The sequence below is a fragment of the Streptomyces sp. NPDC048650 genome (genome assembly GCF_043199095.1).
Lineage (GTDB): Bacteria > Actinomycetota > Actinomycetes > Streptomycetales > Streptomycetaceae > Streptomyces.
The window spans coordinates 1-57,671 of the sequence record NZ_JBICVM010000019.1 but is presented as its reverse complement, the minus strand read 5'-3'; the positions used below and the strand labels follow the sequence as shown (position 1 = coordinate 57,671).

General features: G+C 68.8%; 45 protein-coding genes and 2 pseudogenes. 35 read left to right on the top strand and 12 right to left on the bottom strand.

What is annotated here, in order from left to right; translation table 11 throughout:
• Positions 1–164 precede the first annotated feature (164 nt).
• Together ACGFML_RS34310 and ACGFML_RS34305 are read left to right on the top strand one after the other, a co-directional pair.
• Positions 165–16,598: a hypothetical protein gene (locus ACGFML_RS34310; protein WP_393549572.1), complete on the top strand. Its 16,434-nt coding sequence runs from the start codon at positions 165–167 to the stop codon at positions 16,596–16,598.
• Positions 16,599–16,609: 11 nt separating this feature from the next.
• On the top strand, positions 16,610–16,861 hold the full coding sequence (locus ACGFML_RS34305) for a hypothetical protein (RefSeq protein ID WP_393549571.1): 252 nt from the start codon (positions 16,610–16,612) through the stop codon (positions 16,859–16,861).
• 21 nt (positions 16,862–16,882) lie between these two features.
• Here ACGFML_RS34305 and ACGFML_RS34300 read toward each other — a convergent pair whose 3' ends face one another.
• Complete coding sequence (locus ACGFML_RS34300) at positions 16,883–17,485, bottom strand: PolC-type DNA polymerase III (protein WP_393549570.1); 603 nt, start codon at positions 17,483–17,485, stop codon at positions 16,883–16,885.
• Between the two features lie 112 nt (positions 17,486–17,597).
• Between ACGFML_RS34300 and ACGFML_RS34295 the strand changes: the two genes are divergently transcribed.
• From ACGFML_RS34295 to ACGFML_RS34245, 11 genes are all read left to right on the top strand, one after another.
• Positions 17,598–18,230, top strand: coding sequence for a hypothetical protein (locus ACGFML_RS34295; protein WP_393549569.1), 633 nt, complete (start codon positions 17,598–17,600; stop codon positions 18,228–18,230).
• Positions 18,231–18,241: 11 nt separating this feature from the next.
• A complete protein-coding gene (locus tag ACGFML_RS34290) occupies positions 18,242–18,454 on the top strand; it encodes a hypothetical protein (protein ID WP_393549568.1) in 213 nt (70 codons plus the stop codon).
• Positions 18,455–18,609: 155 nt separating this feature from the next.
• Positions 18,610–20,628, top strand: coding sequence for a 2'-5' RNA ligase family protein (locus tag ACGFML_RS34285; RefSeq protein ID WP_393549567.1), 2,019 nt, complete (start codon positions 18,610–18,612; stop codon positions 20,626–20,628).
• A 251-nt stretch (positions 20,629–20,879) separates the two neighbouring features.
• Entirely contained in the window at positions 20,880–22,181 is a 1,302-nt protein-coding gene (locus ACGFML_RS34280) for a phage major capsid protein (protein WP_393549566.1), read from the top strand.
• An 82-nt stretch (positions 22,182–22,263) separates the two neighbouring features.
• A complete protein-coding gene (locus ACGFML_RS34275) occupies positions 22,264–22,539 on the top strand; it encodes a hypothetical protein (RefSeq protein ID WP_393549565.1) in 276 nt (91 codons plus the stop codon).
• Between the two features lie 134 nt (positions 22,540–22,673).
• On the top strand, positions 22,674–23,783 hold the full coding sequence (locus ACGFML_RS34270; protein ID WP_393549564.1) for a hypothetical protein: 1,110 nt from the start codon (positions 22,674–22,676) through the stop codon (positions 23,781–23,783).
• A 96-nt stretch (positions 23,784–23,879) separates the two neighbouring features.
• Positions 23,880–24,353 carry an IPT/TIG domain-containing protein gene (locus tag ACGFML_RS34265; protein WP_393549563.1) on the top strand — a complete coding sequence of 158 codons (474 nt, stop codon included), beginning with the start codon at positions 23,880–23,882 and terminating at the stop codon, positions 24,351–24,353.
• 127 nt (positions 24,354–24,480) lie between these two features.
• Complete coding sequence (locus ACGFML_RS34260; RefSeq protein WP_393549562.1) at positions 24,481–24,957, top strand: hypothetical protein; 477 nt, start codon at positions 24,481–24,483, stop codon at positions 24,955–24,957.
• An 11-nt stretch (positions 24,958–24,968) separates the two neighbouring features.
• Entirely contained in the window at positions 24,969–25,829 is an 861-nt protein-coding gene (locus ACGFML_RS34255) for a hypothetical protein (protein ID WP_393549561.1), read from the top strand.
• A 15-nt stretch (positions 25,830–25,844) separates the two neighbouring features.
• Entirely contained in the window at positions 25,845–26,177 is a 333-nt protein-coding gene (locus tag ACGFML_RS34250) for a hypothetical protein (RefSeq protein WP_393549560.1), read from the top strand.
• A 1-nt stretch (position 26,178) separates the two neighbouring features.
• Positions 26,179–26,709: a hypothetical protein gene (locus tag ACGFML_RS34245; protein WP_393549559.1), complete on the top strand. Its 531-nt coding sequence runs from the start codon at positions 26,179–26,181 to the stop codon at positions 26,707–26,709.
• On the opposite strand, the gene ACGFML_RS34240 is transcribed toward ACGFML_RS34245, so the two are convergent.
• The gene (locus tag ACGFML_RS34240) at positions 26,669–26,908 is read right to left on the bottom strand and encodes a hypothetical protein (RefSeq protein WP_393549558.1); all 240 of its coding nucleotides are present in this window, start codon (positions 26,906–26,908) and stop codon (positions 26,669–26,671) included. The two genes, ACGFML_RS34245 and ACGFML_RS34240, sit on opposite strands and share 41 nt — an antisense overlap.
• A gap of 128 nt (positions 26,909–27,036) precedes the next feature.
• On the opposite strand from ACGFML_RS34240, the gene ACGFML_RS34235 reads away from it, so the two are divergent.
• The 14 genes from ACGFML_RS34235 to ACGFML_RS34170 all read left to right on the top strand — a co-directional run bounded on the left by ACGFML_RS34235 (position 27,037) and on the right by ACGFML_RS34170 (position 42,344).
• Positions 27,037–27,261, top strand: coding sequence for a hypothetical protein (locus ACGFML_RS34235; protein ID WP_393549557.1), 225 nt, complete (start codon positions 27,037–27,039; stop codon positions 27,259–27,261).
• Positions 27,261–27,689, top strand: a complete 429-nt coding sequence (locus ACGFML_RS34230) for a hypothetical protein (RefSeq protein ID WP_393549556.1) — start codon at positions 27,261–27,263, stop codon at positions 27,687–27,689. Before ACGFML_RS34235 ends, ACGFML_RS34230 begins: the two co-directional genes overlap by 1 nt.
• A gap of 207 nt (positions 27,690–27,896) precedes the next feature.
• A complete protein-coding gene (locus ACGFML_RS34225; protein ID WP_393549555.1) occupies positions 27,897–28,283 on the top strand; it encodes a hypothetical protein in 387 nt (128 codons plus the stop codon).
• 215 nt (positions 28,284–28,498) lie between these two features.
• Positions 28,499–29,104, top strand: a complete 606-nt coding sequence (locus tag ACGFML_RS34220) for a hypothetical protein (RefSeq protein WP_393549554.1) — start codon at positions 28,499–28,501, stop codon at positions 29,102–29,104.
• Positions 29,105–29,204: 100 nt separating this feature from the next.
• Positions 29,205–29,726 carry a hypothetical protein gene (locus ACGFML_RS34215; RefSeq protein WP_393549553.1) on the top strand — a complete coding sequence of 174 codons (522 nt, stop codon included), beginning with the start codon at positions 29,205–29,207 and terminating at the stop codon, positions 29,724–29,726.
• Positions 29,727–30,017: 291 nt separating this feature from the next.
• Positions 30,018–34,070, top strand: coding sequence for a hypothetical protein (locus ACGFML_RS34210; protein WP_393549552.1), 4,053 nt, complete (start codon positions 30,018–30,020; stop codon positions 34,068–34,070).
• Complete coding sequence (locus ACGFML_RS34205) at positions 34,057–34,998, top strand: hypothetical protein (protein ID WP_393549551.1); 942 nt, start codon at positions 34,057–34,059, stop codon at positions 34,996–34,998. The genes ACGFML_RS34210 and ACGFML_RS34205 overlap by 14 nt, the downstream gene beginning before the upstream one ends.
• Positions 34,999–35,116: 118 nt before the next feature.
• Positions 35,117–36,094 (top strand): hypothetical protein, encoded by a 978-nt coding sequence (locus ACGFML_RS34200; protein ID WP_393549550.1) that lies wholly within the window; start codon positions 35,117–35,119, stop codon positions 36,092–36,094.
• The gene (locus ACGFML_RS34195) at positions 36,094–37,293 is read left to right on the top strand and encodes a hypothetical protein (protein ID WP_393549549.1); all 1,200 of its coding nucleotides are present in this window, start codon (positions 36,094–36,096) and stop codon (positions 37,291–37,293) included. Before ACGFML_RS34200 ends, ACGFML_RS34195 begins: the two co-directional genes overlap by 1 nt.
• Positions 37,294–37,347: 54 nt before the next feature.
• Positions 37,348–39,867, top strand: coding sequence for a hypothetical protein (locus tag ACGFML_RS34190; protein WP_393549548.1), 2,520 nt, complete (start codon positions 37,348–37,350; stop codon positions 39,865–39,867).
• Positions 39,868–39,909: 42 nt separating this feature from the next.
• Complete coding sequence (locus ACGFML_RS34185) at positions 39,910–40,260, top strand: hypothetical protein (protein ID WP_393549547.1); 351 nt, start codon at positions 39,910–39,912, stop codon at positions 40,258–40,260.
• A 110-nt stretch (positions 40,261–40,370) separates the two neighbouring features.
• Positions 40,371–40,781 carry a hypothetical protein gene (locus ACGFML_RS34180; protein ID WP_393549546.1) on the top strand — a complete coding sequence of 137 codons (411 nt, stop codon included), beginning with the start codon at positions 40,371–40,373 and terminating at the stop codon, positions 40,779–40,781.
• A 76-nt stretch (positions 40,782–40,857) separates the two neighbouring features.
• Complete coding sequence (locus ACGFML_RS34175) at positions 40,858–41,178, top strand: hypothetical protein (protein ID WP_393549545.1); 321 nt, start codon at positions 40,858–40,860, stop codon at positions 41,176–41,178.
• Positions 41,179–41,510: 332 nt separating this feature from the next.
• Positions 41,511–42,344 carry a hypothetical protein gene (locus tag ACGFML_RS34170; protein WP_393549544.1) on the top strand — a complete coding sequence of 278 codons (834 nt, stop codon included), beginning with the start codon at positions 41,511–41,513 and terminating at the stop codon, positions 42,342–42,344.
• Between the two features lie 566 nt (positions 42,345–42,910).
• Here the strand turns inward: ACGFML_RS34170 and ACGFML_RS34165 are convergent.
• From ACGFML_RS34165 to ACGFML_RS34135, 7 genes are all read right to left on the bottom strand, one after another.
• Positions 42,911–44,512: a hypothetical protein gene (locus tag ACGFML_RS34165; RefSeq protein WP_393549543.1), complete on the bottom strand. Its 1,602-nt coding sequence runs from the start codon at positions 44,510–44,512 to the stop codon at positions 42,911–42,913.
• Between the two features lie 126 nt (positions 44,513–44,638).
• Entirely contained in the window at positions 44,639–45,043 is a 405-nt protein-coding gene (locus ACGFML_RS34160; protein WP_393549542.1) for a hypothetical protein, read from the bottom strand.
• Between the two features lie 73 nt (positions 45,044–45,116).
• Positions 45,117–46,115 carry a hypothetical protein gene (locus tag ACGFML_RS34155; RefSeq protein WP_393549541.1) on the bottom strand — a complete coding sequence of 333 codons (999 nt, stop codon included), beginning with the start codon at positions 46,113–46,115 and terminating at the stop codon, positions 45,117–45,119.
• A 142-nt stretch (positions 46,116–46,257) separates the two neighbouring features.
• A complete protein-coding gene (locus ACGFML_RS34150) occupies positions 46,258–47,055 on the bottom strand; it encodes a hypothetical protein (protein ID WP_393549540.1) in 798 nt (265 codons plus the stop codon).
• Positions 47,056–47,072: 17 nt separating this feature from the next.
• Positions 47,073–48,047, bottom strand: coding sequence for a hypothetical protein (locus tag ACGFML_RS34145; RefSeq protein ID WP_393549539.1), 975 nt, complete (start codon positions 48,045–48,047; stop codon positions 47,073–47,075).
• Positions 48,044–48,337 (bottom strand): hypothetical protein, encoded by a 294-nt coding sequence (locus tag ACGFML_RS34140; protein WP_393549538.1) that lies wholly within the window; start codon positions 48,335–48,337, stop codon positions 48,044–48,046. Before ACGFML_RS34140 ends, ACGFML_RS34145 begins: the two co-directional genes overlap by 4 nt.
• 66 nt (positions 48,338–48,403) lie before the next feature.
• A complete protein-coding gene (locus ACGFML_RS34135; RefSeq protein WP_393549537.1) occupies positions 48,404–48,982 on the bottom strand; it encodes a hypothetical protein in 579 nt (192 codons plus the stop codon).
• A 454-nt stretch (positions 48,983–49,436) separates the two neighbouring features.
• Between ACGFML_RS34135 and ACGFML_RS34130 the strand changes: the two genes are divergently transcribed.
• The 5 genes and pseudogenes from ACGFML_RS34130 to ACGFML_RS34110 all read left to right on the top strand — a co-directional run.
• Positions 49,437–50,078: a ParB N-terminal domain-containing protein gene (locus ACGFML_RS34130; RefSeq protein ID WP_393549536.1), complete on the top strand. Its 642-nt coding sequence runs from the start codon at positions 49,437–49,439 to the stop codon at positions 50,076–50,078.
• Positions 50,079–50,089: 11 nt separating this feature from the next.
• Positions 50,090–50,731 (top strand): hypothetical protein, encoded by a 642-nt coding sequence (locus ACGFML_RS34125; protein ID WP_393549535.1) that lies wholly within the window; start codon positions 50,090–50,092, stop codon positions 50,729–50,731.
• A 146-nt stretch (positions 50,732–50,877) separates the two neighbouring features.
• A pseudogene (locus ACGFML_RS34120) lies at positions 50,878–51,426 on the top strand (GH25 family lysozyme); the annotation flags it as partial.
• Complete coding sequence (locus ACGFML_RS34115; protein ID WP_393549654.1) at positions 51,412–51,720, top strand: peptidoglycan-binding protein; 309 nt, start codon at positions 51,412–51,414, stop codon at positions 51,718–51,720. The pseudogene ACGFML_RS34120 and the gene ACGFML_RS34115, both read left to right, overlap by 15 nt.
• Before the next feature lie 60 nt (positions 51,721–51,780).
• Positions 51,781–52,140, top strand: a pseudogene (locus ACGFML_RS34110) (single-stranded DNA-binding protein); the annotation flags it as partial.
• 132 nt (positions 52,141–52,272) lie between these two features.
• Here ACGFML_RS34110 and ACGFML_RS34105 read toward each other — a convergent pair.
• The 3 genes from ACGFML_RS34105 to ACGFML_RS34095 all read right to left on the bottom strand — a co-directional run bounded on the left by ACGFML_RS34105 (position 52,273) and on the right by ACGFML_RS34095 (position 55,034).
• Positions 52,273–53,952 carry a hypothetical protein gene (locus tag ACGFML_RS34105; protein WP_393549534.1) on the bottom strand — a complete coding sequence of 560 codons (1,680 nt, stop codon included), beginning with the start codon at positions 53,950–53,952 and terminating at the stop codon, positions 52,273–52,275.
• Between the two features lie 40 nt (positions 53,953–53,992).
• A complete protein-coding gene (locus tag ACGFML_RS34100; protein WP_393549533.1) occupies positions 53,993–54,298 on the bottom strand; it encodes a hypothetical protein in 306 nt (101 codons plus the stop codon).
• Positions 54,299–54,365: 67 nt separating this feature from the next.
• Entirely contained in the window at positions 54,366–55,034 is a 669-nt protein-coding gene (locus tag ACGFML_RS34095; RefSeq protein ID WP_393549532.1) for an RNA polymerase sigma factor, read from the bottom strand.
• Between the two features lie 247 nt (positions 55,035–55,281).
• Here ACGFML_RS34095 and ACGFML_RS34090 point away from each other — a divergent pair, with 247 nt between their 5' ends.
• From ACGFML_RS34090 to ACGFML_RS34080, 3 genes are all read left to right on the top strand, one after another.
• The gene (locus ACGFML_RS34090; protein WP_393549531.1) at positions 55,282–55,524 is read left to right on the top strand and encodes a hypothetical protein; all 243 of its coding nucleotides are present in this window, start codon (positions 55,282–55,284) and stop codon (positions 55,522–55,524) included.
• Between the two features lie 274 nt (positions 55,525–55,798).
• The gene (locus ACGFML_RS34085; RefSeq protein ID WP_393549530.1) at positions 55,799–55,987 is read left to right on the top strand and encodes a DNA-binding protein; all 189 of its coding nucleotides are present in this window, start codon (positions 55,799–55,801) and stop codon (positions 55,985–55,987) included.
• Positions 55,988–56,321: 334 nt separating this feature from the next.
• Entirely contained in the window at positions 56,322–57,365 is a 1,044-nt protein-coding gene (locus ACGFML_RS34080) for a tyrosine-type recombinase/integrase (protein WP_393549529.1), read from the top strand.
• The last annotated feature ends 306 nt before the right edge of the window (positions 57,366–57,671 follow it).

The window sequence follows — 57,671 nt, the reverse complement described above, 5'->3', positions numbered from 1 at the left end:
CGCCTCTTCCGCACCCGCACGTCCAAGGCTGGGCGGGCCGTGTTCGCGGTTGGATGGTGCGGGTTCTCAGCTTGGTTCGCCATCCACATCCTCACCGAGAGCATGTGACATAGGCCCGAATTCAGCGCACGACGCTAACTGTCCGCGGTGTGCATGGTCCGCGCATGCTGATTCGCACCTCCTCGGCCGACCTGAGTCGCACCCTTGAGGCCAAGTCCGTACGACGGCCGTGGAACCCTTCCCTGCACCCCAGGGATAGCAAGGGCCGGTTCATCGAGACCGGTGGCATCGCCAGATTGTGGTCGGGGAAGCTCGCCCGCGTCGTTCGCGCCCTGCCGCGTGACCGTGTCCTCGTCCAGGACCGTGCGGCTGGTGGCACGTACACCGGGCGCCGACACAGCACGAGCGCCCGGTGGATCACCATGGTGGCGCGCCCTGACGGCAGCGCCCCGACCAAGAATCAGCAGAAGGTCGAGGCAGAGGACGCCCGCCGCGATCAGGACGACCGCCGCGGCCTGGGCCTGTCCCGCGACGACCACGGCGACCCGGGCAGGCCCGACGAGCCGCACAGCGCCGACGACGACGGCAATGACATCGGCGACGATGACGGCGACAGTCCCGAGGGCGACGACCAGGACGAGGCCGAGGGCGGCCACCACGACGTCGACACCGAGGCGCTGCCGAACCGCAAGGCCAAAAACGGCGCCCGCTTCGAGGACACGGCAGCTGTGCGACGTCACTTCCTCGACCTGGCCCAGCGCCCCGAAGCGAACGCGCCAGCACTGCGCCGCCTGGCCGGGGACGAGGACCTGCAGATCACTCCGTCCGGCGGTCTTGTCACCACTCGCGACGACTCCAACGGCCGCTGGTACCTCACCTCGACCGGAACCGGTGGCTTCCTCGACGTGGGCGATTTCGCGAACCGTGAGGAAGCCGAAGGCGCGGCCGAGTACATCAACACCCATGTCCGCAACGGCCACATCATGCCCGGCCGCTTCAACGAACCGATCGATCTGTCCGACCCCAACGTTGCCGACGGATTTCCGACCTGGCGGTCCACCAAGGGCGAGGACGCTGAGCAGGCCATCCGCCGGGCCGTCCACGACTTCCGCGCCTCCCGCGCAAGCACCAGCGCCCCGCAGGCGTCCCCAGAGCCGAAGCAATCGCGGGCCAAGGCCAGCGGCCGGTTCACCACCCTTCAGCAGGTCCGCGCCCGCTGGACCCAGCAGGCCGAGACCCTTCGCGCCTCGGGTACTGAACAGGATCGGAGCGCTGTCCGCGGCCTCGACGCCCTCGCCAAGGAGCAGCGTCTCAAGCTCGTCGGCGACGGTCAGTTCGTCGCCCGTCGTGTCGAGGGCGACTGGTACCTGTACGCCACCAGCACCGGCCAGCAGATGTCGTGGTGGTTCGACCGACAAGCTGACGCAAAGGGATTCGCCGAGCACATCGTCGGCAGGCTTAAGGACAAGGACGGTAACGCTCTCGACTTCTCTGATCCCAAGTTTTCAGACATCCAACGGACTTGGCGCTCCGCTGACGGACGCGACTATCACCAGGAGTGGACGGCTGCCCGCGCCCTGTGGGACCAGAAGCACCCACCCAAGCACAGCATCGCCACCGATCGTCTCGCCGAGACGCTGCGCCGCCGCCCCTTCGGTGACGACGAGACCCTGGCGCCGAAGGCGGAGACGCCCCAGCAGCCGACCCCCGAGCCCGCGGCCGCCGACGAGCCTGACATCCCCGACTACGCGCGGGCGGGCTTTAAGGAGGGTGAGCAGGAGCAGCGGACGCCGGACGAGCAGCCGGAACCGCCCCCCGAGCCCGTTCCAGCGCCGCAGCCGGAGGAGGCGCCGGCAGCCGAGAACGGCGGACGGCCGGCAGGTGTGCCGCTGGACTCCGAGCCCGTCGACGGCGTGTCCGGATACTGGGCGACCTCCTGGAGCCCCGGACCGATCACCGTGTACGGCCCTGACGGCGCCCGCATCGCCTCCGTCGTCGGCGGCTACAGCGACCGGCACGCCACGGTCGACGGCGTCTACGTGCCCATCGGCAACAACGCGAACATCGCTGACCAGATCATCGCCCGCCATCACCTGGCCACCACGAACCCGGACCAGGCCGACCATGTGCACCTGGCGTGGACCACACACAAGGGCAAGCGGGTCCTCGCAGTACGCGGCACCATCAAGAACGACGCCCAAGACGACCGTGCAGTCGGCGCCGCCGGAAAGCTCGCCTGGTCGCCCGTCCAGAACGCCCGGATCACCGGCACCCAGTGGAAGCCGGAGACCCGCGACCGCAAGGCCGCCGACGTCCTCGCAGCGTTCATCCGGCAGGGCCGCAACGTCCGCGTCACCGACGAGGATCGCAACACCAACGCAGACGCCCCCGACGCGCAGCCGCTCGACGAGGACACCAAGAAGCTCCGCGCCATGCACGACGCGGACCTGCGTGGACACCGCGACAACCTGAAGATCCACGCTCAGGTCGCCACTACCCCGGCCCGGAAGCAGCGGGCGCGCGCCGCTCTGCAGAAGGTCGAAGCTGAACTCGACCGGCGCCGCATCGCCCAGAACGACGAGGACAGCCGCGACGAGCCGAAGCCGGACCCGAAGGGCCGCGCGGCCGCGATGAGCGAGGACGAACTCACCGAGGCCATCAACGGCTCGGAACGCGACCGTGGCACGTACGGCTCCCGCCGCGGTGATCTCCTCAACGAGGACGAGCAGGCCCTGTATGCCGACCGGCGCCGCCGCACCACCGACCGGCTCTCGCAGTACGCCGCCCCGGAGGACCTGGGCGACGACGAACTGTCGTCCTACGCCAAGGAGCTGGAGGCCCGGCAGCGCACGCACAAGCCGACGAGCACGAACAACCGGGACGAAGACCTCGCCCCGGAGCGCGACCTGCACAACGAGCTGGGCGGCCGTCTGGAGTCCGCCGAGACCGAACAGCAGGCCCGGCAGTTCCGCGACATCCAGCAGCGGCCTGCGGTCCAGGACCTCGACGACAGTGCCCTGGAGAAGGAGTTCCTGCGCCTGCCTGTCCGCCTGCGCCGCCTGGGCGCGGAGCAGAACGAGATTCTTTCCGCCCGCAGGCACGCCGTGTACGAGGAGCGGCAGAACCGCAAGGCGGACGTCTACCGCAATGGGCCGGACCCGGCCGGACTCAGCGACGAGGACCTGAGCAAGGCGTTCAAGGACCTCCACAAGAACCGGAACCTCACCCATGGCCGGGAGCGGGAGGCCCTGGAAGAGAGGCTGAAGGCCCTCTTCGACGAGCAGAACCGCCGCGGCGTCGAGGGCCGCGAGCAGAAGGTCAACCGGGCGGACACCCGCGAGGACCCGCTCGGCAGCACGTACGGCGCCTCCATCAGGGTCGACGGCAACGACTACGGCAAGGTCAGCTACCACGCGCACGACTCGCCGTACGCGGGCGGCCACAAAGCCGGATGGAACGCGCAGCGCCAGAGTCACGGCGGCGTCCTGGGCTCCTTCCCGAGCATGACCGAGGCCCTGGCCGCGATCGTCGACAGCTACGACACCGACCCCGCGACCGAGCCGGTGCGCCTGTACGGCTCCGTGCGCCAGGTGTGGGTGCCGAAGATGTTCTTCGAGCTCTACCAGTCCTCCCGCCGAGCCGACTCCTTCCCCTCGGCGAGCAAGGAACGCCAGACCCTCTACGGCCTGTTCAAGGGGCACGGCTACGGCTGGTCCGACAGCTCCAACCCGATCACCGGGAAGATCGGCAAGGGCGCGAACATCGACGTGCCCGAGGGCCTGCTCGCCGAGTTCCACCGTGTCACCGAGGAACTGTCCCGCGAGATGATGCTGCGGTCCAGCGACCGGGAACTGGACTCGTCGGATCGGTCGAAGGCGCGCACCCGGCTGGGCTCCATCAACGCTGCGCTGCACGGGATCGACGCACAGCGCGCCGCAGTACGCAAGGATGGCGGGGACGAGGACCGCAAGGTCATCTCCCGTCAGGAGATCGAGGCGCAGCAGGCAGCCCTGCGCGCGGCTCTCGGAACGGACGAAGGGGCTGATGGTGAGCATCTACAGCCAGACAGCCAGGGACCACTGGACGAAGTACCGTCCGCGGGAGCTGGCGGCGATGGACGACGCGGAGAAGTTCTTCCTGAACAAGGGCAGGGAGATCGAGACGGCGATTCTGGCGGCCGAGGAGACGCTGGAGGAGACCGTGCCGACCGCGACGGAGTACGAGGCACGGGCGGGTCAGATCAAGCAGATCAGGGCGGACGCGACCGCGATGGTTCTGCGGGACCTGCTGCCGGAGCCGGAGCCGCAGACGCTCAGCCCGGAGATGCGGGATCTGCAGGCGCTGAAGGACGCGGTGTACGACATGTAGCACCGCGCTTCCGCCCGAACCCGGCCGACGCCGCCACCAAGGGCCCCATCCAGCGGGCCGCGGCGAACGTCGAGGCGATCCGGGTCATGAAGCGGCTGGAGCGTGAAAAGCGCCCGGCCACCGAGAAAGAGAAGGTCACCCTCGCCCGCTGGACCGGGTGGGGCTCGGTTCCGATCATGTTCGCGGCGGAGCCGAACGAGAAGGAGCCGCGTTACCAGCAGGGCGGCGCCCGGCACGGCAAGTTCATGCAGGACCAAGCCCGTTGGGCTGAATACACGGACCTGCGCCGGATGCTGTCCGACGAGCTGTCACCGCTGGAGTGGCAGCAGGCCCGCCGCGGCACGCTGTCGATGCACTACACGCCTCAGCCCATCGCCGAGGCGATGTGGGACGGCCTGAAGGCATTCGGCTTCGAGCGCGGTGACGTACTTGAGGCAGGGGCAGGCAGCGGCACGTTCTTCGGGGTTTCGCCGGAGGGCGCCCGCCTCACGGGCATCGAGCTGGACCCGACCACGGCGCGGATCGCGAAGGCGATCTACCCGGACGCCAATGTCCTCAACGAGAACTTCGCAGAGACCGACGCCGAGCCCGGCACCTTCGACGCGGCGGTCGGCAACGTCCCCTTCGCCTCGGTGCCGTTCGGCGACAAGCGCTACCCCGCGGAGTCCCTGCACAACGGGTTCATCACCAAGGACCTCGCGCTGACCCGGCCGGGCGGCATCACCCTGCTCATCACCTCCCGACACACCCTCGATTCCAAGGGCGACAAGGCCCGCAAGCAGATCGCCAAGTACGGCGACCTCATCGGTGCCGTACGCCTGCCGTCCGGTGTCTTCAACGACGCCGGCACCAGCGTCGTCACCGACGTCCTGGTGCTGCGGCGCCGCGCCGACGGCGACGAGCCGGGCGACACCTCGTGGCTCAACGCGCCCGAGCGGAAGGTCGGGAGCAGCCACGAGCACGTCAACGCGTACTTCACCCAGCACCCGGAACACGTCCTCGGCGAGTTGACGACCGAGTCGTCTCCGTACGGGCCGCGCGTGACCGTCAAGGGCAACCCGGCCAAGGCCGCCGACCAACTCCGCGACGCGCTGAAGGACATCGCCACCGAGGCGAAAGCCGACGGCCGTGGCTATGAGCCGCACCCCGACGGCGACAACCGGCCGCCGCTGTTCCTGCAGACCGCGCGCGAGCAGCAGGCCAACGACTGGACCGGCCGCCTCTACGAGGGCGACGACGGCAACCTCTACCAGCACGTGAACGGCGGCAACCCCGTCACGGTCGAGCCGTCCGACGGCCGCGGCGACCAGCTCCGCGCACTCATGCAGCTCCGGGACGTCGCCGCCGAACTGCGAGCGCTGGACCGCAAGAACGCGGAGGACGAGCGCGCCGAGAAGCTGCGTGCCCAGCTCCGCGACCTGCACACCGCGTACGTCGAGCAGTACGGGCCCCTGTCCAAGCCCGGCCAGTTCCGCAGCATGAAGACCGGCACCCGCGAAGACGGGGCCGAGGAGCGCACGCCGACTGCGTGGGGCTACTTCCGCTCCGACCCGGATGCCGGCTCGGTCCTCGCCCTGGAGCGGTGGGACGCGGACAAGCACGAACCCATCCTGAGCCGCGTCTTCGAGGAGCGCGCTGCCGCGCGGCGCCAGCCGCTCGACCGGACCGATGACCCGAAGACGGCCCTGTCTGCGGTCGTCGCCGCGACCGGCGAAGTCGACCTCGGCGAGATCGCCCGTCTACTGAACATGCACCCGCAGGACGCCGTGCGCGCCCTCGGCAGCGAGGTCTTCACCGACCCGTCTACCGGCCGCCTGGAGCTGGCCGGCGCCTACCTGTCCGGTCCCGTCCGCGACAAGCTCGACGCCGCCCGACGGGCAGCGGAGAAGGACCCGGCGTTCGCGGTCAACGTCTCGGCGCTCGAAGCAGTGCAGCCCGCCGACCGCACCATCGGCGAGTTCACCCCGGAGATGGGCTCGCACTGGACGCCGCCCGAGCTGCTGCAAGGGTTCCTGCGCGGGTACCTGGGCGACCGCACTCTGCGCGTCGCGCATGACGACCGCTACGGCTGGATGCTCTACACGGGCAAGGTTCCGCAGGCCAACAACGTCATGTACGGCGTCGCGGCCGACGAGAAGAAGGGCACCAAGGGCAAGGGCGCCGTCGAGATCGCCCGCGCCATCCTCGGTCACGGCTCACTGACGATCTACCGCGACGACAAGCGTCGTGACGTCGATGAGGAAACGTCCCGCCTGGTGCGGCAGAAGGCCGACCAGATGCGGTCGGAGTTCGCGAAGTACGCGACGGCCAACGCCGACCGGCTAACGCTGCTGACCGACTCCTACAACACGGTCATGAACGGGCACGTCGTCCGTTCGTACGACGGCATGAGCCCGTCCCTGGACGGCTTCACCCCCGAACGCACGCCACATGCCTGGCAGTTGAGCGGTGCCGCCCGGATGCAGTTCGAGCGTTCGGTGATCCTCGCCCACGAAGTCGGGCTGGGCAAGACGGGCACGCTCGTCATGGGCACCCAGGCGCTCAAGTCGTCCGGGCAGATCGAGAAGCCTTTCGCCGTCGTCCCCGACCACCTTGCACAGCAGTGGTACGACGAGGCGCGGTTCCTGTACCCCAACGCTGAGGTCCACCTGATCACCAGCGGGGACCTTGCCGATGGGCGGCGCGACAGCACGCTGGAGTGGTTGCGCGCCAACAAGCCGGACCTGGTGATCTTCACCGAGCCCGCGTTCGGCTCGATCAAGATGAGCCCCGAGGCGCAGGAGAGGTACGAGTTCCTGGAGCTGGAGGCTCTGCGGGAACAGCTCGACCGGCAGTACGAGGAGTCGGATAACCCGGATCACCCGTTCATCGTCGCCAAGATCGAGCAGCGCATCGCGACGGTCCAGAACAAGATCAGCAAGAACGCCGCGCCGATGCGGACGCCCGGCCAGACGTACTGGGACGACCTCGGGTTCGATTACTCCGTCGTTGATGAAGCCCACAGGTACAAGGGCGTTGGCTTCCGCTCCCGCGAGGGCGGCGGCGATCCCGCCTCCATCCGCGGCATCGACCTGCACCAGAAGCTCACCGACCTGCACCGCCGCCGCGACGGCCGCGCCACGGTCACCCTGGCCACTGGGACCCCCCTGTCGAACAGCATCACTGAACAGTTCACGATGCTGGCCCTTGCCGCCCCGTGGGTCCTGGACTCCTACAAGGCCGGCGCCCCGGACCTGTGGGCCGCGACGTTCGGCCGCAAAACTCTCCGCGTCGAGAACGCCCCTGACGGCTCCGGCCTGCGGATCGTTGAGCGGTTCGCTGAGTTCCACAACCGCCGCGCCATGAAGACCATGTGGGGCCTGGTCGCCGACACGAAGCGCGCCGACGACGTCGGCATTCCCCGTCCGAAGATCAAGGGCGGCGGTCCCAACCTGGTCATGGTCGACCCGACCAAGGACCAGACGGCCCGACTCAAGCAGCTCGTCTCCCGCGGCCGCGCGATCCACAGCGGAGACGTCGACCGGTCGCAGGACAACATGCTCGCCGTCAGCAACGAGGGCACGTCCGTCGCGCTGGACCCCCGCCTGGTCGAAGCCAAGGCCCCGGCGGGCAACAAGCTTGCCGCCGTCGCCACCCGGCACGTCGAGCGGTACCACCAGCACAAGGACCGCATCTACAAAACGTACTACGGCAGCACCGAGGACCACCCCACCCCCGGCGCCCTCCAGATGGTCTTCCTGAACGAGGGCGTGCCAGGCGGCAACAACCGCGGCAGCTTCGACGCCTACGCCGAACTCAAGCGGCTAATGGTCGCGGGCGGCGTCCCCGAAGAGAAGATCGCGTTCGTCCAGGACCACAAGAAGAGCGGCAAGCCCGAGGAGCTAGCCGAACTCTTCCGCCGCTCCCGCGACGGCGACATAGCCGTCCTCATCGGCTCCAGCAGCGTCGCCGGCACCGGCATGAACACCCAGAACCGCATGGTGTCGCTCACCCACGTCGACCTCGACTGGGGCGCCGCGCAGATGGAGCAGCGCAACGGACGCGGCCTGCGCTACGGCAACCAGAACGCCGAGATCGAGATCGACGTCTTCGCGACCAAGGGCAGCCTCGACGGCTGGAAGGCCGGGTTCGTCGCCTCCAAGGCGGAGGGCCTGATCGATATCCAGCGCCCCGAGCAGGCCGACAGCGACACCCGCGACACCGTCACCGAACTCGACGTCGACTACCCCGACTACGAGACGATGGAAGCCGAAATCGGCGGCAACCCCTACATGAGCCAGCTCATGAAGGCCCGCCGCGCGCTGCGCGACTTGGAGATCGACCAGCACAACGAGGCCGCCGAACGAGTCCGCCGCCAAGAGACCCTGACCGACCTCAAGCAGGAACTCACCGACACCCGCGACGGCATCACCCGCCGCGAAGAGGCACTGCCCCGCATCCGCGACGTCCGAGACACCTTGGCCGTGAACCTCGGCGGCCTGTCGTACACGGAGCGCGCGGACGCCGCGGCCGCCCTGCACCGGCAGGTCACCACCCAGCTCCTGGAGCACGACCGCGACGGCATGGGCCCCTGGAAGACGCTGGGTCAGTTCGGCGGCCTCGACGTCGCCGTGCGCACCGAACGGCGCGCGGACGGCAAGCTCGTCGCGCACCTCGGCTACCCCGACCTTGCGCGCTCCGGCTTCGAGCGCGGCCCCGAGGACCTCAAGAAGAAGGGCGCCGGGTCGGGCATGATCACCCGGCTCACCAACGCGCTGGAGAAGGCACCCGCCCTCCAGCAGGCCGACCGGGCGCGGCTGCCCGAACTAGACGAGCAGATAGCCCTTTTGCAGTCCGCTCAGGCCGCCGCCGACCTCACCCCGCAGATCGAGCATGCGCGGGCCCGCGCGAACCTGCTGGACAACATCGTCGGCCGGATCGCTGACCTCGACAAGCTGCCCGAGATCGACGAGAGCGACCTCGACAAGAAGTTGACCAAGGCCCAGCGCACCCAGATAGTCGAGGAGCGCCACCAGGCCCGCATCCCGCTCCAGGCCGCAGTCGGCGACTCGGTCCTGACCCTGGAGAACTTCGACGAGAAGTTCCCCGAGCCTGAGCGCGCCGAGAAGACGGAGGAGCAGAACGCGCCGGAGCCGGACCGGATCCACCTGTCCGCCGAGGAGGTTTCACAGGCTCTTGGGCAGATCCGCCCCAGCAACGACAACGGGGCCGCCGAGGATGAGACCACTGACGAGCCGGGCACCGCGGACGCGGGCGACGGCGACGACGGCCGCGACGTCCCGGCCTCCCCGACGGCGCCCGGTGACGGCGACTCGCAGGACGACGAGCCCGCCCGGCCAGCGCCCGAGCGCACTGGCGAGACGCCACAGCCGCCCCTTGCCGGGCAGGGGGCGGCCAGCGAAGAGCCCGTGGCCCAGGACGAGGTGACGGACGCCTCCGACAGCACGGTCAACCTCGACCGCGACGAGGTCACCCAGCAGCTCGATGCCATCCGCCCGGAGGGCACCAGGGCACCGTCCGCCATGAGCGACCAGGAGATCGCCGACGAAATCGTGGCGCTGGTAGAGCGGGAGATGGCCGATGGTGAACTGACCGGCGCTAACCGCACCCGCATGGCCGTCCTGGAGAGGGAGATGGACCGGCGCGCCGGCCGTACGCCGAAGCCCGAGCCGAAGAAGCGCGCACCCGAACCGGAGGGCGGCCTGTTCGACGTCGACGAGCCCGAGCCGCAGGCCCCCGTCGTCGCCGACTCGAACAACCCGCTCGACCAGCCCGACGACAGCTTCGGCACGCCGGACATGTTCGCCGACCACGAGGGCCGCGACACCAGCGACCTCCGCCCCGCCCAGATGAGCAACCCCGCCGACCTGACGGAAGGCGACCGGTACACCGACGCGGATGGGCGCACGCACACGGTCACCGAGCCGCCGAGGCTCACGGGCCGAGGACGGATCCGGATCGTCACCAGCGACGGCGAGGAGCGGTTCTACAACCGTGACGCCGAACTCCGACTGCGGTACCCGGACGAGGAGATCACCGACGGCGTGCGCGAGGAGCCCACGCCGGACCTCCACGGCAGCGATGCCCCCGAAGGCGGCGCGGCAGACGACCGCGACGACGACGAAGCCGCGGCGCCCCAGCCCGAGGACACCGCGAGCGACGAGACCCCAGAGCCTGAACAGCAGGACGACAAGCAGCAGCCAGAGGACGACTCACAGCAGCAGGGCCAGGAGGACGAGCAGCACGACGACGAGCGGAATCGCCGCAACGGGGACACGGACGCGGACGCCGCATCGCCCGACGGGGGGCCGGAGGGCGCCGGGGGCGACCCGCAGATGCCAGACGCCCCAGGTGGCGACCGGGGCGAGGACAGCCCGAATACCGACAAGCCCGATACCCAGGACGGCGAAGGCGACCGTGATCAACCTCGGCGCCATCGTCGCGGCAACCTCGGTCCCGGCGGAGGGGGCTCCGGCGCACCGGGTGGCCCTGGCATGCCCCGGCTCGACATGCCGCAACTGCCCCACATCCCGGCTGGCACTGGCGACGGAGGAGCCTCCGGCCACGGTGGCGGGGCGCCCGACCGTGAGCCGCCCCGCAGCGTGGCCGACCTGCGCAGCGTGTGGCGGCGCGGCGACCGGCTGACCGCCGAGGAGAACACCCCGGAGCGGCGCGCCTTCCTCGCACAGCTCGCCGACAACCCGACGCTGACCCTGTCCTCCGGCGGCGGACTGGTCACCTGGACTGACGACATCACCCCCGGCCCCGACGGGGCACGGCAGTGGCGTTTCGCGCAGGCCCGCAACGGCGGCCGCTTGGGGAAGATCAGCGTCACCGCGCGCAACGCGGACGATGCCCACGAACTGGCCGACCGGTTCGAGGACATCACCGACGGAAACCGGCTGCCCATCGACTGGCACCAGCCGCTCATACCGGCAGCGATAGCCCAGTGGCACGACAGTCAAGGCCGCCCACTGCCCGAGGCGCTGCGCGCGGTGCGCGACGCCTTCCTCCAGGACCGCGAGCTCGGCGGCAACAACACCCCGCAGCCGGAGCCAACCACCCACCCGGAGGAGCCGCGGCCCGCCACCCTGCCGGACGACCTCGATGCCCTGGCCGACGACGACCTTGCCACCGCTTGGGGCGGCCTCTCCGAGTCCGAGCAGATGCGCGTCATGGAGGAGATGGACCGCCGAGACGACGCCGACAAGCGCGTCCGCGACGCGGTCCCCGCCACGCCGGCAGCCGACGCAGACGAGGTGCTTCGCCGCGGCGAAGCGATGGACGCCGCACTGGGCTTTGGTACCACGGACATCACCCGCCGCCCGCAGACCCGAGAACAACGCCTGCAGCGCGAGTTCCAGGACCTCGACGAAGCCCGGTACTCCGCCGCCATCGACGCCACCAACGGTTACTTCTTCAGCAACACGAGCAGGCAACTCCCGCCCGTCGGCGAGCGCGACCTGTTCTCCGGCGGAGCCCTTTCCCGGTTCGGCCGGTGGCGCGACTACGCCAGCGAAGAACTCGCTGAGTGGTTCGACAACAACGGGGGCCGCCTGACCTACAACCAGTTCAAGCAGCAGCGCCGCTCAGACGAGAAGATCGAGCGCGAGCAGCACGAGGAGGAGCAGCGCCAGGCCGCGGGAACGCCCAGCGTGCCCGACGCGCCGGAGGGGACTGCGGCAGACGTCGCCAAGGCACCCGAACCAGAGCCGGAGAAGTCCCCGTACGACCCGGCGATACCTCGGTTCGCGGGTCTCGACGGTGTACGCGAGCACCTTCACAACGGTCAGCTCGATGCCCCCGCGCCTGGCGCCGGGATGCACACCACTCCGCCGAGCCTGGAGGAGCGGCGCGAGATCGCGGCAGACAAGAACACCCGTCTGTCCCGCGGCGGTCGGCTCCTGGTGTATGGCAACAGCGCGGTCCGAGACGGCGACGAGTACAACCGCCGCTTCACTGTGGCTGCCCCCGGCAGCATGGTGCCTGTTCTCTACGACCATAGCGATGGGTTCGGGACGCTCAAGGACGCGCTCCACGCGGCGAACGCTCTCGACGGCGGCGTCCGGGGCATTGACGGTCAACCGTTCCCGTGGGATGCGCCGGACGCTGTGGAGCGTGCTCGCGCCTTCCGCGGCCCGGACGGCGAAAGCCTTCACGACGCCATGGCCCGAGTTCTGGCTGAGAACCGGAGCCGGGAAGGACAGTGGCGGTATGACGCTGCCCGAGCCGAGGAACGACGAGCCTGGCGACTGGCCGCTGACGATTGGCACCGGCAGCAGGAAGCTGACGGATACACGATCCTCGCCGACCCTTCGGATCTGCAGGCCGGTGACGAGGTCAGCTACCCGCTGGCCGCCAACGTCGATCGCTCGCTGAATGGAGGTGCCGACCCTCTCGGCACCGTCCGGGGAATCCTCACCAGCGACCAGCCCCAGGTCTGGAACCCCACGGGCATCCAGGCACTTGGGACGCGGGACTACTACCGCTACCCGGCCGATGTGACCTGGACGGGTCCGGATGGCCAGACCGCCCGCCAGCACGACGCGAGACTGGAGCTGGGCATAGTGCGGCGTAAGCCGCGATCCGGCGAGGAGGGAACGCTCGGGGACGACCAAAACGCCCGCCCCGGCGCTGTCCCGGACGCCAGTGTGCCCGAGCTTCCCGCCCGAGCGCAGGCGCCTTCCTCCCCCCGCTCGGACGCCGAACCCGAGGTCGGCGACGACAAGACACCGCAGCCGCAGCCGTCCGCGGAGCCGGAGCCCATCGGCGGGCAGCCCGCCCACTGGGCCAGCGTCGACCAGCTCCAGCCCGGCGACATGGCGCGGATCGACGGCACGACCCGCCGCGGCCGCGCTGTGACCCGTGCCGGGTTCGTCCTCGACGTCCCGGAGCGCGTCACCGCGACCCGCCGAGGGCGCACCGAGGACATGTGGCGCACGGCGATCGGCGAGAGCCCCGACGGCCGTACCGGCAACCGCGGGACCGTCTACACCCCGCTCAACGCCAGTGCCGCCCGCGCCGAAGCCCCGGAGAACACCGCCCCCGGCACCCCGGCGAGCGGCGCCCAGGGCAACGTCATCAGCGGCGACTTGCCGGACACCATCGCCACTGACACCAGCGGCCGCGGGCTCTTCCCCGGTAGCCAGGTCACCGGCAACGCTGGCCGTGAGGGCACGGTCACCGGCGCCACCGACACCACCATCTCCGTGCGGTGGTCCGACGGGGACACCGACACCAACGTCGCGCCCACCTCTCTCACGGTGGACGGCTCCGCCGACTACCGGCCCGAGGGATGGACCGCGACAGGCCAGAAGATCCGGCCCGGCCACCTCGTCGTCGAAACGACCCCGAACGGGGCGCTCCTGGGCCCGGTCGAGGAAACCGACGGCGACCGCATCACCGTCACCACCGCCAACGGCACCGTCACCCGCGGCGCTGCGGACCTCCGCGTCGTCGGCGAAGTCCGCGATGACACCCCGGAGACCGCCGCCGTCACCGGCATCGCCACCCCGACCGCCGACGAGATCAACAATGGCGACATCGTCGTGCTCGACCTCGACGGCGCTCCGACCACTGCGGAGGTCCTGGACACCACCCGCGACGGAGACCGCGTCACCATCGACTACGCCGACACCACGACGGGCGAGCTGGGCACCATGGACATGGATGCCACGGCGGTCGTCCACAAGGCCGAAGGACCGAACGGCACCGCTCCGGACCTCGGCCCGGATGACGCGCCCGCCGCCGCCGACGAACTGACCGTCCATGAGCCGCTGCCCGCCATCGGCCTCGTCACCGGCCCCACGGTCGACCCGGACCTCACCCTGGCCGACCGTGACGCCATCGCCGACCAGGGCAACAGCCCCGAGGACGACCCCGACGCCCAGCAGGCCGCCGCCCGACTGGGCACCGACCTCCCCGTCACACCGGAGCAGGCCACCGCTCTTGCGGCCCAGCTCCGGGCGAACGCCGACCCGGCCAGCGCCGAGGGGCGCGCCGCGCGGCGTGCCGCCGACCACCTCGACAACGCTGCCGGCCGACCCGCGCCGGAAGGGCTCGACCGCCCCCGCCCGTCCAACGCCGCGCAGACCAGCGAAGGCGACGTCATCGCCATGCCCGACGAGCGCCGCGGCGATGAACTCCACGTCTACCGGGTTCTCGACGTGGAAGAGGGCCCCGGCGGCGTGCGCAGCCTTCTCCTGGAGGACGAAAACCGGCAGTGGAAGCGCCGCACCGTCCACGCCGCCATGCCTGTGTGGCAGCTCCCCGAACCGGGCTCCGACACCGACAACACGGGCTCCCCAGACCCGGCTCCCGCCCAGGAGCCGCGCGACCCCAACCCGTCCGCTTCCACGGTGCGCGACCGGATCGTCGGCAACCACAGCCGCACGGTGTCCACGCGCATCGTCGACGAGGCCGTTGCTGGAACCGAGCCGCACGGCGACATCCACGCGCTGCGCGAGCAGATCGCCCAGTGCCTGACCCCCGAGGCCCTGCGCGACGCGCGGCAGGCCGCCCGCCAGGAGGCGAGCGCCGACCTGGACGCCGCGGGCATCACCGGCCGCAACCGAGCCGCCGTACAGCAGGCCCTCCGCCGGGCCCGCGAGAAGGCGCACGAGCGGACCGTCCGGGCCGCGCTCCGCACCATCAACGACCTCGACCCCCTCCCCGGCGAGAGCAACGAGGACCTGGCGCAGCGCGCTGCCGCCCTGCTGCGGCTCATCCCGGAGCAGATCGGCACTCCGACGCCGCGCCGCGCCTCCAGCACTCCAGACGGCGACGTGACGGCCGCCGTCACCACGCACGCAGACGACGCGGTGACCACGCTCCTGCGCCAGCTCGAAGAGAACGGTGTCGACCCGGCAGAAACAGATGCCCTTGCCCGGCTCCTGACCGCGCAGCTCGACGGCACTCGGCAAGCCACCGCCCAGCGGATCGTCCGCCGGGTCGCTGCCACGGCCCCGGACGCAGCTCAGCAGCCCGGACTCCTCGCCCGCGTGATCGCCGCGCTCGGGCGCATCGGCCGCCGGGTCGTCGAGTTGGTGAAGGCCGCCGCCCGGAAGATCGCCGAACTGTGGCGTAACGGCCGCGACCGGCTGTCCTGCCTGAAGACGTTCCTGCGCCGGCTGGTGGGTCGTGTACGGAACTGGCCGGAATCCCGCCGCCTGGCGCGGCTCCACGCCGCGCTCAATCTGCCGGATGTCGAGGGCGGGTCGCTGGCCGCGCGCGTGTCCCAGTGGGCGGGCCTGCTGCCCGAGTCGGGCCACTTCGGGCAGATCTCCCGCCGCAGCTCCTGGTGGAAGCCGACGACGTGGGCGCAGCTCGCCGCGGGCAGGCTTCCCGGCCGCTCCGATGAGAACCGGTGGGTGCCGGACCTAGCTGCCGACGGCGGCCCCGGCTTCACCTCGCTGCGGCACATGGCCACGCTCCGGGCGGCCGGCTCCGAAGTGGACCGAGAGGTGACCCGCCGTCTGGCTGACTCACTCGGCAACGACTTCGGCGGCGACCCGCATGGCACGCTCCGGCACGCCGACGACTACATGGCCGCGACCGAGCGGCGCCTGCTCAATCTCCAGGCCGCGCGCACCAGCAGCACCATCCAAGACCCGGACGTCGAGGTGGAGATCGCAGCCGCCCGCATGGAGGCCGCGGCCGCTCGCCGCGAGTGGGAGGGCCTGCGCACCCAGTACGCTGCCGCGGTGCCCGATGCCGTCGCTGCGGCCCTGGCCGGCATCCGCGACCTCGGCTCCCAGGGCAACGCGGGCATCGTGTTCGGGCCGGACACCACCCCGGAGGCCGAACGGGCCGTGCGCGATGCCCAGCGCCTCATCCCCAGGGACTGGCTCGCCGCCCCCGGCGGGCGCAGGCTCACCGCCGTCGGCGGCGACGAAGGACGCTACGAGCCGGACACGGCCCGCGCCACTATCGCCGATCTCGGAGACGAGGGCCTGGGCACGGCCGCGTACGTCCTGGCTCAGCACTTCGCCGGGCAACGGCCCGACTTGGACGCCGCGCAGCGTTCGTTCTGGTTCACGCGGACACACGCTGGGCGCCCCGGTGCCCGCACCCCCGACCGCACCGCCCTGGGGCGCCTCCTGGACGAGCAGCAGACGCAGCCGGACACGGGTGACAGCCTCGCCCGATCGTTGCAGGCCATGTTCACCGGTGACTGGTACGAGGACGACGACTTGCGAGCGTTCCTCCTCGGTCTGCTCGCCACACGATGAAGGAGAGCAGGATGCCACTCACCGTCACCGGCACATTCGACGACGGGTCTGCATACCAAGTGCAGGTCACCGGGGATGCGGACCGGCCGGTGGTCGGCTCCACCCGCGCGGCGGCCCTCGTTCAGCTGCACTTGGGCGAGTCGATCCCGCTGACGCCGACGGGGCCACTGCTCACCGCGGCAGGAGACGATCAGCACGCTGTCCTCGCCGTCCTACGCAGGTACAGCCGCGTCCTCGGAACCCGTGGCGCGGCGCACCACTGACCCCGAGATCCACGCGGCGGGTCACCACAAGGTGAGGCCCGGCTCCGGCTCGGGGGCTCCCGGGAGGCTGGGGGGCACGGCTGCCGTTACGACCTGATCCCATGTCTCGTAGCCCTTGGCCATGATGATGAGGAGCTGCGCCGTGGCGAAGGCGTCGAAGGTCGCCCTGTGCCGCTGTGCGGGAGCCTGGCTCAGGTCGGGCTTCAGGTTGTCGATGAGGTCGTCCAAGCTGTAGCCGGGCAAATCCGGAAACGTGGCCCTGGCCAGTCGCAAGGTGTCCAGTACCCCAGACGGCTGCCACATGGGTAGGTGTGCCTTCAGGGCTCGGTAGTCGGTGTGCGCGTTGTGCGCGCAGACCCAGGACGCGCCAAGGAATGTGTGCACCTGGGGGGCAACCTCCGCCCAGGAAGGTGCGCCGACCAGCGCGGCATTCGTCAGGCCGTGGACACTGGTTGCGAAGGGCGTGACGGGTCGCTCTGGCCGTACGAGCCACGCTTTCGCACTCGCTTCGTCGGCCGCGCCGACGCGGATAGGTAGGGCGGCGACCTCGACGAGGTCTGGCGGGCTGGTCCCGTTGCCTTCCGTGTCGATCACGAGCAGCGCAGGCCAGGAAGTGAAGTCCACAGGGGAAGTCGTAGCACTCCTCACCGGCGCCGTGGGCGTGGCTCGCACAATTGGCAGCTCCCTGGCGGGAAGCGCGGGACGCTAACTGGTCCTGTTCTCCATCCTGCGCCGCGTGACCAGATACGGATTCGCCATCAAGGCACTCCCCAAGGGCGGCAAGCCGTTCGGGGACGACGACGAAGACCAGGACCAGGACACTCCCGCCGGGGAGGGGGCCGATGTCGGCGCGGCCCCGGATGTGGCCGATCCGAGTGCGGGCCCGGCGGTCGAACCTGCCGAGGAAGTACCGGCCGACGCCGCAACCGGTGCCGGGCCCGACTCGGATGCCGGGATGGTCGAGGATGAGGCACCGGACGCTGCGGCGGAGGAGCCGACCGACGGCGCGGAGATACCCGAAGGCGAGTCTTCCGGGGATGCGCCGCCTGTCCCCGCGGACGATGCACGGCCGTGGTCCGGTGACATGTACGACGAGGGTGACGAGACCGACTCGGCCGCCGCGTTTGCTGCCTACAAGGGCGCCAACGGCGAAGAGGCATGGCTCGATCAGGCGCCAGACGGCACACTGACCGGGTGGGTCCGCGATTCCACCGGCCAGGTCTGGCGTTACACCGACCCGGACGTATGGGCCATCGACGTCGATGACGCACAGATGCCCCGAACCCACAGCCAGGCCAACGGAGATGGCGACGGTGCCGAGACCACCGACCACGGTGGACAAGACCCGTTGTTCCCACCGCAGAGTTAGGAGCCGTACCAGTGGAGCTGAACCGCCAGTCGTATCTGGCGCTGCTCAAGGAGGGCAAGGCCGCGTTCGCGGCGGGAGACCCCTCCAACGCCTGTCCATACGACCAGTACAGCGCCAGCCAAGAGCAGCAGTTCGGTGCTCGGTACTGGACTCAGGGGTGGGTCGCCGCGCGCACGGCAGTGGAGGCGAAGAACCCCGAGGCAGAGATCAGCGCAGGACAGTAGACGGACGAGCACGGCACGGTCCCGGCGGCCAACTGTTTACCCGCCGGAGGTTCCTCGCCGTGCCGACCGCCCCCACTTCCCGAGCTCCTGCGCCCCGCAAGGGCATCTGCAGGGCGATCTTCGCCGTCACAGGCGTCGCTGACGAAGTCGCGGACTTGATCGTTCCCGGCGCCTTCGCCCACACCCTGGCGACCAGGCCCGTGAAAACGGTCTGGCACCACGAGTGGAAGGAGCCCATCGGCGTCGTCCTAGAGATCGCCGAATGGCAGCCGGGCGACACCAGGTTCGCCGATATCCCGAGCTGGCCCACCGAGGCCGGGGCGCTCGTCGCGACGATCCAGTTCAACCTGCGCACGTCGAAGGGCCGCGACGTGTACGAGCAGGTGCGGCAGTGGCACACCCACGGCGAAGCCCAGTTCTCCATCGGCTACCGCGTACCGCCGAGCGGCGCGACGAAGCGCTCCGACGGCGTACGGGTGATCCACAAGCTCGACCTGTACGAGGTCTCCCCGGTTCTGCATGGCGCGCATCCCATGACCCGCTCGCTGGAGGTCAAGGCCGATCCCGGGTCCATCGAGCTGGAGCACAAGGCCACCGCGTCCAGCGGCCACATCGACGTCAAAGCCGCCGAGCAGCAGGCAGACCGTGGCGCCATGGTCGCGCTCTACGTTCCTGCCGGCACCGCCAGGAAGATCGCCCACCCGGACGGCACCGCCCCGAGGGACCTGCACATCACTCTGGCCTACCTCGGCGACGCCGACCAACTCCCTGGCCACCCCGACGACCTCGCCGGGCTCGTGGCCACAGTGCTCGACGGCGCTGAACCGCTCTCCGGGAAGATCGGCGGCGTCGGCCGCTTCCCCGACACAGGCGAAGGCGAGCCGGTGTTCGTGCCCGTCGACGTGCCCGGCCTGAGCGAACTCCGCGGACGGATCGTCAGCGCACTGGCCCTGTCGCCGCTGGCTGGAGTCATGCGCACCGACCACGGGTTCACTCCGCACATCACTCTTGGCTATGGCCTGCCGCCGGACACGGCGGCCGTGCCGCCCACACCCGTCACTTTCGACACCGTGCACGTCGTGCGCGGCCCAGACGCCACGCCCATCCGCCTTACCGGCCAGGCCCCCGACATCGACGACAGCGCGCCGGAGACCGGACCCGCGCAGAACGATCTTGGGATGCGGGCGAGCGTCGAAGCGAAGACCGCCCGTGCCGTTGTGCTCGAAGCCAAGGCCGCAGGCGGTATCGACAAGAACCGAGGCGACGCCGAGCAGCTTCGCCACTGGTACGTGCACGGCGAGGGCGGCGCCCAGATCTCCTGGGGCACCGCCGGGGACTTCGACCGGTGCGTGTCCATCGCCGGACGCCACATGAGCGCCGACAAGGCGAAGGGCTACTGCAACCTGCGACACCGCGATGCCACCGGCATCTACCCCGCCACACACGCCGCCGAGCACAAGAGCGCCCGCGCCGCTGTCCTCGAAGCCAAGTCCCGCATCCTCCCAGGAGCCACCGTGTCGCCGATCCAGCCATTGCCCGCGTCGTACGAGGAGATTCGAGACCGCGTAGCCGCCGCCACCCGCCAACTCCTCGCCACCGACGAAGGATCCTGGACTTGCGTCGAGGCGACCTACCCCGACCGCGTCATCGTCTCCGTCCATCAAGACGGCGCCAGTCCCGTCCATTACGCCGTGCCCTACGACGGTGCGAGCCCCGAGATATCCCTTGGCACCCCGCAGCCCGTCGAACTGACCACTGTGGTGATCCCCGACCAAGGGCCGGCACGCGAAGCCGACAGCAACGAGACCACACAGAGCCGTGTCGTCCGCCCGACCATGCGTGCCCTCGCTGACGCCACCGCCCGCATTCAGGCGGCCGACGACACCGAACAGCTTGAACCCGTCCGTACAACCGTCGGTGAACTCCTTGCCGCGCTCTCCGCCAAGGGCCTCGACATCGACGACGACAGCGAGGAGCCCACGACCGCGCCGTCCCCAATGGCGGGTAGCGGCGCCATCGACCTGTGGGACGACGACCCGTACGACGAACCGCACGGCGACGCACCCGCCGCTCCCGTGGTCCCCGACGACGAGGACGAGAGCGAGCAGGACGAGGACACCGTCCGGCTCGACGCCGACGAGGTGAAGGCCCAACTCGCTGCGATCCAGGGGTAACGACCGCGACTCAGCCCACCCCCAGATCGATGGGCCCGCCCACGCGACTCCCGGGGCGCCTCCCCACCCATCACAACAAAACAGCAGGTCAGAGCCCGCGTGCTGCCTTCCCTTGAGGTGTGGGGAACGGCAGCACGCGACGTTAACCACCCCCGCTCTCTCAAATGCCCCGCGTTGTCGGGTCGTCCCGGTGCTGGCCGGGCGAGCGACGCACGTCAACCGCACCCAGCATCAGGAGAGAGCACCCCGCAATGGCTGAGAACAAGAGCCTGATCAACAGCCTCAAGACCCAGCTCGCCGAGAAGTCCGCCGAAGCCGAGCGAATCAGCCAGACGTTCAAGGTGGAGGACAACGGCGGATTCGTCGTCAGCACCGAGCAGGCCGCCGCCTTCAAGAAGGTGTCCGCCGACGCAATGGAGCTCAAGCAGCTCATCGCCGACGCCGAAGGCATGGGCCAGGTCAAGCAGTACCTTGCCGCACCCGACTCCGTGCCCGCCGCGGGCCAGCACTACGGGCAGCGGTCACCAGGCGCCGTGGAGGGCAAGAGCCTCGGTGACCTATTCGTCGAGAGCGAGGCGTACAAGCAGGCGGCCCAGGCAGGATTCCGTGACCGCCCGTACGTGCGCGCTGAGATGGAGGGCAAGAGCATCTTCAGCCTGTCCGCCGGTAGCGTCACGCACCAGACCCTCGGCTCCGCGCAGAACCTCGGAATCGCCGAGCGCGAGTACCGCAAGTTCCACATCCGTGATCTGTTCCCCAAGAGCAGCACCAAGCAGGCCGTGCTGTACGGCGCCCGCGAGACCGGCTGGACGAACAACGCCAAGCAAGTGAAGGAACGTTACGGCGCCGACGGCACCAGCCCTGCCACCGGAGCGGACACCGACACCTGGGGCCGGGCGCCCCGCTCGAAGCTCTCGCTCGTCCCGGTGATGTACCCGGTCAGCGAGATCGCCCACCTGCTCGACGCCCACAAGAACATCCTCAGCGACGAGCCGCGCCTGAAGACCTTCGTGAACTCTCGGATGATCGAGGGCGTGAAGTACCAGGAGGACTGGGATCTCTTGCACAGCGTCGGCGACGGCCAGTCCCTGACCGGCATCTTCAACACCCCCGGCGTCCAGCAGTACACGGGGATCAACACCGACCAGTACAGCGTCCAGATCCGCCGCAGCATCACCAAGGCGCTGCTCGCCGAATACGACCCGACCGGAATCGTGTTGAGTCCGACCATGTGGGAGCACGTCGAGGTCGAGGAGGACAAGACCGGTGCCTTCCGCGTCGCGCTCCAGATCGCCGTCGGTGCGACCAAGCGTGTCTGGCGCCTGGACGTCGTCGAGACGACGGCGATGGCAGATGACAACTTCCTCATCGGCGCCTTCGGGTTGGGCGCCCAGCTCCACGACAGGGAGTCCGTGAGCGTCACCGTGTCCTCGGAGAACTCGGACAACTTCGAAAAGGGCCTGATCACGTTCCGCGCGGACGAGCGGGTGGCCCTGGAGGTCCCGCGCCCCGAGTCCTTCGTGATCGGCACCTGGACCCAGCCCGCAGGCTGACCCAGCTGAAGGGAGGCGCCGCCCGGCGCGGGTGGCGCTTCCCTCCGCACTCTTCTGCAAGACCTGACACAGAGGAACGCCGGTGACGAACAAGGAACTCGTCGGACTTGCCGCCGACTTGGATGCGCTGACCCAAGCCCCAGCCGCGCGGAAGGGTCCTCCGTGCAGCGTCGGGTCCGTGCTGGCGTCGGTCGACGAGGAGACTGCGGCAACGCTGCACCGCATTCTCGACACTCGCACGGTCTCCTCCACCGCCATCGCTGAAGTTCTCAGCCAGCACGGCCGGGCGGTCACCTCCTACACCGTGGCCCGCCACCGCCGCCGCGGTGATGCCAACGGATGCCGGTGCGCGCGATGACCTTGACTAACGATCTGGAGGCTCTGCTCCAGCCCACTCCGGCAGAGCAGTCGGAGGCGAGCGAGGTCCTGCGCTCGCCGGCCCCCGCTCCACGCGGTTGGGAGGCCGGAGTCCGCTACGAGCCGGGCGGGACGATGGTCGTCACCGCCCCGGCGGCCGAGCAACCGCCGAATAGCGAAGCCGACTGGCGCGCCCGCGTCGAAGAACTCGGACTCGCCATCCCCGACGGCTGGAGGGTCCGCCTCGTCGAGGCCCGGCACGACCCGGCGGCCTGGCACCGTGACGCCCAGGGCGAAGACGCGGTTACCCGGCCGGTCTGGCGCTGCCGCTACGCCGTCGAACCCGCGGCACCCGCGTGGCTGTCAGCGGGCGATGTTGACGCCCTGGTCCGCGACGCGATGCGCCGCCGCCGCAAGCCCCGCACGGCCACCGACACGGCGGAGCGCGCCCTCGTCGTCGTGTACGCCGACGCCCAGGCCGGCAAGGTGGGCCGGGACGGCGGTACCCCGGAGCTGGTCGCAAGAGTTGCGGAGCGATTCGACCGGCTCGATGACCACATTCGGGACTTGAAGGCCATCGGCCAAGGGCCCACGGCGGCCTACTGGATGGATGCAGGGGACTGTGTCGAGAACTACGAGAACACCGGGCAGCAGCCGCACACCAACGACCTGACCATGACCGAGATGATCCGCGTCCACCGCCGGATCACCTTCGAGGGCCTGGACCGCCTCGCCGGAGGGTTCAGTCGCGTGGTCGCGGCAACGTGCGGCTCCAACCACGGCCGGGTCCGCCGCGGCCGCGAAGCCGTCGGCCCGCCAAGCGATGACTGGGGCATCGAGGTCATGTCGCAGATCGCAGATGCGTACGCCCATAACACCGACGCCTATGGCCACGTCTCCTTTGTCCTGCCGGAGCGGTGGCGGGAGGCAGTGAGCCTAGATGTCGCCGGCACCACCGTGGGCCTCGCGCACGGCCACCAGTACCCCCGCCCGGACAAGGCCGGAGACTGGTGGAAGTCACAGAGCTTCGGCCGTCAGGCCATCGCGGACGCCGCCATCTTGATCACGGGCCATTTCCACCATTTCCGCGCTCAGCAGCTCGGGAACGGGCGGTTGCACATCCAGGCGCCGACCCTCGACAACGGCTCGGACTGGTACACAGCCCGGTCTGGTGAGGTTTCGTCCGCCGGGCTTCTCGTGCTCAGCGTGGGGCGGGACGGTTGGGATCATATGCGTCTGCTCTAACCGGCCAAGATCGGCCCTGCCACATCGGGCAGGGCGCGACCCAAGCCGACGTCGCCGCGCATCCTCCTCCGAAACCACATCCGGAGGAAGGACACCATGGGTCTGTATCGCCAGGACGGCACCCGCATCACGAAGGCAGCGTTTCCCGCGGCCGCGCTCGACGATCCGCCCGTGCGGGTCGCCGAAGACGTCTATGTCTCCGAACCGTATGGGCGTGGCGACGGGCAGCCCGAAGGCTCCAAGCGCTTCATGCTCTACCCGGCCGGGACGATCGTCCTGCGCTCCGCCGTCGATCGCCTGTTCGCCGCGGCGGCCATCACCAGCATCAGCCCCGCCAAGGGCCCGTCGGCGGGCGGCACCACCGTCACGATCAAGGGCGCCAGCCTCGACGGAATCAGCGCAGTCACGTTCGGTGGCGCCGCTGGCATCGAGCTGCATTTGCGCTCTTCCACCGAGTTGACCGTGAAGACGCCACCCGGCGAAGGGGCCGTGGCCATCGAGCTCGCCGACGACAGCGGCACCGTCTCCAATGCCAACGGCTTCACCTACGAGGCCCCTGCCGAAGGGTGACTGGCGGCACGGCGGGAGCCCGCGTGAAACGAGCCCCGTCGTGAGCCGCGACCGGACAGCGCGACACAAGCCAACCCCTTGGGGCAGGGTGCGCGCGATCGGACCGACACCGCTTGAGGAGCCACACATGGCCACCACTGCCCGCACCCGCAAGACAGGCGCGAAGGCGACCACCGAAGAAACCCCGGCCGAGGCGACCGGCACCGAGGCCGACACGCCCGACGCCAACTCGGCGCCCGCCACACCGGATGCTGCGCCGCTGGAACCGCCGCACGTCGACGAGGCCCCCGAGCCCCCGGCGCCGAGCCCTTACGTCACGCCGACCGAGGTCATCCCGGACGACGAGAACCTGTCTGACGTCATCCTCGACGACGCCACCGGCCAGCCCCCCGCGGAGGTCGACGCTGTGTTCGTGCCGCTCACCCCATTCGGGTCGACCCTCCAGTGCACCGTCCGCCTCGTCGAGCGCACCTTCCTCGGGCCGCACCGCAACCCCGTCACCCGGCTCCTCCAGCCCAAGGGGGCTGTGGTCTCCGAGGCCATCGCCGCCCGCATCCGCGAACGCCTCTCCGCGCAGGCCGCGCGCACCGGCAGCAACAAGTAGGGAGACGACGGGTGTCGGTCTACGACCACAAGCCCGTGTGGGCCGGGGCACACTACGACCCGGCCTCGGCCGGCGGTGAGGTGACACGCCTCGACCTGTACGCCACGCCCGAGCGCGACGGGCCAGTGGTCGCCTCGACCGCACCCGCCGCCCGCCTTCGCGCCGGGGTGTACCGCTTCGATGTCCCCGTCGTCGCACCAGGCCGCTACTGGGGTGCAGTCACCTTCACCCCCAACGCGGCCGCGCAGCCCGTCACGGACACATCCGTGCGCCTCGACCTCCCCACGAGCCAGGGACTGGTCGGCTCCCCTGAAGCGGTCGCCGACGCCCTCGGGGTCCCGCTCCCGCTCTCCTCCGCCCAGCGCGGCGCGTATGAGGAGGAGATCCGCAACGCACAGGCCGACGTCGCCGCGTACCTCAACCGGCCCCTGGTCCCGACCGCGACGACGCTGCGCGCCGTCACGCCCTACTGGACGGATGCGCTCGACGACATCGACGCATGGCCGGCACTCCTCGACGACATTGCCGAAGTGATCACCTACCGAGCCAACCCGGACGGCACGTATGACGTGGATCTCCTCGTCGGTCTGAACGGTGCCCAGGAGGAAACGGTGGTGCGGTACGTCGTCGCGCATGCCGCCGAGTCGGTCCGGCAACGCCCCGATCAGAGGGGTCCGGGCCGCCGGGTGTCCTCGGTGAGCGCAGAGGGGCAGTCCATCTCGTACGAATCCGCGCCCACCACGGGGCAGGCAGGCGCCCTGCCCACGATTAACAGCCTCAATAGGCTGCGTCGGCTCGTGTTCCAGCCGCTGTCGCGGCCGCCGCGTGCTCCGTGGCCGTACTCGTCCGGTCGCCTGCGGCGCTGGCGCTGACAGGAAGGGGAAACCGTGGCGGTCGTCCTCCCTAATCGGCGGCTGACGCTGTACCCACTCGGTCACCCGTGGGCCCGAGACGCGAACGGCGTCCCGGTGCCCCCGGATCCGAGCCGGCGGCCCGAGTCGCGGGGCACCTGGCCCGGCTCCGCGCTGGAGCAGCCGGACGGCATTTGGTCCTTGCGTCTGGACCTGGCGGCTTGGCCCGTGGAACCCGGCGACGTGGTGGGCGACGAGACCGGCATGACGTGGACCGTCACCACAGCACGCGATCACCGCGTGCCCGGTTGCCCGGCCGTCGACTACGTGCAGGCCACTGCCACTCGTAATCCGCCGGAGGTGCCCTGAGTTGGCGAAGTTCACGCCGAACCCCGGGCTGGAGGCGATGCTGGTGCGGATGATCGCCCCGCACGTCCAGCGCGTCGCCCACCAGGTCGAGGTCGAGGCCAAGCGGCTGGCCCCACCCACGAAGCGGTGGGTCACGGTGGCGGACGACAAGGTCCGCCCCACCCACGCTCAGGCACAGGGCCAGGTAGTGCCGGGCAACTTGCGCTTCACGATCAACAGCATGGACTGGGACCGCAAGCACCGCGGTGTCGGCCCGAACACGTACATGCTCCAGCCCCGCGACCAGTCGTCCCGCGCTGTCGCGAACTTGAAAAACTGCCGCTGCACCACGGCAATCGACCCCGAAGGTATCGCCCGGAACATCAGCACCGGCATACCAATCATCACCGGCAAGAAGGTCACCGTGACCGTCACCGCCCGAGGCCCGATGGTCGTCGAAGCCGAAGTGGGCACCGTCTACCCCGGCAACCTGATGGCCGACGGAAAGCACTTCATGGCCCGCGCCACAGCGGTCGTAGCCGCGCGTCGCTGACCTGCAGTTGGGCCGGGACTCCCCTGCTCTCACCGGACGCATCGGCCATCCAGACGAACAGGTCGGCCAAGCCCGCCTCGCGCCCCGTGCCGGCATTTTGACCGGCATGCACGCAGAAATCGAGCTGTGCCAGCACGGCGTCCAGTGCCACGGCCTGCTCCACTGCCGCGCCGGAGCGCGGATCGTTCTCCGAATCCATACCCCTACATCTCCCCAGCCGCTGAAAGCGTTTAGTGGCGGCCGCTTCCCCACCCTTGAGGGGTGTCGCGTAATCACCCTCAAGCGACTACGCGACGCAAACCGTGCCCGCCACACACAGTGCGCGCCATGACTACGAAGAACCTCTCCAAGACCACGGAACCGGAGACCCGGGACACCGTGGCAAAGACCACCCCCACCAACTCCGCCGCCGTGCGCGTCCCGATGGAGACGATCACGCTGTCCAACCATCTCCGGATTGAAGGCACCGACTACCTGCCAGGCGCCCAGGTCCGTGTGACCGCCGACTACGCACGACGCCTGCGGCTCCAGGGCTACGTCGCCCGCACCTGATGACATCAACATTCGAGCTCGCCGACGCCGATCCAGTCTCCTCGGTCCTCGCGTGGCTCCAGCAGCACCCGCGCGTGGCCGAGGCCCTGGGCGGGCCCGGCCGCGTGTCCGGGATTTCCGAAGCCCCGTGGCCTCACCTGCGCGTCACCCACGGGCCCGGCGGAGGCCTGCGCACTCTGACGTGGGCAACCGAGCCCGAGGTGACGCTGGAGATGTACGGCGACCCCGGCGGCTGGCCGGGACAAGCCGAGCTGCGGCGGATGATCCTCCTGTGCGCGGCCGCGGCCACCGAGCTACCCGACGCCCCCCACACGTCGGGCCAGCCCGTAATCAGCGGCGTCCGCCCCTCCGGCACGCTCCTGTGGTCCCCGCTCGTCGACGGACAGCCCCGCTGGCTCCTCGGTCTGCTGGTTACCCTGCATCCGTAGGTAGCTCCACAGGAATCATGTCCTCGTTAACGATTAGTGGCCGTTCAGCCAAGCACGCGCGCCCGTGGTGAAGCGCTGTGTAGCGAGCACCAAGGACTGATGCTCCCCTTGAGGAGTGGCCTGCGACCCGTCCGGCAGTCGTATGTCTACGCTCCCACCGTGCAATCGACTGGCGACTGCATATAGGGCCAGCTGCAGGTATCTGGCGTGCTCTTCTATCTCGGCAGCCAGAGCAGCGATGTGATCAGGCCCTTCGAGCTGCACGACAGCGACCGCATTCAGAACGACTTCGGTATCTACGCTGGCACGGGCATCCGCAGCACGTTGCCGCTGTTCATCGCTCCATTGATTGCGCTCGGCATCGGCATCGTCTCTCGTCAGAAGCCGCACAGTTCCTGCCCTGTCCTGGCCGACAGTGCGGCTCTCGAACGGCTGCGCCCCCGGCGCCACGGCCATTGCGAAGGTGTGCGCAGCAGCGCGAAGGCTTGCGTACGCGTCGCGTTGGTGCTGCCGGCGGATGACATCGACTGGGCCGCGGTGAGCTCCACGCGCCTGTGCACGCCCTGCAGTGTAGGCAGCCCCCGCAGCGAATAGAGCGGTGGGGGTGGTGATAATCGCGGCTATCACTGCAGAGTCCATGTCTGGTGATCCTTCCGCAACAACCACGGTTTCGGCCTCCAGTTCCACCCATTCCGGCATTCGAAGTCTTTGCAAGGCCCACTGTGCTCCGATGCAGCGCGCGACGTTAACACCTTGCTCTCCCCAAGGTTCCGGGGCCCGATCACCGGACCCCCAGGGAGAAGCCCGTCATGGCAGGCGAGACCGCCAACAACAACCAGATCGTCATTCCCTCGCTCACCCGCGTGTGGCTGGCAGCGGTCGGCACGAATGCGCCGGCCGACGCCACCGCAGTGATGCCCGACGGCTGGCGCCCCGTCGGTCTCACGACCGAGGATTCGCTCAAGTTCAACAACGAGCCCAACTTCGAACAGGTCCGCAGCGCTCAGTCCTCGTACCCCACCCGCACGTTCCAGACGCAGGATGCCTCGACGATCGAGGTCGATCTGCAGCAGTGGTCGGGCCCGAACTTCCAGGCCGTGTACGGCGGTGGCGACATCGTCGAAGTCACCGCTCAGGATTCCAAGAAGCACTACAAGTTCACGCCTCCGCGCATCGGCGGCCGCACCGAGATCGCCGCGTGCATCGAGGTGGTGGACGGCGGCAAGCACTACCGCTACATGGTCCCGCGTTCCATGCAGATGGAGGGCGTGAACACCGAACTCGCCAAGACGAAGGAAGCAGTGCTGCCCCTGCGCCTGGCTGTGCAGGGCGGCGACGACTCCGATGCCTGGTACGTCATCACCGACGACCCGAGCTTCGCCCCGCCCGTCGTCACCCCGCCGTCCGGCGGCTGACCTCTCGCGGCAGCGCGCGACGCAAGGCCCACGGGCTTGCCAGTGTCCGCGCGCTGCCGCACTTGCGACTCAGCCCGCACACACGAGAGGCCCGCCCTTCATGTCCTTCGTCATCGACCTCGACGCCGCCGAACGTCGGGAGGTCCAGTACCCCCACGGCATTCCGGTGAAGTACCGCGAGGAGCAGTTTCTCTACCCGGCCGAGCTGCCCGCAAAGGCGCTCGACCCGCTGCTCTCTGAGAAGTTGGATCTCGTCGGCCTGCTCCGCGACGTCATCGAGGCCAGCGAGAACCCGACGGCGTCCGTCGTCATCGACCTGATCTTCAAGCGTCCCCACCTGCCGCGACAGTTCGTCGACGCGATCTACGAGGTGCACCGCATCCTCCTCGGCAAGGACGAGTACGAGCGGTTCGAGGTGCTGGGCCCCTCCCTCCCCGCGTACGTCCGCCTCACCATGGGTCTGATCAAGGTCTATGGGGTTGACCTGGGAAAACTCTTCGGACTGGGCGCCTCCTCCGAGAGCGATGGGGAGACGTCGAATCCGACCTCAGCCGATTCCACCACGGGCTCGACGCCCGAGGAATCTGGCGGCAGCCAGGAGAGCCCGGCTTCATCGGACTGAGGCGTCTGATCGTCCTGATCGACGGCCTCCCCGAGGAGTCCCGTGTTCAGTCCGCCCAGATAGCCGGGTGGACCAAAGAGACGGAGCTCCTGGCTCAACTGATCGAAGAGGTCAGCATCCTGGCCGCCGACCGGCGACGTGAAGAACCGACGTCCATCCCTCGCCCGTACAACCCCGCCGACGCCACTGCCCAGCGGCCCGGCACGCAGCCGCAAAAGCAGCCCCCCGTCCCGACATTGACGGGGCACCGGCAGATGCTCGCGGCCGCGATGCAGAGAGGAATGGTCCGCAGTGGCTGAGGGCCTTCAGGCTGGCCGCCTTGACGTGCCGGTGGTCGCCGACCTTGCCGGATTCGCGCGTGAACTGCGCACGAAGGTCGAGACGGCCGCCGAGGGCCTGGCCGTCAAGGTCAAGGTCAAGATCGACTCCAAGGGTCTGCGCAAGAAGCTCGAAACCGCCGTCAAAGAGGCGTCGAAGGGGGTCAGCGCCAAGGTCAAAATCAAGGTCGACGACCGGCGGCTCCGCACCGAGCTGGACAACATCGCCCAGCGCATCGCCGGTACGGACGTCCGCGTTCCCGTGCGGCCCGACAGCGACTCGGACAGCCACAGCCGTAGCGGCGGCCTGCTGTCGGGCGTGCGTGATCTGATCCGGGGCGCGCAGGGCGAAGCCGACCGCACTCCGGTCAACGTGCCGGTGCGGATGCGGATGCCGCGCGGTCGCGGGCAAATGCGGATGCTCGGCATCGGCTCACTGCTTTCCCTCGCCCAGCCCGCTGTCGCCGCGCTCACCCAGTACGGCGCTGGACTGACCGCACTCGTCTCAGCGGCCGCTCCAGCTGTCGGCGTCCTCGGAGCGATACCCGGCCTGATCGTCGCGGCCGGCACCGCCGCGATCGGCACGAAGATCGCTTTCTCCGGGTTCGGCGAGGCGTTGAAGCAGACCCTCAAGGCCCAGCAGCAAGCCGCCTCCGGCGCCAAGCAGACCAAGGTCCAGCAAGAGGCCCTGGCACAGTCCCTCAACGGGCTGGGCGCCTCTGCTCGGAAGTCCGTCACGACGGTCGCCAGTCTGAGCGGCGCGTGGCGCAAGATGCGAGAGAGCGTGCAGGAACGCTTCTTTTCGCAGGTCGCGGACGAGATCAAGCCGCTCTCATCCTCGGTGCTACCGCTGCTGAAGGACTCCCTCGGCGACACCGCTGGCCAGATGGGCTCCCTGGCCAAGCGCGGCGCGCAGTTCATGCAGACCGGCCCATTCCGCTCCGACTTCAAGAAGATCGCGTCCACCAACAGCACTGCCATCGGCCACATGACCAATGGGGTCGCGAACTTGGGCCGGGCGAGCCTCGACTACCTGGTGGCCTCCGGCCCTTTCGTCGAGCGCGTCAGCAGTGGCGTTGAGAGGTTCACGCAGTGGACGCGGGCCTCCGCCCAGGCAGGACGCGAGACCGGCTCCCTGGCCAAGTTCCTCGACCACGCCGGGGACAAGGCCGCGCAGCTCGGCCGCTCCAGCTGGGACCTTGTCAAGGGCCTGGGTGGCGTAGGCAAGGCCGCGCAGGACTCCGGGAACGCGCTGCTCGACGGGTTCGAGGGCACCATGACCCGCTTCAAGCGGTGGGCGAACTCGGTCAAGGGTCAGACGTCGATGAAGCAGTTCTTCTCCGACGCCGGGCCGACTTTCCACGAGTTGAACCGCCTGGTGGGGGACTTCTTTCGCGGTCTGGGCCGGGCCGCGAAGGACAACGGCGTCACCGATCTGGTTCGGCAGATCCGGACCCAACTGATGCCGGCGCTCGGCTCTTTCTTCGACAGCATCGGGCACACCATAGGTCCCGCGCTCATCAGCTTGGTCTCCAACCTGGCCACCGCGATCGGGAACCTATCGGCCGCAGGAAGCGGGCTCGGTGTCCTCCTGATGGCCTTCAACGGGCTGCTTCACGTCTTCAACTCGCTGATGAGCGTGGTCCCCGGCGCGAACACCGTGTTGGCCACGCTGCTCGGCACGATGCTCGCCCTGAAGGTCGTCACCGCGGTGTCGACCATGCTGCGCGGCTTCGGCACGTCGATGGCCGCTGCCGGCCGGTCCGCAACGTCGCTGGGCACCGTGATGCGCGGAACGCTCTCGCCCGGAGTGATCGGCCCGCAGGCCACCGTATGGCAGCGCATGGGCTTCGCCTATCGAGGCGCTGCTACCGAGGGCGGCCGCCTCTCCGGCACGTTGCGCGGGATCGGGGCCGCGAACCGGGTGGCCTCACGTGCCTTGGGCGGCATGGTGTCGGCCCTTGGCGGTCCGCTCGGCATCGCGATGGCCGGTGTGACGATCGGGCTCGGGCTCCTCGCCGCCAAACAGGAAGCCGCGGCGCGTGCGGCGGCCGCGCACGAGGAGCGCATCAGCTCGCTGGCGCAGGCCCTCGCGGACTCGAACGGGCAGATCGACGCGAACGTCAGGGCGCAGGCTGCCCAGTACCTCCAAGACGTCAAACTGTCGGACGGCAAGGGCAAGCTGGTCGACACGCTCCGCAGCGCCGACGTCAGCCTCAAGCAGGTCACGGACGCCTACCTCGACCAAGGCGGCTCCGTCGACGGACTGGAGAAGAAGCTCCGGACCCTCGCGAAGGAGACCGAGCGCTACGTCTCGATGGGGCCCAAGGCCGAAGTCCTGAAGATGACGCCTCAGGGCGAGAAGTACGAGGCAGCCGCCGACGCCCTGAAGGGCATGAGCGGCGAGCTGGACAAGTCGAAGACCAAGGCGAAGGAACTCAACGAGGCCGTCAACGGCACCGCCAGCACCGGCACGTCGGCGTACGACCGCCTGCAGTCTGCGGTGCAGGGCTTCAGCGACAAGACCAAGAGCGCGGACGAGCGGGTCGACAACCTACGGCGCGCCCTCGATGCCCTCAACGGCAACTCCCAGTCATTCCACGATGCGACAGCCCAGCTCAACAGCGTCTTGCTCCAGATCGACGAGACGATGAAGGGCAACATCGACAGGGCTGAAGGCTGGGGCAAGGCCCTCGTCGACAGCGATGGCCTGGTCAACACCGCCTCTCGCAACGGTCAGACCCTGAACGGTCAGCTCACGGAGCTGCGCGACTCGATGCTGGGTGTCGCCACCAAGGCGCAGGAGGCGGCGGAGCAGGGCCTGATGCCCATGTCCGAAGCGATGGACAAGGGGCAGGGCGCGATGGAGCGGGCTCGTGCGAAGGCCATCCAGCTCGCGACGGATATGGGCATCCCCAAGGCGCAGGCGAAGGCGCTCGCCGATCAGATGGGCTTCATCCCCGAGACCGTGACCACGCTGATGACGACCAAGGGCATCCCGGAGTCCACCGCCCAGGTCCTGGGGCTGCGCGGCAAGCTCGACAGCCTCGGCGCGGGCAAGTCGATCACCGTCAAGGCGCCGACGGGCGACGCGAGGAAGCAGCTGGAGCTTCTCGGGTTCAAGGTGACGGGCCTACCGGGCGGGAAGAACGTGCGGATCACCGCGCCGACGAAGGGTGCACGCGTCGACATCGGCGCCCTCGCGCGGGACATCGCGAACGCGCCGAATCGGAAGAACGTCACGGTCAACGCCATCATCAAGAAGGCGACCGGCGACCTGACGGCGATCCGGAACAAGGTCGCCGGCCTGCCGCCGGGCAAGAAACTGAAGATGGAAGCGCCGACACAAACGGCGCAGGGGATGATCAAGGATCTTGGCTTCAAGGTCAAGCAGCTCAAGGGCAAGAAGGTCGAGATCACCGCGCCTACAGGGTCGGCGACCTCTCAAGTCCAGGCAATCCAGCGAAAGATCAACGGCCTCACCGGCAAGACCGTCCACGTCACGATCCAGTACAGCACCAAGGGCAAGTCGTCCGTCTCCGAGCACGCAGAGGGCGGCATCGTCCGCTACGCCGAGGGCGGCATCCGGAGCATGGCTGGCAGGATCAAAGCCTTCGCCAACGGCAGCGAGCGGCACATCGCACAGATCGCGAAGGCTGGCGAAATGCGGCTGTGGGCGGAGCCGGAGACCTATCCCGGCGAGGCATACATCCCCCTGGCGCCGTCGAAGCGCGCACGGTCCGCGGCGATCCTCGACACAGTTGCCCGCTACTTCGGTGGGACCGTCGTCTACCCAGACGACGCCCGCGGAGCCACGCCGTACGCCAACGGTGCTGTGGCCCTCAACCGGGGCATCCGCGCGGCTGCGCCCCGTGCCTCCACGTCGCAGGCCGTCAGCTCGTCACTCGTTGGCGGGGACCTCAACCTCACGATGACCGGCCGCCCTATGAGCCCAGGAGAGGCACTGACCGACGCGATGTTCGAGCTGCGCCGCATACGCCGAGGAGGTGCCCATGTCGCTGGCTGAAGGCGAGTGGAAGTTGACGTACAGCGCCAACGGGGTGCACCCCGGCGCCTCGTTCACGTTCGGCACCCTCCGGTCGGGCTACTACCTGCTGGAGGCACACGAAATCGCGTACGGCGACACCGACACGGGCGACACCCCGTTGCCGCGCGCGGACGGCATCCGGTTCGGGCAAGACTTCAAGGCCGCCTCCACCATCACCTTCGAGGTCGGCGTTGACGCCGTCGACGACTCGTCCACCCAGCAGGGCCGCCACGGCGCGAACCTGGACCGGCTGTCTCTAATGGGACAGGTGTGGGATGCCGAGGCTCTGCGCCTGCGCTTCGCGACCCCGGCAGTGCTGTCGACCACGCAGGGCGGCCGGGCCCGCCGGTTCTACGGCCGCCCCCGGAAGTGGGCGCCCGCCGAGTCAAAGCTCACCAGACAGGGCTACACGCCCGTCGTGTGCACCTTCGCGTGCCAGGACGACACCGCGTACGACGACGTCGAGCAAAGCGCCCGCGTCGACATCCAGCCCCCGCCGCACCGCGGGCTCGTCGGCCCGCTGACGACACCGCTGACGATGACCGGCGAGAGCAGCGGCAAGGTCGCCGGGGACGTCACCGTGGGCGGCACCAAGGCGACATGGCCCGTCATCACCTTCTACGGTCCGATCACCCAGCCCGTGTGCGAAGTCGTCGGCCGCTGGAAGGCGTCCCTCAACCTCACCCTGGGCCCCGGGGAGCGTGTCGCCATCGACACCCGGCCGTGGGCACGGACGGTGCTGCGTAACGGCAACGCGTCGGTGGCGGGGCTCCTCTACCGCGGCACGCCGCGACTCGAAGACATGCGGCTCCCCATCGGCCGGCAGGACTTCGTGCTGCGTGGCACGGACTCCACCGGCACTGCGTACATGACCGTCGCGTGGAGGGATGCGTACGCGTACCTGTAGCCGCACCCGCGGGGGTGTTGCCAATTGTCAACATCCGATCTTGGTCTAGGGCGCGACGTAAGGCCCCGCCCAGAGCGACAGTCCGCTGCCAGATCAACGAGCAGCGGAGGTAGACGAGATGCCGTGGGACAGCGTGCCCTGGTTCACCGAGGGCGGGGCCGAGCACAGCTCCGAGGTGGCTCGCTTGCTGGCGTACGCCGCATTCGGCGGAGCCGAGGGCGTGGTGGGGTCCGCAGACCTCCAGGTGAGAGCTCTCGGCACCCCTGCGGCTGCCGTCCAGATCCGCACCGGCGCCTGCGCCATCATCAACCGGGCCCAGGGCGGCGCCTACCAGGCGTACGCCGCCCGGCTGCCCGTCGCCGACCAGGTGCCGATCGCCGCGACCGGGGTCTCCGCCCGCTCGGACCTGATCGTCGCGCGCATCGAGAACCCCTACTCGTATGGCGAGACGTGGCCCAACCCGTCCGATCCGAAGGTGGGCCCGTACGTCTACACCCGTGTGATCAGCGGCGTCCCGAAGACGACGACGAGCGTGCGGCAGGTGCGCAGCTCGGACTCCGCCATCGCGCTCGCCCGCATTGACATCCCTGCGAACACCACCAGTGTCACGCAGGCCATGATCAAGGACTTGCGCACGATGGTCGCGCCTCGCCGGGACCGCAGGCTCTACACCGCTTTCCCGGGCACCCTGTCGACGCTGACGTACTCCGACAACAAGTGGCACAACTGGCCTGGCGAACCTGCCAAGTGGGACATCACCGTTCCCGAATGGGCGACTCGTCTGAAGATCGTGACGACCATCGCGGGCCTTCGGATGACGAAGTCAGACGTCTACGCCTCGATGCAGAACGTCTTCGGGACGATCCAGGGTCAGAACACGGTGATCGATGACAACACCGGCACGCCAACCCGGCGACAAACAGTGGTCATCGCCGACAACATGAATATCTCCAGCGCGCTGCGCGGCACCACCCAGCGCCTCTACCTCCAGACGTACATGAGCAAGATCGAGACCGGTGATCTCTCGGTGGACGGCTCCACCTCGATCGTCGCCGACCTGGAGTTCGTGGAGGCCCCGGACGAGGAAGAGATCTGATGCCGTCGGGTTGGCGGTTCATCGCCCAACGCGCGCTACACGAGGAGATCTTGGACTGGGATGTCCCGTTCGCGCTCAACAGCAACCCCAAGCGCGACCTCTCCGGCCCTGGCGCTATGGCCGGCACGATCGAGCCCGAGTACGCGCGGATGCTCGGCCCGGACAAGAAGCCGATCCTTCAGGAGTGGGACACCAAGCTCTACCTGGAGATCGACGGGGTGATCCGGTGGGGTGGCGTCGTCACGAAGACGGCGTACAACGGGCCGCAGGCGAGCGTCCAGTGCGAGGGCCTCTCGTGCTATCCCCAGGGCATTCCCTTCGAGGACTACATGGTGTCCGGCGCCCTCATCACTCCGAAAGACCCGTACGCCGGCAAGGACAAGAATCATGACGGCTGGGTCGACGGCAAGAAGGGCAAGCAGCGCGTCCCGGACCCGCCGAAGCCCTACGGCGGCACGAGGATCGACGTCTACGACGCGTTCCGCAAGATCTGGGGCCATGTCCAGGGGAAGCCGTACGGCAACATCGGCCTGAAGATCGACACCCACAAGCTCGGCGAACTCCTCGGCACCAGCGACGGCAAGGACCCCTGGGAACTTGCCTGGTGGGACAACCCTGACTGTGGGCAGACCCTCGACACCCTGACGAACACCACCCCGTTCGACTGGATCGAGACGCATGCCTGGTCCGGGTCCGGCAACACCATCGAGCACCGCCTCCGGCTCGGCACCCCGCGGCTCGGAAGAAAGAGGTCGGACCTGCGGTTCGCCGACGGGGAGAACCTGATTGCCATCGCCAAGCCCGAGGGTATGGGCGACGACTACGCAAACGAAGTCGTCATCCTCGGTAAGGGTGAAGGCCGCAAGATGGCGCGCTCCCAAGTCCACCGCTACGACGGCCGTCTGCGCCGCGTCGCGACCGTCACAGACAAGACACTCTCCTCGGCCAAGGCCCTGAGCACCCGCGGGCAACAAGAGCTTGCCGGCCGCACGCAGGCCCTCCAGATCCCCGCCATCCAGGTCATCGACCACCCCAATGCCCGGCTGGGCGACTGGCAGCTCGGCGATGACATCCGCGTCCAAGTGCACGTCCCGTGGGTGGGCGACGTCGACGTGTGGCACCGCATTGTCTCCGACGAGATCAGCGCGGACGGCACCGTGGTCCTCACCCTGAAGCGATCCGACTCCTTCCATTACTGAGCGTCGGGAGTAGCGCGCGACACAAAGCGCCGAGGGGCCGCAGCATCCCGCGCCGTGGTCAACTTCCTGGACACCCAAGCGGACGCCCGGCGCTTCGCTGCCCTCCTGGACGAGTACGACCGCCGCCTCAAGGCCCTCGAACGGTCCACTCAGGCCGCCCATACCTCCATCGAGGGCGGCGCCATGGACATTTACGACGCCGACGGAAACCTCAAGGGCAGCGTCGGCGTGCAACCCGACGGCGGCGTCGCGCTCGTCCCGGTCGGCACGGCACCCCCGCCGACCCCTATGCCGCCGTCCGTCGAGCCGAAGCTGGCAGGACTCGTGATCGGCTGGGATGGCACCTGGGACGACTCATACACAACGCCCACCGACTTCTCCCTCATGCAGGTCCACGTCGGGACTGCCGAGGACTTCCCGCCCGACGTAACCACGCTTACCGGCACGATCACCGCGGTGCTCGGCGGCACCGCCACCGTGGCCGTCGAGGGCTACGAACCGGTGTGGGTGCGCCTCGTCGCCCAGAACACCGCCTCCATCACCAGCCCGCCGTCAGCCGCCGTCCAGGGCATCCCCCGACAGGCCGTCCCGAAAGACCTGATCGACGGGATCATCGACGAGACCAAGATCGCCGAACAGGCCGTGTCCCAGGCCAAGGTGAAACTGGGGGCGATCGGAAAGGATCAGCTCGCCGTCAACTCCGTCACGGCGGAGAAGATCGTCGCGCTCGGCATCACCGCGGAGAAGATCGCGGCCTTGGCTATCACGGCGGACAAGTTGGCCGCTTTGTCCGTGACTGCCGACAAGCTGGCCGCGAACGCGGTGACCGCCACCAAGATCCTCGCTGGCAGCATCGACGCCACCCACATCAAGGCAGGCAGCCTCACCGCTGACCGGCTCGCGCTCGGCACCGATGGCAACCTCATCGCCGACCCGTCCTTCGAGAACGCCGTCACCAACACACGAGTGGCCGGATCGCCCTACTGGAGCGTCGTCACTCCGGGCAACAACACCCCGCGTGCCGTCCGCGTCGACGCAACCGCCACGGCGGCGATCACCCGCACACTCGTCCTCGCCCTGGCCCCCGCCGTGCCAGGGCAGAAGATGTTCCTGGGCGTGGACTACTTCGCCTCCCCCGACTGGGCGGGCCGCCGGATCAGCATCTACGCCCGCTGGGAGGACGCGACCGGGGGACTCCTCGGCTACAGCACCGTGACGACCGGCGAAGGTGCCGTGATCACCGGAGGGTGGCAGCGCCTCCAAGGCGTGCCCGACGAGGCCGCCCCCGCGGGCACAGTGACCGCGCGCCTCACCGTCTCGACCAACGAGTCCACCGCGGGCTCGGTCACGTTCGACAACGCGATGTGCCGCGTAGTGCTGGCCTCCGGATTCGCCGGAGCCCGCGCCGAGTTGTCGCCGCAGGGCTTGCTTTTGTACGACGACACCGGACAGGAAGCTGTGGCTCTGGTGACCGGCCGCCCGAACTACCTGACCTTGGCCACGGCCGGCACTCCTGTCGCGACCATCGACCAGGACGGCAACGCGGGATTCCAGGGCCTGGCGGTCGCCGACACCTTCACCGTCGGCGGCACCGACTGGGTCGAGTACCTTAACCAGCTCCCGCGCGGCATCCTCGCCATCGACTACCAGGCCAGCACCGTCACTTGCTCCGGCAGCGAGATGGGGTTCGTCGAGCTGGACTTCGAAGTGGAAGACACCCGCATGTACCGGTTCGTGTTCGAGGCACGCGCGAACCCGTCGGTCGCGGGCGGTGAACTGCAGCTCCGGCTCCGCGACGGTGGCACAGCATCACCGACCATCACCAGCAAGCAGCTCCATCTGAACGTCGACCACATGGCGCTCGGCAACTCCTTCACGGCCCGGCTTGAGCACATCGCGCCCGGCTCCGACCTCGGTTCAGGCCTGCACCGCACACTGATCACGTTTGTCAACGCCTACCAGCCGTCAGGCCAAACGGTCACGCTCTCCGGCACCACGACGAGCCTTGGCAAGTTCTACGTCGAGGACATCGGCCCACGGATTCCGGAGACCGGCGGTTACAACACCGGCGGCGGCACGACCACGCCCCCGGAGCAGAAGTACACCAAGACCTACTCGGCGTCCTGGTCCGGCTCGTACGCCAACCGCGGCTCGTACAACTCGTACTACGGCAACAAGTGCATCCAGGGCTACTACAGCTCGACGAACGGCACACAGGCCGCGCTGATCGGCTTCCCATCCGTGCTCGGCACGGACCTGTCCGGCGCCAAGATCATCAAGGCTGAGGTCTACCTCTACTTCGAGCACTGGTACTCGAACGCAGGCGGCAAGGCCGTGATCAAGGCCCACAAATTCACGTCCCGCCCTTCCAGCTTCTCCGCCGACTCCGAATCCAAGGCGATCTCATGGAAGCGGAATGAGGGCAAATGGGTCGACGTCACATCGATCTTCGACAGCACGTCGTGGCGGGGCATCGCCCTGGACCCCAACTCGACGTCGTCGACGTACTACGGAATCGCCCGGGGCGTCGGCCAGACCAACCCCCCGAAACTCCGCGTCACCTACACCAAGTAGCCCCGGAAGGACTCTGCTGTGCCTGCCATCCCCCTCTCCGCTATGCACGCCCTCGCCCTGTATGGGCCGTTCGCCGCGCGCGTGCGCATGGCATGGACGTACGTCGCTCGGCAGGTCCTTGACGAGACCCCCGAGACTCCCGGCAACCCCCTGCGCGTCAGCCTGGCCCGGTCAGTCCTCAACCCGGCTGACCTAAGCGCAGCCACCAGTGCCGGGCTGACCCCGGTCATCGCCACATGCGAGACAGTCCTCGCCGCGGCTGCCACGGCGACCAGCCAGGAACCCGCAGCACTGTGCGAGGCGATCTCCGATGACCAGCTCCTTACTGCGGTCAAGGACGCGTGGAACATCACGTCGGGCGTCACCCCCGGCCTGCTGAACCCCAACACTTGAGCACAGGACACAAAGCACGCGGCGCTGCACTGTTTGGCACGCGGGGAGCCATGGGCTTTCACCGGCCCCGGCTCCCGCGCGCCCATGACCAACCGACCAAGGGAGTGCCAGTGGATGGGCTCGTCTCGCTGGCGCCCGTGCTCGCTCCCCTCTTCGGGATGGTCGGCGTATTGGGCGGAGCATGGCTGGTGTACCGGCAGAACAGGCGCAAGAACGACAGCGACGCCCAGGTGTCGGCGGTCAAGACCGTCACCGACGGGTTCACCAGCCTCCTGGAGCAGCAGCGCGCGGCCGCGACCCAGACCCTGGAGCGGATGGCGTCGCTCGAAGCGAAGTACAGCGACCTTGAGCGCCGCGTCGAGCACCTGCAGGAGGAGCAGCGGCAGTGGCGCCGCTGGAAGGCCGCCGCCATCGAGTACATCCACGACCTACGCGACCTGGTCGACGGAGCGCTGCACCGTCCGGTCCCCGGTCCGCCCGACGAGATCGCCGCAGACATCGAGCAGCGCAACACCACATAGCCCAGCACGCGACACAAGACCGCCGGCCCCCGCACGCTCTGCCCTCCACGTCACTCACTGGAAGGACGGAGTCTCTATGTCGACTCTCGACTCGATCACCACGGGCGCCCAGGTCGGTGCCCTGCTCCCGCTGCTCACCGCGATCGTTCAGCGCCCGGCCTGGTCGGCGGAGGTGAAAAAGGTCGTGGCCGTCGTCCTCGCGCTGGTCGCGGGCATCGTCACCGTCGCAGCGTCCGGCGGGTGGGAGCAGTTCCAGCACGGAACGCTCACCTTCGCCACGCTCGCTGCCGTTCTCGCCTCGTCGCAGGCGACGTATGACCTCATTTGGAAGCCGAGCAAGGTCGCCCCTGCGATCGAGTCGGCTACCAGCCCGAAGGGCTCGGAACAGGCCGCGTAGAACCGCGGGCGGCCACCCACCGGGATGCCGGCGGGTATCATCCGCACGAAGGTGGCCGCTTCGCCGCCGAACTCACTGCGTTGAGGGTTGCTGCTGGTTCCTCGGAGTTTGGGTCTTCCCTTTCCTCCTGGGTCTGGCCAGCAGACACACAGCCCGAGACCACTGCGCGCGTGTAGAGCGCCCAGGGCCGGAGAGTGGTTGCTCCTGCGATGACCCGGCACACGGGGTGGGTTCGGTTGCGAGGCGGCCATCGGCTACTACGCACCGGCCGCGACGTGCGGCACACCATGGCTTGAGGCAGCGAGCCGCTACGACCAGGAGGAACCGCGGGAATGGCCGACGCGCAGCCACCTGCCGAGAAGGTCACGGCAGAGGTCAAGCGCCTGACGGGGATGTCGCACCAGGCGTTCTACGAGGCATGGACCACGTACGTACTGGGCGGCACCGACCGGCGAGCCACGCGAGAAGTGCAGGCGGCCGCGTTCCGCTCGCCGGATCTGGCCAGCCGCACGCTCGTCGCAGCCGACCGCGCCTCCCGCGAATTCAAGACCGTGGTCCTACGCGGCGACGGAGAGTCGAAGCGCGAGTACCAGGCCCGTGTCAACGCCTTCCGTCAGCAGCTACAGGCCGCCCGGCAGCCCATCGTGGACTCGGTAGAAGATCTTGCCGCGGATGAGGCCGAGTACCTGGCGCAGCTCGACGACGATACGTTCGCCACAGAATGGTCGGCGTTCGTCCAGCAGGCTGCCGGCGCCGCGCGGTCCGGGCGCGACTACGTCCAGGGCCTCGCCTTTCGGTCACCGGAGGTCGCCCCGCGCACCCAGGCACTGGCGGTACGGATGATGCGCACCCCCGAGCAGTTCGTACCCGCCGAGGAGGGCGAGTCGCGTAAGGCGTACTCGGCGCGCATCACGCAACTCCGCTCGCGGCTGGAGGCCGAGCTGCGGTTCCTGCAGTACACCCTGAACTTCCAGGTGGCGCGATGGGGGCGGATGCCGACCGCGCCAAACTATCGCTTGCAGGCGATGCGGCTGCTCGTGGCGAAGTACCCGGAGGAGTTCTCCGGGTTGCTCAGCGCGGTGCGCGCCGACTCGTCGAAGGCGCGCGATGAGGTGCGTCAGCAGCGGCGGTTCGAGCGCCGCGCACAGGCGCGCCCGGCGAACTGACGACGCAACCAGCACTCTGGGCGCGCCCGATCCGGGCGCGCCCTTCTTCATGCCCGAGCGCGCCGCGCGCCAAAGTGACGCGCGCCCGAACCTGTGGGCGCGCCACTCTCCGGCTGGGCCGCGCCCACGCCACTGAGCCCGTCGATTGGAAGACCAGGCGCGCCAACGCAGGCGCGCCTGATGAATACGCAGGTCAGGCGGTGGCGCGCCACCCGGGACGCGCGCGCCTCCCTCCGTGACGCGTCGATGCGGTGGCGCGCCGCGGCACTGCCGGCGCGCCCCGCCCGTGGCGCGCCAGGCGGGACAGGCGCTTCCTGGGAGGCGCGCGGCCGGGGCGCGCTCCACGACGATGGCGGCATGGCGCGCCCCCGTCGGTCAGCTGAGCGCGGCTTCGTTGCGCCAAGGGCGCGCGGCCGGGCGCCCGGGGCACGGCGAAGGCGCGCCCGCGCGGTGGCTGGAGTTGCGCGGGCGCGCCTTCGCCACGTGAGGTGACGTGACGTCGAGGCGCGCTCCGTGCCCCGCTCGGAGCGATCAGGCGCTCCGGGTACGCGTCACCTCACGTCACCTCACCCGACGGTGGCAAGGTCGCTGTAGAGCGTCCCGAACATCGCGGCGATCTTCAGCTCCGGCTTGCCCGCGAGCCGGTAGGCGTTGGCGATGTCCCGCTCGCCGCGCTCTTCCAGGAGCCCGATCACTATGGGGCGGTTCTCGATGACATAGGTGCGCAGCTTCGTCATCGGCGGCGGCGTCCCCTCGTCCGGCCCGGCGATCGGGGCCAGGTGCTCCTGCATCTCCATGCCCAGGATGCGGGCCTGGATCTCCGCCTCGGTGAGCAACACGGCCATCACCTTGTTGACCTTGTTCACGCGGGCGGGCCGGGCTCGGGGAAGGTCCTGCGGTTCCTCGGCTTCGCTGACCTCTTCGGGCCGGTCGTTCACGGGCGGCTCCTCAGCCGGGTCCGGGGGTGGCGGCGTCCCCTCGTCAACCGGGTCGGGCTCACGACTCTCGCCCGCTTGCTCGTGGTCGGTGGTCGAGTCCTGCTGCTCGTCGCTCTCACCCGCCTGTGCCTGCTCGGCCTTCGCCTTGAGGTGGTCGAGCGACCTGGTGATCAGGTCGTCGGCGCTCATTACGCCCCATGCGGTCTCCGTCTTCACGGCCTTGAGCGTGCGGCGGCCGTGCTCCTCGCGCACCTCACGCAGGGCATCTTCCGGGGCTGTCTCGTGCATCAGGGCGTCGCGGATCAGACCGGCGGCCTGCTCGCTGGTCAGGTTCGGGGCCTGCCGGGGAGAGGCGGAGCGAGGGGTGGACTGCTGGGGCTGTTGGGGCTGCTGGCCGTGCTCCTGCAAATCAGCGTCGGGGCGCAGTTCGGACGCGGAACGGGACTCGGCCGCGTCCTGCAAGCCGAGGCGGCGCAGCAGCGCGTCCACGGTGAAGTCCGCGAATCGCTGGGTCTCGCCCGGCTGGATCGGCATGTGCAGGGTGCGCACGCCCGTGAGCCAGGCTTCGCCAATGGCGTGGAGGTCCACGATCGCGTCGACGGCCGCGGAGAGGTTCTTCTCCGCCTTCACCTTCCGGGTGGTGGTCCGGGTCGGCTTATCGTTCTCGAAGGCCGTCACGACCTCTGTCCGGGCGAGCAGCAGGCAGGGGCCGGAGTGGCGGCGCAGGAGCCACAGGACCTCGCCCCAGCGGTCCTTGGCCCGGTTCCACAGGTCGGAGTCGATGACGACCGGGTCGTCGAGGGTCGGGACGCGGGAGCGGTTGCGCTGCGCCTTGCGGATGGCTCGGTTGCGCGCGTACATGGCGATCTCGTCGCTGAGCATGTCCCACAGCGAGGTCATCGAGTCGATGACCAGCATGTTGGGCTTGCCGTCGATGCGGGGCTGAGCGTTCGCCCAGCGGATGGCGTCAAGGATGTCCTGGTAGGAGCCGTCGTGCGGGACGATCTCGTAGTCGGCGCCGGGCACGCGGCCGTAGTAGTCGGCGGTCCCCTCGGTGCCGCCGATCTCAATCCAGTACGTCGTGCCGATCAGATCGGATCCGGAGCCGCGCGCGGCCTCGTAGCTCTTGCCGGTCTTCTCGGGGCCGGTGAGCAGGATGATCGGCGGGTTCGGCTTGCCGGTGGGCTTCCGGCTCTTGCGGGTGCGCTGGGGCGCGGTGATTCCAGCCACGGAACGGGCCTTTCGCTTCGGGTCTTCCGGGTTGCTCTCCCGGATGCTGCGCCGCGCAGGGCCTTAACTTCTCGCCCTGACGTGCGCTGTAATATTTTAGCGCGTCTGGGCGGAGAATCAATCCCGCTACAGCAGGTCAAAGACCGGATCTTCCGCGGGCGGATCGGTGTCCTCTCGGTGCTGCCGGTACCAGGCATCCAGGTCTCGCGCGTCCCCGTCAAGCCCGTCGAACGCTTCCGCCGGCGTGGCCTCCCACTCGCGCACTGCGTCTTCGTACTCGGCCTGCACGGTTCCGGCATCCCTGCGGTGCAGAGCCTGCGTGATCTCCTCCCACGACGCCCCGCACAGGACCTCGCCGAGTACGACCAAATCGACGAGTTCGTTGGCCAGAACCCTCAGCCGCCTCGCCTCCTCAATCCGCTCGCGCGTGCTTGCACCGGAGCTAATGCCGCCTACGCCCTGCCGGGCGAGGTCGGACAGGTCACGGTGTGCGCGGGCGGACGCGACGTGGGCAAGGCTCTCCGAGTTCATGAAGGTCCGATCGTGCCAGCGGCGGGCGCCCCGGATCGGGTGCGCCCGCCGCGCGGTCGTACAGGTGCGAAGGTCAGGATGCCTGAGCTGATTCGCTACTGGCCGCAAGGCCGTCTATTTTCACGCCGCCGCCGCGCTCCGCCAACTCTTCCGCCTGGTACCGGGAGTCGAAGCGGGGGCCGACGTTCTTCCGGCCGTTCTGCGGGCTCTGCCCCAGACGGCGCCCGAGCTGCGTGGGGTTCAGGTCCCCTCGGACGCCGAACCGGTGCTGCTCGTCGGCGTCCCTGGCACCCTTGTAAATGGCGTACAGCTCCTCCTCGGAGACCACCTTCACCGGCTCGATCTCCGGGGCGTCATCCGGCTCGTCGGTAGAAGGCTCCGGCGCCTCGCCCTGCGGGACCGGCAGGGGCTCCTCGGCCTGCTTCCGCTCGGGCACAGGGTCATTGGGGTGCTGGGCAGGGATCTTCTCCACTGGTCGAGGCGCAGCTGATGTCTTCCGTGCGGGAGCGGGTGCCGGGGTTGCGCTGCCGAGGAGAGCGCCGGTCCCATGCTCGTCGACCCAGTCCGAGCCCGCTCCGCGTGCGCGGACGAACCCGGAGATGTGCAGTCCGAAGCTGCCGCCGAGGGGCACCATCGCCGCGACGGCGCTGCCGACCGCGTACACGAACACGCGATTCTCCGCCATCACGGTCGGAGCACTGCCGGCACTGAACCACTCGGACAGAGCGACCATGGCGTGGCCTACGTTCGCTGCGATCGAGATGCACAGCAAGAACGCGAAGATGCACCACAGCGACCAGTAGTAGCCACCTTCGCGTCCGTCGGCGCGGCGCCGCCGTATAGAGGTGACCGCGCCGGCATTGAAGGCGAGGAGCAGTTCCAGGGAACCAGCCATGGCCGCGGCCGCGAGAGTGGGAAAGCCAATGAGCGTCCCGGCCCAGTGAAGTTGGTAGAGAGAAGCCAGCATCATTCCGAAGCCCGCGGCGGCGGCTCCGATGCGGAGGTTACGGTGCCAATCGCGGAGCTCTCGCTCACCCTGGGTAATGGCACGTACGGTAGGCAACTTCGGCAAGACACGTCCCTTTCGTTCGGGTCTTCCCGAGGGACCTATGCTCGTCGGTCCTCGGGTTGCCCAAACGATATAGGGTCCTTCGCCTGCCGCGCTGGTCCTGGTCCACACACGGCCCGTCACTACGGGAGTGACGGACCGGAGTTCACCAGTCCAGGGACTTGCGGGGCGTACGCCGGTCAGGGCCGACGACCTTTGCCAGGTACGCGCGGTCCTCGATGCGCGACAGCAGCCGTTCCCCGAGGACAGCCTTGATGCCATCGCGCTTGAGGTTCGTTGAGAACACCGTTGGCCTGCCGGACGCAAGGCGGGAGCCGACCAGGTCGGTCGTCTCGCGCCGGACGAACTCGGTCTGCACACCGTCCATCTCGCCGCACAGCTCGTCGAGGATCAGCAGGTCAGGGTCTTCGACGTGACGCCTGCGGATCTGGTAGCGGCTCATGTCATCAGGTCCGCCGTCGGGGCGGCGCCAGGTGAGGTACGTGGAGTGCTGCACGAATCGCACGAGCAGTCCTCGGGCGCTGGCTTCGTTGCCGAGCGCGGCGACCGAAGTTGTCTTCCCCGAGCCGATGTTGCCGGAGACGATGAAGTGCATGGCGCTGGGACGCGCCTTCTTCCTCTTGGCCTCGACCAGCGATTCGAGCCATCCGTTCAGCGCCTGGGGCCGCTGGTAGTCGTCCAAGTCGCCGAACCTCCACTTCAGGTAGTCGTCGTGGTCAGCCGCCTTCATGCTGTTCGTCCAGGCAAGGGCGCGGGCGCGAGCCTGCGGTACGGAAACGTCCTCCCACAGTTCGTTGTCGTCTTCCTCGGGTGCGGCAGGCACGCCGAGCTTGGAGAGATCAGCCCCGCCCCGCTCCAGGGCTGCGACCATGCGGTCGGTGATCTCGAACAGTCGCTTCGGCTCCCGCTCGGGGATGACGCGCTCGGCTGCCAGGGTGCTCACTGTTGGTTCTCCTTTCGCTAGGCAGGGACGATGCCGAACTCGGCATCGGCATCGTGGTCTTCGGTGGTGATCGGAGTGGGCGGCCCACCCGTGGCGTCCGTCCCCCAGGTCGCGGCATCGCTGTAGGCAGCGGGGCGGCCGCCGTACTGGGTGGGCATCGGTTTGTTGTTCCGCTCATCGCTCAAGGCTCGCTGGAACTGGTACGCCGTCGGAAAGTGGACGCCGGTGCGCTGGAGCGCCTTGGCTACCTGCCGCTGGGTGTACTCGGCGTCCAGAGCCTGTGTGCTGAGCTTGACGAGCCCGAAGAACCAAGCTGATTTCTGCTTGCCCGCATACGGTCCGAGGTGCTGCGTGGCGTGCTCGTAGTACCAGGTGGCGACTTCCTGAGCGGGCGTATTCTCTTTCGCCGCACTCCCTTTGCGCTCCTTCTTCGGAGCATCACTCTGCCCGGCCCGCTTCCGCGCTGCGGCCGGCGGGGTGGTGCGCGGCCGCTTCTTCGCCTTCGGCTCGGGCTGCGGGTCGGTCTCGGCGGGCGTCTCAACCAGCGCGGCCGACTCGGGGTCGGACACGAAACCATCCGGGCCGAGGGTGTCATCGGGGTAGCGGACGCAGAACGATCCGTCCTCCTGCTCAACGACGGGGATGTCCAGCTTGCCGCCGAAGGTGACGTAGTCCTGGGCCCACTGCTCGACGGGGTATTCGCTGATCGCTGCGCCCATGGCCGTCTTGCCGTCGAGGAAGCGACGCTTCTCAAGGCGGTAGTAGCCGTGCGCGGCCAACTGGTGGAGCGCCTTGCGGACGGCGTCACGCCCTTCGCGCCCCTCGCCGCGGGCGAGCTGCTCGGAGCGGACGTTCCAACTGTCAGCCTGGTCAAGGCAGTACGTCAGCACGCCGAGGGCGCGGAAGCTGAGGCGAGTGTCGCGGGCGGTCTTGGACTCGACCTGGACGAAGTGGGTGCGTCGGTTGCGGCGGACCGCGCTGCGGTCGCTCACGCGGCTGCCTCGCTCGTCGTCTCCTGCGGCAGCCGGAAGTGGGTGTGCCATGTCTTGCGGCCGAGGGCGCCCATCTCGTATACGCGCTGGGACTCGACCATGCACGCTGCACGGAGCTCGGAGAGGGGCCCCCGGGCCTGGTGGTTGGTCAAGTTGCATGCGTCGGACAGGTCTTGGACGGTTACCCATCCGCCCCTGCTGTAGAGCACGAGGTAGCAGTACAAGCGGAACGCGCGGTCGGAGGTGCCACCGGCAAGCGCCGGGGCGATGTCAACGGTTCGGGTGGACAAGGCGTTGTCCTTCAGGGAGGGACCCGGCCGCCGGGGGGCGGCCGGGCCGGTACGGCGGTACGCGGGTTACTTCTCGCCGTCGCGGGCGGATGCGGCGGGGAGCATCGGAACGCCGTGCAGTAGCCCGTCGAGTTGACCCTTCTGGTACGCCTCCATCACGGCATCCTGGCCGCCCTCCTTCCAGGAGAGGGTCACGGAGCCGGTGGGCTTGCCGCCGGGGATGCGCGTGATGCCGGGGATCACTTCGCCGGTGAGCTTGTCAACGATGACGCCGGTGTCCTTGTCGAACTTGGCGCGCTTGAGCATCGCGTCCCGGAAGGAGGGCCGAGCCTGGATGATGGCCTCAGCTTCGCCCTTCTCCTCAGCGAACTCGTTGAACACGTCCTCGTCACCGATGACGTACTTGTCCTTGGAGATGGCCACCGTGTGAGTGGCGACCGTGATGCCGTTGACCTTGGCATCCACGCGGCCCTGGCCGGTGGGCCCGTCGTACGCGGTGAGCAGCGGGCTCTTGACTGCGGCGATCTTCTCGTCGATCGCGGGAATGACGTGCTCCTTGAACAGCTTCGCAAAGACCGAGAGCAACGCGGCATCTCCCAGGGCCAAGACAGGTTCCGGCGTCTGGTCGGCGTCGTCGTACGACATGGTGGGTCCTTTCTCACCCAAGGCTCTGCCTAGGGTTTTGGGGTCTCCCTGGGCGGGGCGCAACGGGCGTCACCAGCAAGTACGACAACCGGCGAGATCTGTTACACCTAGGCCCAGGCGGCTGGGTCGCTCTCCCAGCCACAGCAAATAGTACAGCACACGTCACCCCGTGGGGAGAGCGGCGCCGATGCCGCCCGCAGCGAGTCCGGCAATGCGCGACACAAGCCCACCGCACCCCCTACGTTCCGCCCAGCTCGTCCGCCCTCGGTGACGTCGCCGGGGCGCGGCGGGCTCCGGGACCACTCCATCCGGAACGAGGGCGGTCCCGGCCCGGCGGCAGGCGCGCCCGGCCATGACGGCATGCCCTGCTTGCGAGGCGGGGCGCCGCGGTTGAAGTCCGCGGGCTCGCAGACCGCGCCTGCCGCCGGCACCCCGAACCGCCGGAAGGACTGACGTGACCGAGACCGTGCCCGCACCCCGCTACACCACTTACGTGCCGCTCTGCGACCTAGCACCTGCGCCTGGCAACCCGAAGCGCCACGAGGTCGAGCGGATCATCGAGAGCATCAGCACGCACGGCTTCGTCGACCAACCAATCGCGGACGACCGCACCGGCACCATCCTGGGCGGGCACGGCCGCCGAGAGGCCCTGATCGAGATGCAGGCTCGCGGCGCACGGCTCCCCGCAGGGCTCCTCCTGGACAACGACGGCGGATGGCTCGTACCCGTCCAGCGCGGTTGGGCCTCCCGCTCCGACGCCGAGGCCAAGACCCTCAACATCAAGCTCAACAAGATCGGCGCCGACGGCGGTTGGCGACCGCGCTCCCTCGCCGCGTACCTCGAAGACATCGTGACCGCGGACGCCGAGCTGTACGACTCGCTCGCCATCCCCGAGGAGGAACTGCAGAAGCTACTGCGGCAGGTCGACCCCGAGACGCTGCCCGGAGCCATCAACGAGGACCAGGCGCCCACGCTGCACCTCCCGGAAGACCGCGGTGACGGACTGGGCGGCGACAGTCTCAGCGCTGACGACGAGGGACGCGCACGCCTGGCCAACTGCCCAGCCTGCGGACACGCCTTCACGCCCGGAGGCTGAGGAGACGACCCATGGCCAACCGCCGCAAGTCCCGCCGATCCGGCGCTGGGCGCCCCACTCTGCTCTCCGAAGAGGTGGAGGCCCGCATCCTCGCCGCGTCCCGCACCGGCATCGCCGTCGAACTCGCCGCCGAGGCGGCCGGCATCTCAAGTGCCACCTACCACCGATGGATGGCCCGCGGCCGCGCCGAGGTCGCCCTTCGCGACGACGGGCAGGAACCGGACCACGACGAGGACCCATACGTCGCACTCTTCGAGAGGGTCCGCACCGCCCGCGCGATGGCCGCTGCCCGCGCCATGGCCAACGTGCGTCGGGTCGCTGATGGCGGGATCACCACCAAGATCACCACCCGCAAGTTCCGCGACCCGGAGACCGGCCAGATCGTCGAGGAGGTCACCGAAGACCGCACGGCCCCGGACTGGCGTGCCGATGCCTGGTACCTGGAGCGGCAGCATCGTAACCACTACGGCAAGGATGCCGCCCTCGCCATCGAGATCACCGGCCTCAGCAGCGTCGAACCGGCTCAGGAAGAGCGCGTCGACCTGAGCGCGCTCGCCGATCGGCTGAACCAGAGTCTGTTCGCTGTCCAGTACCCCGACCCGCCAGAACTGGAGGACGGCAGCGTGGTGGACGCCGAGGTGGTCGAGAGCTGAGCCTCGGCACCGATGACGCCGCCTTCGGTGAGCAGTGCGTCCACCCTGGCGAACCATGGGCCGAGCACGCCCGCGCGGTAGCACGCGACAGTAACGCCCCGCACCGGTCAAGGTGCCGCTCCACTCGCACCGGAGGAGGCAACACCTTGACCGTCAAGGGCGTCGACGTCAGCGCATACCAGAGCGCAACGTTCAGCACCAAGGGCATCGACTTCGTCTTCGTGAAGGCGACCGAGGGCCGCACCTACATCAACCCCCGCCAGTCCGCCCAGGCCGCGCACGCCCGCACCGCCGGTTGCGTCGTCGGCTTCTACCACTTCCTGTGGCCGGGCAACATTAAGGAGCAGGCCCACTCCTTCGTCGAGAAGTGCGCGTCCCGCGAGGGTGACGTACTCGCCGTCGACTGGGAGAACACCAGCTCCGGCACCCGCGCCTCGTGCGCAGAGAAGGACCAGTTCATTCGCGAGGTGAAAAAGCTCCGTCCCAAGCACAAGGTGATCTTGTACGTGAACCGGGATTTTTGGCTGAACCGGGATGTCACCTCGTACGCGGGCGACGGCCTGTGGATCGCGGACTACGTCTCCGCGGGCAAGCCCCGCATCAAGACGAAGTGGCTTATCCACCAGTACACCGACAAGCCGCTCGACACGAACGTAGCGACGTTCGCCAGCCGTGCCGCAATGAAGTCATGGGCCACCGGTTCCGCCCCGTCCAAGGACGAGGACAAGCCCGCAGGCAAGCCGAAGCCAACGCCGCCGTTCCCCGGCGCTTCATACTTCGGGCCGGGCAAGAGCAACTCCCACATCACGTTGCTCGGCAAGCAGCTCGTGAAGAAGGGCTTCGGCCGGCGCTACACGAGCGGTCCGGGCGCAAAGTGGTCGGACGCCGACCGCCAGAACGTCGCCGACTTCCAGCGCTCCCGCAAGGAACTGCGCGGCATCCCTGATGGCGTCCCCGGCCCGCTCACCTGGCGCCTGCTGTTCTCCTGACCTGCCCCTGGTCGGCCCGCCCCGCGGCGGGCCGACCCTGCACGCGAAAGGCCCGCTCCTGTGGCAGGCGAAACCGTCATCACACTGATCGGCAACCTGGTCGATGACTCTGAACTCCGCTTCACCCCTTCCGGGGCCGCAGTCGCAAAGTTCCGTGTCGCCTCGACCCCCCGAACCTTCGACCGGCAGACCAACGAGTGGAAGGACGGCGAGAGCCTGTTCCTGACTTGCGCCGTGTGGCGGCAGGCTGCGGAGAACGTCGCCGAGTCCCTGACCCGCGGTACCCGCGTCATCGTGCAGGGCCGCCTCAAGCAGCGCTCCTACGAGGACCGCGAGGGTGTCAGGCGCACCGTGTACGAACTCGACGTCGAAGACGTCGGCGTAAGCCTGAAGAACGCAACCGCCAAGGTCACCAGGACCGGCGTTCAGCGCCCGGCCGCCGCCTCCGCCGGCCGTCCGGTGGCCGACGACCAGTGGGCGACTGAGCCGCCCTTCTGACTCGTCCGGAAGGAGAACGCGCCGCGCAGGTTGTCTCCTGTGCGGCGCGTGTTGCTACGCGGCCGGGGCGATCCAGGCTTGCGGCAGCACCAGTAGCTCCGCGTCGCCGTCCGCTTGGACGACGTGCCCATCCGAGGAGGTCTGACCGCCCGTTGCGGGGAGCTCCTCCGCTGCGCCGTCACCGTCGTCTTCGGGCGACTGCTTCCCCGCAGTGCCTGGGTCCTGCGGCGTCGGTGTCTCAGCGACCGGCGGGTCCGGGTCAACCGGGGCCGGGTCGGCGGGGGCCGTCGGAGGCGTCCCGGGCTCGGTCGGCTGCTCCGGCTTCCGTTCGGGCTCCTCGGGCTTGGGCGTCGGATCCGGCGTCGGCTCGGGAGCCGTCGGCTTTTCCGTCTCCTTGGGCTCCTTGGGCTTCTCCTCGACGGACTCCTGCGTCTGCCCGCTCTCCATGGGCTTCGGGTCCGGCGCCGGGCTGGGGTCCGAGGCCGCGGTAGCCGTCGACTCCCCGGACGAGCCACCCGACGACGGCGCCGGGTCGACGACATCCGCGACGCCGCTGTGGGCGTCGGGCTCCGTCCCGGCCACATCCGGCCGTGGTTCAAGTCCGGCGGCCAGCGCCACGATGTCCGCCGCGCCCGGCTCCACAGCCGACGCCCCGGTGTCACTCGTGCCGAGCACAGCCTGAGCTGCCATCAGCACGGGCGTCTCGACCGGCGCGTCCTGTGGGGTGAACAGGATCGTGCGTACATCCTGCTCGTCCAGCCCGAGCGTGCCCAGCGCGAGCGCTGCCAGTCGAGGCGGCAGCGGCTCGGTGCTGCCCAGTGTGGGCGCTGCCAGTCGGGGCGGCAGCGGCTCCGTGCTGCCCATCGTGTGGGCCAAGGTCTGGGCGACCGCCCCAGGCTTCGGCGCCGCCTCCAGCAGCTCCTTGTACTCCTTCAGTCGTGCTTTGTCCGTACCCCACAGCACGTACCGGCCTGAGCGGGACATGTTCGGGTACAGCTCCCGCGAGCCATCCTGCTGCGTCCACGTCTTCGCGTACTCGGCGGTCCCGAAGATGCGCAGGCCAATGCGCTCCGACCCGTACGAGAACGTGAAGATGGTGCTGTCCGGGCCCGTCGCGGCCTTGGTCGCCATCACCATCCCGTCGGAGTCGGTGCACTCCGCTTCCAGGTCGTCGATGGGGCTGCAGTCGATCTTCCCCGCGTCGGAGAAGTCCATGAAGTCTTGGGCCGTGAACGGCGCCGGTCCCAGGTTCTGGTTGTCGTTGGTCGTCTTGTCGGACGCAGTGTTCGGCCCCGCGTCCGGAGCGCTCGCCGCGCTGGAGACGGGGTCGGCCCCCGTGAAGTGACCCAGCGCCCAGGCCCCGGCGAATGCCGGCAGCAACGCCGCGGCGACGACCCACTTCTTCCTGCGGCCGCTCGGGCGCACGGATGCGGTCGGCTCCTGCGGGGGCGGAGGCAGGTCGACGGGCGGTGCCGAGTCGACCGGCGGGCCCAACAGCTCGTCGAAGTCCTTGAACCCGCAGTGCTCGCGCACCAGGAGCTCGACCTGCTCCATCGGCAGGTCCGGCATGGCAGAACTGACCTGCCTGACGGCCGAGTAGAAGGACTGCGGGCTCAGGAACAGGTGACGCTCACCGTTGATGTTGACTACGCCCACATCCGTGAGCGGAACCTCGTCGTCCTGCTCGTCCGGGCTGAGGACGTGAATCTGGATCGGCGGCGGGGACGAAGTCACGGCCGCCCCACCAAGCTCAGGCGGCCGGATATGGCACTGCTCAACTCTGCCGGTCTCTTTCTTCGCTGCTCTGCAGGATGCGCGCGATGTGGGCGGCCGTCTTCTCGGCGCGCTCGGGCGTGATCGCCTCGATGTCGGTAAGGACGAGGTGACCGCCGTCGGGCAGCTCGATCTCCTCGCGGTGGATCTCCGGCTCATCCAGGCCATCACCCGACCCGGCGTCCTCACGGACAGCCTGCGGGTTCTGTGCGCGGGCGTACTCACGGAGCATCGCCTCACGGGTAGAACGCACCCGTGCCGGGCTGCGCCGGAATCCTGGCCGCAGAGCGCCTGCGGCCGCGATCATGCGGCGGGTCTCCTCGTCGTGAGGGAGGGGCCCGCCGTCCAGAGCCCGCTCCAGACGCTCGCTCTGGTCAGCGCGTCGCGACATGCGTCCTTGCCTCTCGTGTCTCAACCCGTCGTGCACCGATTCTCTCCCTGCTCACCGCTGCGGTCAGCAGTTCCTCCACGAGTTGGGAGGAAGACTCGCCAGCCGGCATGACCTCAGCGAGCTTGCGCAATGACCGTACCGTCAATGTTCGAACGGCACCGTCCGTCTTGCCCATAATCTGCGCGGTATTCGCCGGGCTGACCCCGTTGAAAAACCGCAGGACCAGCACTTGCTGCTGTTCGGGCCGCAGCTTGTGCAGGTGCGCCTCGACGGCCCGCGCCAGCTCGCGGCGCTCGGCGTACTCCTCCGGGCTCTCACCGACGCGCGGCCGGTCGAGTTCGAGGTGATCGGCGTACAAGACCTCCGAGGGACGTCGCTGCACGGAGCGCAGGTAGTCGAGGGAGGTGTTCTTGGTGATCGTGCGCAGCCAGCCCATCAGGTTCGTGCCTGGCCTGTACTTGCTGACGTTCTGAGAGACCTTTAGCCAGACTTCCTGGCACAGGTCCTCGGCAATGTGTCCGTCGCGGATGTAGAACCGCACCCAGCGGTACACCGTTTCGTGGAGCTCGTCGTACAGCCCGGCGATGGCGTCGGCTCCGTCTTCCCCGCCTGCCGCCGCACGTGCGACCAGGTATTCGAGAGTGTCGGTCACGGCGTGATGTCCCCCAAGAGCCGGTGCTGCGCTGATTCGCTACAGCGCCGCGCTCGGGCTCATCTCCACCACTCCCCCACAGAGGGATGATCACGTTCCGGTGCGACGCTGAGGCAGCATAACCGGTCATTTACGGAATGTGCCGAACGGGCTAGCGATACTTCGCGGCACCCAACGTGCTATATGGTGCGAACACGCGTCGGGAGAGCAACCCGGCGTCAAGGACCCGAAGCGAGAGGACCCCACCATGCCCCCGCACCTGAACGCCGCCGACCGAACGCTGATGCTCCTGCCGTTCGAGGAGTGGATCTCCGTCAGCACGGCCGCACGGCGCGCCAAGGTCGACAAGGATGCCGTCGTCAGTCTCGTGCGGGTGGGCCGACGTCGTGGCGTCCTGTGCACGCGCGGCAAGGGAGCAGCCCAGCAGGTCATGCGCATCTACCCTGACCCCCGCCGCCCGAGCCGTCGTTCGATTGGGTCGCAGAGGTAGGGGTCAACCCGTGCGCACCGGTTGAGGTATTGGCCCAAGAGCGCCATCAAACTTGACAGCGCGCAAGGTCTCCGCCCTCGGCCCGACCGACGCCGTCACACGCATCCGCCGCCACCCCAGAGCGGCTTCATGGCGCGGCCAGGCGCGTTGGGCTTTCCCAGGGTGTAACAGATTCCGCTGATCCACGTACTTGTCGGTGCCGGACTGAACGCAACCGGCTCCATCCGGCCGGAACGGTCCGCCGGGGGACACCTACGAACGAACAAGGACGACCATGCCTCGCGGTGGTTCAAATACATTGCTGAGTTTCGAAACGGTTGCCGAGCGGTTGGAAGTCCCTAAGCGCACCGTGCTCGACAACTACAAGAGCTGGGACATGCCCATCATCCGCATCAGCGATCGCATTCTCCGCGTGCGGGAACGTGACTTCGAGACGTGGCTCGACGCCCGCGAAGTGAGGTAGTCCGCGCAGCAGGGGCCCCAGTGCATGAGATGGCAGCTCCCGAACCGCCCCCAATCCCCTCTGGCTTGACCTGCCGGCCACGCACTCATGAACTCCAACCCTCTTGGCCGGGGCCTCGCCGGTGAGACACATCTAGATCGCGAGAGGTCCAGTGGCCCGAAAGCCCACCGTCTACAAGCGCTGCGAATGCCCCGACCAGGACAGGCCCAAGAAACTTGGGTGCAGCCACAGTTGGTCTTACAACTACACCAACACGGAAGGGCGCCGTACCCGCGCATCCCTTCCTGAGTCCGCTGGCCTCACACGGGCCCAGGGGCAGGCAATTCTGGACGGGATGGAGTCCGGAACTGCCCCGGAACCCCTCGAAACGAGCATCACCTTCCGCCAGTGGGCCACCGGATGGCTCACAAGGCGCCGCGCAAAGGACAGCACGTACGAGCAGTACGACATAGCCGTACGGGTACACCTCAACCCGCGATGGGGCAGCTATCGACTTCAGCGCATACGCAAAGCGGAAGTCGAGTCCTGGGTACAGGAGATGGAGGGCAACCCGAAGCTAGCCAATTCGACAGCGGACGGGCACTGGACCGTCTTCAAGATGATCCTTAAGGACGCTCTCCTCAACGGGAAGATCACGTCCAACCCCACATACGATGTGGACGGTCCGTACGTCGGCGCGTCTCCGCACTACGTGTTCACCCCGGATGAGTTCTGGGAGTTCTACGACGAGTTTCCCAAGCGCTACCGCGTCATCCCCGCGATTGGATTCGGCTGCGGTACGCGCCAGGCCGAGGCGTTCGGTGTTGCCGACGATGTCATCGACCGGGAAAGCGGCCTTCTCACCGTGCGCCGGCAGGTGCTCAGGACCAAAGAGACGAGCTATCGGCCCACTCTCGTCGAGCGACTCAAGACCAGCCCCCGCCTGAACGAGAAGACCGTCCCCATACCGCCATGGCTCATGGAGTCCATCGACGAGCACCAAGAGCTTGTGCCTCCGCGCAAGGTCGAGGCCGTGCTCTGGGAACACAAGAGGAAGATCGCCGACGTTGGCCGCGGCACAGCCTCCGCGCTCTTCTGGACACCACGCGGTGGCCTACTCGATCGCAACCACTTCAATGACGACATCTGGAAGCCCACGCTGCGCAAGGTAGGCATCAAGGACGAGAAGGGTGAGCTCCCAACCTTCCACGACCTCCGCCACACCTTCATTTCCATGTGCCTGCAGGCCGGGATCCCTGAGCACACGGTCGCGGCATGGGTCGGAGACTCCGTCGAGGAGATCCGCCGCACCTACAGCCATCTGCTGAAGAACCACGCTGAAACGCACGGCGCTGTGGCAGCCGCATTGACGGCACGCCCCGCCCCCGACGCTCCGTGACGTTCAGCCGGAAGCGGCCCCTCTGCCCATGGCCTCCTCGTGGCTACTTTCATGGCTACGTACGTAGCCACACGGACCCGTTTTAGCCGGTGCGTACCGGGGTGTAGAGCGTCCCCCGACCAGACATACGAAAGGGCCCCTGACCAAGAAAACTCCCTGGTCAGGGGCCCTGCGCACGGCCCCTCGCCCCCTTACGGGGGCGAGGGCGAGAGACGAGTCGGCCTGTACGCCGGGTTCTGTCTCCCCCGGTCCTTGCGGGCCGAGGGGAGGCGGCCATCCATCTAGGGCTGCCGTTGCCGACAGCCT

Bases quoted from the DNA above. Each gene is read 5' to 3' on its own strand.
- ACGFML_RS34200 (WP_393549550.1), top strand. From the start codon at position 35,117: ATGCCGTGGGACAGCGTGCCCTGGTTCACCGAGGGCGGGGCCGAGCAC.
- ACGFML_RS34125 (WP_393549535.1), top strand. From the start codon at position 50,090: ATGGCCAACCGCCGCAAGTCCCGCCGATCCGGCGCTGGGCGCCCCACT.
- ACGFML_RS34230 (WP_393549556.1), top strand. From the start codon at position 27,261: ATGACATCAACATTCGAGCTCGCCGACGCCGATCCAGTCTCCTCGGTC.
- ACGFML_RS34090 (WP_393549531.1), top strand. From the start codon at position 55,282: ATGCCCCCGCACCTGAACGCCGCCGACCGAACGCTGATGCTCCTGCCG.
- ACGFML_RS34220 (WP_393549554.1), top strand. From the start codon at position 28,499: ATGGCAGGCGAGACCGCCAACAACAACCAGATCGTCATTCCCTCGCTC.
- ACGFML_RS34160 (WP_393549542.1), bottom strand. From the start codon at position 45,043: ATGAACTCGGAGAGCCTTGCCCACGTCGCGTCCGCCCGCGCACACCGT.
- ACGFML_RS34205 (WP_393549551.1), top strand. From the start codon at position 34,057: ATGTCGCTGGCTGAAGGCGAGTGGAAGTTGACGTACAGCGCCAACGGG.
- ACGFML_RS34115 (WP_393549654.1), top strand. From the start codon at position 51,412: ATGAAGTCATGGGCCACCGGTTCCGCCCCGTCCAAGGACGAGGACAAG.
- ACGFML_RS34265 (WP_393549563.1), top strand. From the start codon at position 23,880: ATGGGTCTGTATCGCCAGGACGGCACCCGCATCACGAAGGCAGCGTTT.
- ACGFML_RS34170 (WP_393549544.1), top strand. From the start codon at position 41,511: ATGGCCGACGCGCAGCCACCTGCCGAGAAGGTCACGGCAGAGGTCAAG.
- ACGFML_RS34240 (WP_393549558.1), bottom strand. From the start codon at position 26,908: ATGGATTCGGAGAACGATCCGCGCTCCGGCGCGGCAGTGGAGCAGGCC.
- ACGFML_RS34195 (WP_393549549.1), top strand. From the start codon at position 36,094: ATGCCGTCGGGTTGGCGGTTCATCGCCCAACGCGCGCTACACGAGGAG.
- ACGFML_RS34260 (WP_393549562.1), top strand. From the start codon at position 24,481: ATGGCCACCACTGCCCGCACCCGCAAGACAGGCGCGAAGGCGACCACC.
- ACGFML_RS34185 (WP_393549547.1), top strand. From the start codon at position 39,910: ATGCACGCCCTCGCCCTGTATGGGCCGTTCGCCGCGCGCGTGCGCATG.
- ACGFML_RS34305 (WP_393549571.1), top strand. From the start codon at position 16,610: ATGCCACTCACCGTCACCGGCACATTCGACGACGGGTCTGCATACCAA.
- ACGFML_RS34135 (WP_393549537.1), bottom strand. From the start codon at position 48,982: ATGTCGTACGACGACGCCGACCAGACGCCGGAACCTGTCTTGGCCCTG.
- ACGFML_RS34215 (WP_393549553.1), top strand. From the start codon at position 29,205: ATGTCCTTCGTCATCGACCTCGACGCCGCCGAACGTCGGGAGGTCCAG.
- ACGFML_RS34080 (WP_393549529.1), top strand. From the start codon at position 56,322: ATGGAGTCCGGAACTGCCCCGGAACCCCTCGAAACGAGCATCACCTTC.
- ACGFML_RS34235 (WP_393549557.1), top strand. From the start codon at position 27,037: ATGACTACGAAGAACCTCTCCAAGACCACGGAACCGGAGACCCGGGAC.
- ACGFML_RS34310 (WP_393549572.1), top strand. From the start codon at position 165: ATGCTGATTCGCACCTCCTCGGCCGACCTGAGTCGCACCCTTGAGGCC.
- ACGFML_RS34100 (WP_393549533.1), bottom strand. From the start codon at position 54,298: ATGATCGCGGCCGCAGGCGCTCTGCGGCCAGGATTCCGGCGCAGCCCG.
- ACGFML_RS34280 (WP_393549566.1), top strand. From the start codon at position 20,880: ATGGCTGAGAACAAGAGCCTGATCAACAGCCTCAAGACCCAGCTCGCC.
- ACGFML_RS34085 (WP_393549530.1), top strand. From the start codon at position 55,799: ATGCCTCGCGGTGGTTCAAATACATTGCTGAGTTTCGAAACGGTTGCC.
- ACGFML_RS34175 (WP_393549545.1), top strand. From the start codon at position 40,858: ATGTCGACTCTCGACTCGATCACCACGGGCGCCCAGGTCGGTGCCCTG.
- ACGFML_RS34270 (WP_393549564.1), top strand. From the start codon at position 22,674: ATGGTCGTCACCGCCCCGGCGGCCGAGCAACCGCCGAATAGCGAAGCC.